At 65.6% G+C, this 57,254-nt stretch carries 49 protein-coding genes and 3 pseudogenes (2 of these 52 running past the window's edge); 31 read left to right on the forward strand and 21 right to left on the reverse strand.

Features of this window, described 5'->3' with window-relative positions:
* Positions 1–561, forward strand: a pseudogene (locus AC2W7L_RS00780) (PPK2 family polyphosphate kinase) (it extends 299 nt beyond the left edge of the window).
* A gap of 64 nt (positions 562–625) precedes the next feature.
* Here AC2W7L_RS00780 and AC2W7L_RS00785 read toward each other — a convergent pair.
* Both AC2W7L_RS00785 and AC2W7L_RS00790 read right to left on the reverse strand, forming a co-directional pair.
* Positions 626–1,048, reverse strand: a complete 423-nt coding sequence (locus AC2W7L_RS00785; protein ID WP_486002825.1) for an OsmC family protein — start codon at positions 1,046–1,048, stop codon at positions 626–628.
* Positions 1,049–1,114: 66 nt separating this feature from the next.
* Entirely contained in the window at positions 1,115–1,684 is a 570-nt protein-coding gene (locus AC2W7L_RS00790) for a cysteine hydrolase family protein (RefSeq protein WP_486002826.1), read from the reverse strand.
* Positions 1,685–1,778: 94 nt separating this feature from the next.
* Between AC2W7L_RS00790 and AC2W7L_RS00795 the strand changes: the two genes are divergently transcribed.
* Positions 1,779–3,062 carry an MFS transporter gene (locus AC2W7L_RS00795; RefSeq protein WP_486002827.1) on the forward strand — a complete coding sequence of 428 codons (1,284 nt, stop codon included), beginning with the start codon at positions 1,779–1,781 and terminating at the stop codon, positions 3,060–3,062.
* 67 nt (positions 3,063–3,129) lie between these two features.
* Positions 3,130–3,882, forward strand: a complete 753-nt coding sequence (locus AC2W7L_RS00800; protein WP_486002828.1) for an MOSC domain-containing protein — start codon at positions 3,130–3,132, stop codon at positions 3,880–3,882.
* A gap of 75 nt (positions 3,883–3,957) precedes the next feature.
* Here the strand turns inward: AC2W7L_RS00800 and AC2W7L_RS00805 are convergent, their stop codons facing one another.
* Together AC2W7L_RS00805 and AC2W7L_RS00810 are read right to left on the reverse strand one after the other, a co-directional pair.
* Entirely contained in the window at positions 3,958–4,887 is a 930-nt protein-coding gene (locus tag AC2W7L_RS00805; protein WP_486002829.1) for a kynureninase, read from the reverse strand.
* Positions 4,888–4,889: 2 nt separating this feature from the next.
* Positions 4,890–5,258, reverse strand: a complete 369-nt coding sequence (locus AC2W7L_RS00810; RefSeq protein ID WP_486002830.1) for a hypothetical protein — start codon at positions 5,256–5,258, stop codon at positions 4,890–4,892.
* Between the two features lie 247 nt (positions 5,259–5,505).
* On the opposite strand from AC2W7L_RS00810, the gene AC2W7L_RS00815 reads away from it, so the two are divergent.
* Positions 5,506–5,931 (forward strand): VOC family protein, encoded by a 426-nt coding sequence (locus AC2W7L_RS00815; protein WP_486002831.1) that lies wholly within the window; start codon positions 5,506–5,508, stop codon positions 5,929–5,931.
* Between the two features lies 1 nt (position 5,932).
* On the opposite strand, the pseudogene recQ reads toward AC2W7L_RS00815, so the two are convergent.
* Both recQ and AC2W7L_RS00825 read right to left on the reverse strand, forming a co-directional pair.
* Positions 5,933–7,767 (reverse strand): annotated as a pseudogene (gene recQ, locus AC2W7L_RS00820) (DNA helicase RecQ).
* Between the two features lie 89 nt (positions 7,768–7,856).
* Positions 7,857–9,065, reverse strand: coding sequence for an MFS transporter (locus AC2W7L_RS00825; protein ID WP_486002832.1), 1,209 nt, complete (start codon positions 9,063–9,065; stop codon positions 7,857–7,859).
* A gap of 282 nt (positions 9,066–9,347) precedes the next feature.
* Between AC2W7L_RS00825 and AC2W7L_RS00830 the strand changes: the two genes are divergently transcribed.
* A complete protein-coding gene (locus AC2W7L_RS00830) occupies positions 9,348–9,734 on the forward strand; it encodes a Rieske (2Fe-2S) protein (RefSeq protein WP_486002833.1) in 387 nt (128 codons plus the stop codon).
* An 80-nt stretch (positions 9,735–9,814) separates the two neighbouring features.
* Here AC2W7L_RS00830 and AC2W7L_RS00835 read toward each other — a convergent pair whose 3' ends face one another.
* Together AC2W7L_RS00835 and AC2W7L_RS00840 are read right to left on the reverse strand one after the other, a co-directional pair.
* Positions 9,815–10,189 (reverse strand): hypothetical protein, encoded by a 375-nt coding sequence (locus tag AC2W7L_RS00835; RefSeq protein ID WP_486002834.1) that lies wholly within the window; start codon positions 10,187–10,189, stop codon positions 9,815–9,817.
* Positions 10,186–12,003, reverse strand: coding sequence for a serine hydrolase (locus AC2W7L_RS00840; protein WP_486002835.1), 1,818 nt, complete (start codon positions 12,001–12,003; stop codon positions 10,186–10,188). The genes AC2W7L_RS00835 and AC2W7L_RS00840 overlap by 4 nt, the downstream gene beginning before the upstream one ends.
* A gap of 124 nt (positions 12,004–12,127) precedes the next feature.
* Here AC2W7L_RS00840 and AC2W7L_RS00845 point away from each other — a divergent pair, with 124 nt between their 5' ends.
* From AC2W7L_RS00845 to AC2W7L_RS00855, 3 genes are all read left to right on the forward strand, one after another.
* Positions 12,128–12,934: an HdeD family acid-resistance protein gene (locus tag AC2W7L_RS00845; protein WP_486002870.1), complete on the forward strand. Its 807-nt coding sequence runs from the start codon at positions 12,128–12,130 to the stop codon at positions 12,932–12,934.
* A gap of 35 nt (positions 12,935–12,969) precedes the next feature.
* Positions 12,970–15,615, forward strand: coding sequence for a trehalose-phosphatase (gene otsB, locus AC2W7L_RS00850; RefSeq protein WP_486002836.1), 2,646 nt, complete (start codon positions 12,970–12,972; stop codon positions 15,613–15,615).
* A 353-nt stretch (positions 15,616–15,968) separates the two neighbouring features.
* Positions 15,969–16,877 (forward strand): endonuclease domain-containing protein, encoded by a 909-nt coding sequence (locus AC2W7L_RS00855; RefSeq protein ID WP_486002837.1) that lies wholly within the window; start codon positions 15,969–15,971, stop codon positions 16,875–16,877.
* Positions 16,878–17,056: 179 nt separating this feature from the next.
* On the opposite strand, the gene AC2W7L_RS00860 is transcribed toward AC2W7L_RS00855, so the two are convergent.
* Positions 17,057–17,509: a MaoC family dehydratase gene (locus AC2W7L_RS00860; RefSeq protein ID WP_486002838.1), complete on the reverse strand. Its 453-nt coding sequence runs from the start codon at positions 17,507–17,509 to the stop codon at positions 17,057–17,059.
* Between the two features lie 146 nt (positions 17,510–17,655).
* On the opposite strand from AC2W7L_RS00860, the gene AC2W7L_RS00865 reads away from it, so the two are divergent.
* Positions 17,656–18,231 (forward strand): DUF1990 domain-containing protein, encoded by a 576-nt coding sequence (locus tag AC2W7L_RS00865; protein WP_486002839.1) that lies wholly within the window; start codon positions 17,656–17,658, stop codon positions 18,229–18,231.
* Between the two features lie 101 nt (positions 18,232–18,332).
* Here AC2W7L_RS00865 and AC2W7L_RS00870 read toward each other — a convergent pair whose 3' ends face one another.
* From AC2W7L_RS00870 to AC2W7L_RS00890, 5 genes and pseudogenes are all read right to left on the reverse strand, one after another.
* A complete protein-coding gene (locus AC2W7L_RS00870; RefSeq protein ID WP_486002840.1) occupies positions 18,333–19,424 on the reverse strand; it encodes a M15 family metallopeptidase in 1,092 nt (363 codons plus the stop codon).
* 222 nt (positions 19,425–19,646) lie between these two features.
* The gene (locus tag AC2W7L_RS00875; protein ID WP_486002841.1) at positions 19,647–20,822 is read right to left on the reverse strand and encodes a sensor histidine kinase; all 1,176 of its coding nucleotides are present in this window, start codon (positions 20,820–20,822) and stop codon (positions 19,647–19,649) included.
* Positions 20,823–20,935: 113 nt separating this feature from the next.
* Positions 20,936–21,370, reverse strand: a complete 435-nt coding sequence (locus tag AC2W7L_RS00880; protein WP_486002871.1) for a winged helix-turn-helix domain-containing protein — start codon at positions 21,368–21,370, stop codon at positions 20,936–20,938.
* A 250-nt stretch (positions 21,371–21,620) separates the two neighbouring features.
* A pseudogene (locus AC2W7L_RS00885) lies at positions 21,621–21,896 on the reverse strand (response regulator transcription factor); the annotation flags it as partial.
* Positions 21,896–22,441, reverse strand: a complete 546-nt coding sequence (locus tag AC2W7L_RS00890) for a hypothetical protein (protein ID WP_486002842.1) — start codon at positions 22,439–22,441, stop codon at positions 21,896–21,898. The gene AC2W7L_RS00890 and the pseudogene AC2W7L_RS00885, both read right to left, overlap by 1 nt.
* Before the next feature lie 477 nt (positions 22,442–22,918).
* Here AC2W7L_RS00890 and AC2W7L_RS00895 point away from each other — a divergent pair, with 477 nt between their 5' ends.
* Positions 22,919–23,200, forward strand: coding sequence for a hypothetical protein (locus AC2W7L_RS00895; protein WP_167200192.1), 282 nt, complete (start codon positions 22,919–22,921; stop codon positions 23,198–23,200).
* Between the two features lie 222 nt (positions 23,201–23,422).
* On the opposite strand, the gene AC2W7L_RS00900 is transcribed toward AC2W7L_RS00895, so the two are convergent.
* From AC2W7L_RS00900 to AC2W7L_RS00910, 3 genes are all read right to left on the reverse strand, one after another.
* A complete protein-coding gene (locus AC2W7L_RS00900) occupies positions 23,423–25,786 on the reverse strand; it encodes a heavy metal translocating P-type ATPase (RefSeq protein WP_486002843.1) in 2,364 nt (787 codons plus the stop codon).
* The gene (locus AC2W7L_RS00905; protein WP_486002844.1) at positions 25,786–25,998 is read right to left on the reverse strand and encodes a heavy-metal-associated domain-containing protein; all 213 of its coding nucleotides are present in this window, start codon (positions 25,996–25,998) and stop codon (positions 25,786–25,788) included. The genes AC2W7L_RS00900 and AC2W7L_RS00905 overlap by 1 nt, the downstream gene beginning before the upstream one ends.
* 87 nt (positions 25,999–26,085) lie before the next feature.
* Positions 26,086–26,379, reverse strand: a complete 294-nt coding sequence (locus AC2W7L_RS00910; RefSeq protein WP_486002845.1) for a metal-sensitive transcriptional regulator — start codon at positions 26,377–26,379, stop codon at positions 26,086–26,088.
* A gap of 114 nt (positions 26,380–26,493) precedes the next feature.
* On the opposite strand from AC2W7L_RS00910, the gene AC2W7L_RS00915 reads away from it, so the two are divergent.
* From AC2W7L_RS00915 to AC2W7L_RS00930, 4 genes are all read left to right on the forward strand, one after another.
* A complete protein-coding gene (locus AC2W7L_RS00915) occupies positions 26,494–28,338 on the forward strand; it encodes an MOSC domain-containing protein (protein WP_486002846.1) in 1,845 nt (614 codons plus the stop codon).
* Positions 28,339–28,444: 106 nt separating this feature from the next.
* Positions 28,445–30,322 carry a sensor histidine kinase gene (locus AC2W7L_RS00920; RefSeq protein ID WP_486002847.1) on the forward strand — a complete coding sequence of 626 codons (1,878 nt, stop codon included), beginning with the start codon at positions 28,445–28,447 and terminating at the stop codon, positions 30,320–30,322.
* A gap of 55 nt (positions 30,323–30,377) precedes the next feature.
* Positions 30,378–31,112, forward strand: coding sequence for a response regulator (locus AC2W7L_RS00925; protein WP_486002848.1), 735 nt, complete (start codon positions 30,378–30,380; stop codon positions 31,110–31,112).
* Between the two features lie 303 nt (positions 31,113–31,415).
* Positions 31,416–33,359: a penicillin-binding transpeptidase domain-containing protein gene (locus AC2W7L_RS00930; protein ID WP_486002849.1), complete on the forward strand. Its 1,944-nt coding sequence runs from the start codon at positions 31,416–31,418 to the stop codon at positions 33,357–33,359.
* 94 nt (positions 33,360–33,453) lie between these two features.
* On the opposite strand, the gene AC2W7L_RS00935 is transcribed toward AC2W7L_RS00930, so the two are convergent.
* Complete coding sequence (locus tag AC2W7L_RS00935; RefSeq protein ID WP_486002850.1) at positions 33,454–35,055, reverse strand: succinic semialdehyde dehydrogenase; 1,602 nt, start codon at positions 35,053–35,055, stop codon at positions 33,454–33,456.
* A 50-nt stretch (positions 35,056–35,105) separates the two neighbouring features.
* On the opposite strand from AC2W7L_RS00935, the gene AC2W7L_RS00940 reads away from it, so the two are divergent.
* Positions 35,106–36,368 carry an amino acid deaminase/aldolase gene (locus tag AC2W7L_RS00940; RefSeq protein WP_486002851.1) on the forward strand — a complete coding sequence of 421 codons (1,263 nt, stop codon included), beginning with the start codon at positions 35,106–35,108 and terminating at the stop codon, positions 36,366–36,368.
* Entirely contained in the window at positions 36,365–37,765 is a 1,401-nt protein-coding gene (locus tag AC2W7L_RS00945; protein ID WP_486002852.1) for a D-arabinono-1,4-lactone oxidase, read from the forward strand. Before AC2W7L_RS00940 ends, AC2W7L_RS00945 begins: the two co-directional genes overlap by 4 nt.
* A gap of 123 nt (positions 37,766–37,888) precedes the next feature.
* On the opposite strand, the gene AC2W7L_RS00950 is transcribed toward AC2W7L_RS00945, so the two are convergent.
* Positions 37,889–38,773: an alpha/beta hydrolase family protein gene (locus AC2W7L_RS00950; protein ID WP_486002853.1), complete on the reverse strand. Its 885-nt coding sequence runs from the start codon at positions 38,771–38,773 to the stop codon at positions 37,889–37,891.
* A gap of 202 nt (positions 38,774–38,975) precedes the next feature.
* Between AC2W7L_RS00950 and AC2W7L_RS00955 the strand changes: the two genes are divergently transcribed.
* Both AC2W7L_RS00955 and AC2W7L_RS00960 read left to right on the forward strand, forming a co-directional pair.
* Positions 38,976–40,355, forward strand: a complete 1,380-nt coding sequence (locus AC2W7L_RS00955) for an MFS transporter (protein WP_486002854.1) — start codon at positions 38,976–38,978, stop codon at positions 40,353–40,355.
* A 154-nt stretch (positions 40,356–40,509) separates the two neighbouring features.
* Positions 40,510–41,340: a hypothetical protein gene (locus AC2W7L_RS00960; protein ID WP_486002855.1), complete on the forward strand. Its 831-nt coding sequence runs from the start codon at positions 40,510–40,512 to the stop codon at positions 41,338–41,340.
* Between the two features lie 136 nt (positions 41,341–41,476).
* On the opposite strand, the gene purB is transcribed toward AC2W7L_RS00960, so the two are convergent.
* Positions 41,477–42,910 (reverse strand): adenylosuccinate lyase, encoded by a 1,434-nt coding sequence (purB, locus tag AC2W7L_RS00965; protein WP_486002856.1) that lies wholly within the window; start codon positions 42,908–42,910, stop codon positions 41,477–41,479.
* A 289-nt stretch (positions 42,911–43,199) separates the two neighbouring features.
* On the opposite strand from purB, the gene AC2W7L_RS00970 reads away from it, so the two are divergent.
* From AC2W7L_RS00970 to AC2W7L_RS00995, 6 genes are all read left to right on the forward strand, one after another.
* Complete coding sequence (locus AC2W7L_RS00970; RefSeq protein ID WP_486002857.1) at positions 43,200–43,445, forward strand: hypothetical protein; 246 nt, start codon at positions 43,200–43,202, stop codon at positions 43,443–43,445.
* Positions 43,442–44,233: a hypothetical protein gene (locus AC2W7L_RS00975; protein WP_486002858.1), complete on the forward strand. Its 792-nt coding sequence runs from the start codon at positions 43,442–43,444 to the stop codon at positions 44,231–44,233. The genes AC2W7L_RS00970 and AC2W7L_RS00975 overlap by 4 nt, the downstream gene beginning before the upstream one ends.
* A gap of 105 nt (positions 44,234–44,338) precedes the next feature.
* Positions 44,339–45,856 (forward strand): hypothetical protein, encoded by a 1,518-nt coding sequence (locus AC2W7L_RS00980; RefSeq protein ID WP_486002859.1) that lies wholly within the window; start codon positions 44,339–44,341, stop codon positions 45,854–45,856.
* 465 nt (positions 45,857–46,321) lie between these two features.
* Complete coding sequence (pdhA, locus tag AC2W7L_RS00985) at positions 46,322–47,476, forward strand: pyruvate dehydrogenase (acetyl-transferring) E1 component subunit alpha (RefSeq protein WP_486002860.1); 1,155 nt, start codon at positions 46,322–46,324, stop codon at positions 47,474–47,476.
* A complete protein-coding gene (locus AC2W7L_RS00990) occupies positions 47,476–48,453 on the forward strand; it encodes an alpha-ketoacid dehydrogenase subunit beta (RefSeq protein WP_486002861.1) in 978 nt (325 codons plus the stop codon). The genes pdhA and AC2W7L_RS00990 overlap by 1 nt, the downstream gene beginning before the upstream one ends.
* A gap of 18 nt (positions 48,454–48,471) precedes the next feature.
* Positions 48,472–49,887 carry a dihydrolipoamide acetyltransferase family protein gene (locus AC2W7L_RS00995; protein ID WP_486002862.1) on the forward strand — a complete coding sequence of 472 codons (1,416 nt, stop codon included), beginning with the start codon at positions 48,472–48,474 and terminating at the stop codon, positions 49,885–49,887.
* 260 nt (positions 49,888–50,147) lie between these two features.
* Here AC2W7L_RS00995 and AC2W7L_RS01000 read toward each other — a convergent pair whose 3' ends face one another.
* Positions 50,148–51,107 (reverse strand): protein kinase, encoded by a 960-nt coding sequence (locus AC2W7L_RS01000; RefSeq protein ID WP_486002863.1) that lies wholly within the window; start codon positions 51,105–51,107, stop codon positions 50,148–50,150.
* A gap of 564 nt (positions 51,108–51,671) precedes the next feature.
* On the opposite strand from AC2W7L_RS01000, the gene rpmB reads away from it, so the two are divergent.
* The 7 genes from rpmB to AC2W7L_RS01035 all read left to right on the forward strand — a co-directional run.
* The gene (gene rpmB, locus AC2W7L_RS01005) at positions 51,672–51,908 is read left to right on the forward strand and encodes a 50S ribosomal protein L28 (protein ID WP_039211930.1); all 237 of its coding nucleotides are present in this window, start codon (positions 51,672–51,674) and stop codon (positions 51,906–51,908) included.
* Positions 51,908–52,075 carry a 50S ribosomal protein L33 gene (gene rpmG, locus AC2W7L_RS01010; protein ID WP_092010042.1) on the forward strand — a complete coding sequence of 56 codons (168 nt, stop codon included), beginning with the start codon at positions 51,908–51,910 and terminating at the stop codon, positions 52,073–52,075. Before rpmB ends, rpmG begins: the two co-directional genes overlap by 1 nt.
* A 6-nt stretch (positions 52,076–52,081) precedes the next feature.
* A complete protein-coding gene (gene rpsN, locus AC2W7L_RS01015; RefSeq protein ID WP_025779151.1) occupies positions 52,082–52,387 on the forward strand; it encodes a 30S ribosomal protein S14 in 306 nt (101 codons plus the stop codon).
* A gap of 69 nt (positions 52,388–52,456) precedes the next feature.
* Entirely contained in the window at positions 52,457–52,744 is a 288-nt protein-coding gene (locus tag AC2W7L_RS01020; protein WP_025779153.1) for an HU family DNA-binding protein, read from the forward strand.
* Between the two features lie 256 nt (positions 52,745–53,000).
* The gene (locus AC2W7L_RS01025; protein WP_486002864.1) at positions 53,001–55,022 is read left to right on the forward strand and encodes a bifunctional copper resistance protein CopD/cytochrome c oxidase assembly protein; all 2,022 of its coding nucleotides are present in this window, start codon (positions 53,001–53,003) and stop codon (positions 55,020–55,022) included.
* 399 nt (positions 55,023–55,421) lie between these two features.
* Positions 55,422–56,780: an MFS transporter gene (locus AC2W7L_RS01030; protein ID WP_323127761.1), complete on the forward strand. Its 1,359-nt coding sequence runs from the start codon at positions 55,422–55,424 to the stop codon at positions 56,778–56,780.
* A 158-nt stretch (positions 56,781–56,938) separates the two neighbouring features.
* A protein-coding gene (locus AC2W7L_RS01035) for a 3-hydroxybutyrate dehydrogenase (protein WP_486002865.1) crosses the window boundary here: on the forward strand, positions 56,939–57,254 show its 5' portion. The gene runs 431 nt beyond the window's last position; only the first 316 of its 747 coding nucleotides appear in the window; the start codon lies at positions 56,939–56,941; its stop codon lies beyond the right edge, outside the window.

The following is a 57,254-nucleotide window of genomic DNA, read 5'->3' on the forward strand; positions in this document are numbered from 1 at the left end:
TGTCGAGCTCGCCGCCTTCAAGAAACCGACTGAAGAGGAACTCGCCCACGACTTCCTTTGGCGCATCCGACCGCGCGTGCCCGGGCCCGGCATGATCGGAGTCTTCGACCGCTCACACTACGAGGATGTGCTCATCGGCCGCGTTCGTGAACTCGCCGACGAGACCGAGATCGAGCGCCGCTACACCGCCATCAACGACTTCGAAGCTGAACTGATCGCGGCGGGAGTGCGGATCGTCAAGGTCATGCTCCACATCTCTCCGGACGAGCAGAAAGAGCGTCTGGCCGAACGCCTCGAACGGCCGGACAAGTACTGGAAGTACAACCCGGGTGACGTCGACGAACGACTCCTGTGGCCGGATTACATGGACGCCTATCAGGCCGTTTTCGACCGCACCTCCACCGAGGCGACCCCGTGGTTCGTCGTGCCCGCGAACCGGAATGGTACGCCCGGCTGGCCGTGCAGCGGCTGCTGCTCGATGCCCTGGTCGACATCGACCCGCAGTGGCCGGCCGCCGATTTCGACGTCGAGGTCGAGAAGAAGCGGCTCGCCGAAAGCTGAGGGTCACGTCCGTACGGAACGGCGGTCCGCCTCGGCGAAGGATCTGCCGTGACGAATCGCGACGTCAGCCGCGACGGATGCTGAAGTCGACCTTCGTGGGGTGTTCGACGGTGCGGGAGACAGTGCAGTACTTGTCATGGGAGAGCCCGACGAGGCGTTCGATGCGGGCATCGGCCTTTCGGCCCTCCTCGTCGTCGGGGAACGCGAGGTCGAAGTCGAGGTGGACGTTGTCCACACGAGAGGCTCCGTCTTCGTCGATCTTGTCCGCGGTCGCGGAGACGTCGAACTTCGTGGGTTCGGTGTGACGGCTGGTGACGGTGTCGACGTCGATCGACGAGCAGCCGGCAACGGCGGCCAGCAGCAGTTCGACGGGGGTCATGAGGCCTTCGCCGCGGCCGAATTCGATGCTTGCTCCGCTCGGGGCGGTGGCGCGGTAGTGGTTTTCGGCGATGCGGGTCAGTTCGATGCTGCGGATGTCTTCGCTCATGCCCTAATGATGGCAGATTCCGGGGCCATCGGAGTGGGTCTCCGGGGTTATCGGGATGGGTGGCGGTCACGGTTTGGCGAAGTCGACCTCACTCGATTCCTGCACGCGTGCCTGCCTGCCGGGACCGGATTCGAACTGCCAGTACAGGTTCGTGTGGGAGACGACCTGCTCCGGTGGGGGAGCGCCCCATTCGGTGAGATCCTCGGTGGTGTGGGCGTCGGTGACGAGGGTGACGTCGTAGCCGCGGGCGAAGCCGCCGTGGATGGTCGAGCGCACGCAGGCATCCGATTGGGCGCCGGTGACGACGAGGTGGCCGACGTCCTTTCCGGCGAGCACCTCCTCGAAGTCCGTGCCCTCGAATGTATTGCCGTGGGTCTTCTCGATGATCGCTTCGCCCTCAGCGGGGGAGAGCGTGTCGACGATCTGCCATTGCGGGGAATCGATCGGCAGCTCACCGGAGCTGTGCCGGACCCAGACCACCTCAGTGCCGGTGTTCCGGGCACGGTCGACGAGATGGGAGATCGTGGAAATGACCGATTCGGAGTTCCAACTGGCTTGCATGACGCCGTTTTGGACGTCGATGACGACAAGGGCGGAGTTCGGGCGGGTGGACGTCGGCGGTTGAGCTGTGGACATAAGATCCTCCTTGATCAAGGATCATTGTCCTCGCCTCGATCCCAGCAGACAAGAGGTCGGTGCCGGTCCGTTCCGCCGGTGTGAGAATGGGGGAGTGAGCGATTTCTCCGAGGACATCGGCGGTGCCGCCGGTCCGCGCCGTTTCAGCGTGCTTCGCAGTTGGAAGACTGCGCCCTATCTGATCGGATCGGGCACGGCGATGATGGGCGACAATATCGAGCACGTCATCACCTATTGGGTGCTGTGGCAGAAGTTCGAATCCCCGGCGCTCGTCGGATTCCAGCTCATCAGCCACTGGCTGCCCTTCCTGCTCCTGTCCGTCTATGCCGGGTCTCTGGCCGAACGCTTCGACTGCCGCCGCCTCATCCAGATCGGACAGATCATGTTCATGGTCGTGTCCCTGTGTTGGGGGATCCTCTTCCTCACGGACTCTCTGCAGCTGTGGCAGGCCTGCGTGCTGCTCGTCATCCATGGCGTTGCCGGATGTCTGTGGGGTCCTGCCGAGCAGATGATGCTCCATGACTTCGTCGATCGGAAGGAGCTGCCGAGCGCTGTCCGGCTCAATGCGACGTTCCGCAGCCTCGGCATCCTCTTCGGTCCCGTCGTCGGTTCCGCTCTGCTGCTCGGGGTCGGTGCCACGTGGGGCATCTTCATCAACATCGTCTTCTATCTGCCGCTGACGATCTTCCTCATTCGCACCCCCTTCACCGGGCATCTGCGCAGCGGAGGAGTGCGCACCGCGCGGACGACTCTCATCCAGTCGCTGCGGGTGCTCATCGACGTCCGCCACAATCGCGCGATCGTCGGCATGCTGTTGCTGGCCGCGCTCGCCTCGACGACGATCGGGGCGGTGCTGCAGACGGCGATGCCGGTGTTCGGCGACATCCTCAATCCGGTCGGCGGGGACAGTGACTTCACCTATGGCGTGCTGCTCTTCGCCATGGGTGCAGGAGGGGTGCTCGGGGGCTTCGGGCTTGAGGCGACCGGGTGGATCAAGGCCGTTCCGGCTGCCGCGGCACTGGCCGCCGCGGCGATGGGCATCAGCTCTCTGTTCTTCGCCCTGACCTCGCACCTGTGGCTGGCCGTCATCATGCTCGTCATCGCCGGAGTCTCGAAGATCACCGCCGAGTCGACCGAGATGGCGATCATCCAACTCGAAGCGCCGCCGGAGATCCGCGGCCGCGTCATCGGCTCCTATGCGACGTTCGGGCCGGGGATGCAGACCTTCTCCGGAGTCACCGTGGGAGTGCTCGGCGCGATCGCCACGATTCCCGGAGCCGTTATCATCGGCGGCACGGTCCTGGCCATCGGAGCGGTGGCCATCGGCACCTACGCCATCACAGGAAGGCGCAACCCCCATGCCCCAATTGCTACCTGACGGGGGCGCAGCAACCTGGCGCCAGGTATCTGGGCCGCCGTCACCTGCTTCTGCGCGGGAATTCGGTGTGCCATCGCTCGGGTTCGCCCACGTCAAAGGCACACGACACGAGGCTCGACCGAGCGCAGCCGTCGACGTTCACGGACCGGTCGGCGATCGTGAGTTCTGCTTCGTCGATGTCGAACGACGACAGGTGCTCAAGACCGTGCAGAATCCTCGGCTCATCCGCATGACCACCTCACTCGTCGACGACATTTTGACGATCACCCTGCCCGACGGGCGCTCTGCCACCGGGGTGCCAGCCGGCTCGGGTGAGCGCCTGACCTGCAATTACTGGAAGCGACCGATCGACCTCGAACTCACTGACGGTCCGCATTCGGCGCTCGCCTCCGAGTGGCTGGGAAAGCCGGTGCGGCTGGCCCGCGCATATCGTGGAGACGTGATCTACGGAGCTGGCCTGTCGATCGTCACGACTGCGTCGATGAGGGAACTCGCCGAACAGTCCGGACACCACGATCTGCTTGATGAGGCCGCCCGCTTCCGTGCCACCCTCGTCCTCGACACGGACGAACCCTTCATCGAAGAAACCTGGCGAGGCCGGGACGTGACGGTGAACGTGCCGAACTCCGCCGCGCTGCGTGTGCGAATCGGGGATCCGATCGCGCGGTGTGCTGTCCTCGATCTCGACCCGATCACTGGGGAGCGGGGCAGCAATCTGCTCAAGACGCTTGTCGCCAACCGCCGGCGAAATGAGGCGGGTGAACCGTACTTCGGCGTCAACGCCGAGATCATCGAAACTTCTGCTGCTCCGGACACCTGAGCGGCCACGTCCCAATGCAGGTGACGGCGGCCCAGATACCTCGCGCCAGGTTGCTGCGCCGACGCCAGGTAGCAATTAGGTGACGGCGCCGCGAACCTTGTGCGCCGGGGTGTCCCAGAGTCGGTTGTCGAGGATGTCGCGCAGGGCCTCGACGGTGTCCCACACCTCGGTGAACCCGATGTAGAGCGGGGTCAATCCGAACCGCAGCACCTCCGGCTCGCGGTAGTCGCCGATGATTCCGCGTTCGATGAGCGCGCTCATCACCGCGAATCCCTCGGGGTGGGTGATCGAGACCTGGGATCCGCGATGGGCGTGTTCACGTGGGGTGACGACCTCGACCGGGTGATCGGCCAATCGCTCATCGACGAGGTCGATGAACAGGTCCGACAGGGCCAGGGACTTCTCCCGGATCTGTTCCATGTCCACCCGCGAGTGGATGTCGAGGCCGAGCTCTGCCACGGACATCGACAGGATTCCCTGCGTTCCGGTGAGGTAGCGGCGGATACCGTCGGCCGGCCGGTAGTCCGGGGCCATATCGAAGGGCTGCGCATGCGACCACCACCCCGACAGAGGTTGGCTGAATCGGTTCTGCAGCGCCTCGGCGACCCAGATGAATGCGGGAGACCCGGGTCCGCCGTTGAGGAACTTGTACGTGCAGCCGATCGCCATGTCCGCCCCGGCTCCGGCCAGATCGATGGGCAGAGCACCGGCCGAATGGCACAGGTCCCAGATGACCATGGCTCCGCCGGAATGGATCGCCGAGGTGGTCGTGCCCATATCGAAGAGCCGACCGGTCCGGTAGTTCACATGGGTGAGGACGACGAGGGCCACCTCGTCGGACATCGTGGTCGGGAACCCTGCGGTGACTTCCTCATCGTCGACGAGGCGGACCTCGTATCCGTCGCCGAGCTGCTCGGCCAATCCTTCGAGCATGTAGATATCGGAGGGAAAGTTCTCCCGCTGGGTGAGGATGACCCGCCGGTCCGAGGAGTCCTCGGCCTGCATCTTCAGCGCCGCCGAGGCGCCTTGAACAGATTGATCGACGTCGTGTCCGTGACGACGGTCGACCCGGCCCCGCCGCCGACGATCCCGGCGACCTTCTCACCCAGCTTTGCCGGCAGATCCCACCAGCCGGCGGTGTTCCATGACCCGATGAGGCCTCTGCCCCATTCGTCGGCGATGACTTCCTGGGCGCGTTTGACCGAGCCCTTTGTGCGGGGGCCGAGAGAGTTTCCGTCGAGGTAGATCGTGCCTTCCGGGAGCAGGAACTCCTCGCGGAAATTGCGCAGAGGATCGTTCGCATCGCGTCGTTCGCAGTCCGCGCGGGTGATTGCCGTTGGATTCGCCGAGGTGGCTGTCTGGTCAGGGGTCGTCATCGTCGCCTTCCACGTGGTGAGGGAACCGGTGGGTTCGTCCGCAACCCAGGCTACCGCCTCAGGACTACCCGACGGCGGCCCAGCAACCTCGCGCCAGGTTGCTGAGCCGCCGTCGGGTAGCAAATGGGTGTTGACAGGGGGTCTGGGCGCGGTAAGAATCGAATTCCCACCGTCCAGCCGTCCGGCTGTCGTGGACCGTCCGGTGTCGCGTCTCCCGATCCGTCGCCGTCACTGCAAGGGAGCAGTCATGACCCAGATCTTCGTCAACCTTCCGACCACCGACCTCGAGCGTGCCAAGACCTTCTACCAGTCCATCGGCGCCGAGGTGGTGCCCGAGTTCACCGATGACAATGCGTCGTGCATCAGATGGACCGACGACATCTTCTTCATGATCCTCACCCGGGACTACCTCGCCACTTTCACGGACAAACCGATTGCCGACCCGCACACCACAGCTCAGGCGCTCACTGCCCTCAGCCGCGAATCCCGCGACGAGGTCGACGCGATGCGCGCCTCGATCCTCGACGCCGGTGGTGGGGAGAACAAGGAACCGCAGGATCTCGGGTTCATGTACGGCATCAGCATGGCCGACCCCGACGGCAACATCCTCGAGTTCATGTGGATGGACCCGACGGCAGCCGAACAGGGCCTCGAGGCCTTCGCCGAAGGCTGAGTCAGCCAGCGTGCGCGGCGAGCACTTCGAGCACGGAATCGCCATAGCGGTCGAGCTTCTTCAAGCCCACACCGCTGACCTGGCCGAGTTCGCTGATCGTCGTCGGTTTGACCTCGACGATGCCGTAGAGCGTGGCATCGGGGAACACGACGTAGGCGGGCACACCCTGCTCCTTCGCCTGCTCTCCGCGCCAGGAGCGCAGGGCCTCGAACAGGGAGGCATCGGCGGGGTCGAGCTCGACCTCGGGGCCGCCTCGACGACGGGATCCGGCCTTCTTCGCCCCTGCCTTCTTCACCGGGTCGACGCGCAGTGAGATCTCCTCTTCTCCGCGCAGGACGGGGCCGGCGGCCTCACCGATCACGAGCACCCCGTAATCACCGTGGGATTCGAGGAGTCCGCGGGCGAGCACCTGGCGGATGACGGTCTTCCACTGACTCTCGGACAGGTCTTCGCCGACGCCCCAGACGCTCAGGCTCTCATGGTCCGAGGCTCGGGACCGGTCGTTGTGGTTGCCACGCAGCACGTCGATGACCTGGCCCGATCCGAAACGCTGCCCGCGTTCTCGGTCGAGTCGGATGACGGCCGAGAGCAGCTTCTGCACGGCGACGGTGGCGTCCCAGGTCACCGGGGGTGTCATGCAGGTGTCGCAGTTGCCGCACGGTGCGGATTCCTCGTCGAAGTAGCGCAGCAGCTGGACGCGTCGGCAGTCGACGGTCTCGCAGAGGGCGAGCATCGAATCGAGGTGGCTCATCTGACGGCGTTTGAACACCTGGTCGCCCTCGCCGGATTCGATGAGGCGGCGTTGGGAGACGACATCGCCGAGTCCGTAGACCATCCACGCATCCGCGGGCAGTCCGTCACGGCCGGCGCGACCGGTCTCCTGGTAGTAACCTTCGACCGACCGTGGCAGGTCGAGGTGGGCGACGAAGCGGACATCGGGTTTGTCGATGCCCATGCCGAAGGCGATCGTGGCGACCATGACGATGCCGTCTTCGCGGAGGAATCTCGCCTGGTTCTCCGCGCGCACCTCACCGGGCAGCCCTGCGTGATAGGGCAGAGCGGTGATGCCGCGAGCTGCCAGCGCTTCGGCCAGCTGGTCGACACCGCGGCGGGACAGACAGTAGACGATGCCCGAGTCGCCGGAGTGTTCGGTGGTGATGAAGTTCAGCAGCTGTGACCTCGCCGAGGCCTTCGGTTCGATCCGATAGGTGATATTCGGTCGGTCGAAGCTCGCGACGAAGTGCTCGGCATCCTGGAGGTGGAGGCGCTCGGTGAGTTCGGCATGGGTGGCCGGGGTGGCCGTGGCGGTCAGGGCGATGCGGGGAACATCGGGGAATCGTTCGGCCAGAACGCCGAGCCCCAGGTAGTCGCTGCGGAAGTCATGGCCCCATTGAGACACGCAGTGGGCCTCGTCGATGGCGAACAGGGAGGTCTGCGCCTGTTCGAGCAGCCGCATCGTCCTCGGTAGGACGAGACGTTCGGGCGCGAGGTAGAGCAGGTCGATCTCACCGGCGAGCATCTGCTGTTCGACCTGCTGCGCGGTATCGAAATCGAGGGATGAGTTGAGGTAGGCCGCCCGCACACCGAGGTTCTCCAAGGCTGCGACCTGATCGGCCATGAGCGCGATGAGTGGAGAGATGACCACACCGGTACCGGCCTGACCAGGGCAGGGATCTGATAGCACAAGGACTTTCCGCCGCCGGTGGGCATGAGCACGACCGCATCCCCGCCGCCGACGACCTGGTCGACGATGGCCGCCTGCTGACCACGGAACTCCTCATAGCCGAAGACATCGTGGAGGACATCGAGGGCGGAGGTCGTGGCTGCGGAGGTCATGGCACCCACCCTAGTTCACGTCACTGACCCGAACCTTCGCACCGCACGACCGCAGCCCCGCACGGCCCCGCCCCCCGGGAGCTCTGGCCCTACTGCACTGAGAACCTCCGGGCCGCCACGAGTCCAAACACACACACGACGGCCACCGCGACGGCGAAGACGACGGTCGCATTCGCCAGTCCCACCTCGGCGGCGAGGAATCCGGCACCGATCGCCGGCACCGATATGAACACGTACGCGAGGATGAAGTACGAGGTGGTCGCCTCGGTGCGGTGTTCTGGCGCGGTCACCGCGGTGATCGCACGCATCCCGGTCATGAACACGAGCCCCTGCCCGGCACCGGCCAACGCTGCGGAGGCGATGAGCACCGGCAGCGACCCCGCCATGAGCGCGCATACGAGAGCACCCATGCTCACGATCATGGTCACGGTCCCGCCGATGATGAGCCGACGGTCGCTCAACCCGCGCAGCAGCACCTGCGCCGTCGCCGAGGCGCCGAAGAGGAGGAACACGACGGCGCCCGTGACCGCGGTCGACGTCACGTGCAGGGTCTGACCGATGAAGCTCGGCGCGATCGCCGAATACAGCCCGCACACCGCGAAGCCGGTGATCGCCCCAGGTGAGGCGGCTAGGAACATGCGCTTCGCCGAGGCGGGAATCCCCGGCAGCTGCAACCGCACAGCCGTCGCCCCGCCGCGCGTCCGGTCCCGCACGAAGATGAGCGCCAAGCCTGCGATGACGAGCATGAGCGCGTTGACGAGGAACGGCGTGAGCAGGGGAGCGGGGGCGAAGCGGGCGAGCAGTCCGGAGGACAGGATCCCGAGTCCCAGCCCGCCCATATTCGCCGCCGTGGCCAAGGATCCCGCGAGTCGTTCGCGCCCGGCGGGCGCGTTCTCGAGCACGGTGACGGTGGCGGTCGACGTGAAGATCCCCGCGGCCAGACCGGACAGGACTCGGCCGGTCAGCAGCAGGCCGATGTGGGATCCGATGAGGAAGAGCACCGCCGAGGCGATCGAGAAGATCACCCCGAGGCTGAGCACCGGCCGTCGCCCCAGTCCCTCGGAGAGCCGACCGAAGATGATGAGCGCGCCGATGACCCCGACCGTGTAGATCGCGAAGAGCTGAGTGGTGAATGCGGTGCCGAACCCGAACCGCTCCTCATAGAGCGGGTAGAGGGGCGTCGGCAGGGTGGTGCCCATCATGACGACGGTGAATACGTACACCGAGGCGGCCAGGCCCCATCCCGTCGCGACGCGCGGATCCGGGCGCCGCTGGTGAGCTGCCGTCTCGTCGGCCACTGCCGCACCCCTTTTCCGTTTGAAATCGTCCCTCGCCGAGGCGGCCCACCGCACCCATCGCCCCGATCGTCCGAGGAGCGGTCCGGTGCCATTCGATGCTGACAGGTACCTGCAGGCGGTGAACCGACTGCGATTGTACGCTGGAACTTACGAGTCCATGTCTGTTGGCGGCATGGCGGATTGTGCGCACCCGCGAGAAGGAGCAGATTCCGATGACGACGACCCCGAACAGCCCCGCCGAAGCCGACTCGACCGCACCGGCGGACCCGACCCGGCGCGGTGATGAAGACAGCGGGCGTGGCCGGAACGGTTGCGGTCATCGGCGGCTCGGTGGCGGCCACCTCGGCGTGTTCGTCCGACGAGGATGCGGAGCCGACGAAGGACTCGAGCCTGCCGGCCTCCGACGTTCCCGTCGGTTCCGGCACCGTCATCGAGGACACCTACGTGATCACTCAGCCGAAGGAAGGCGAGTTCTTCGCGTTCTCATCGGTGTGCACCCACCAGGGCTGCCAGGTCACTCGTATCACCGAGGAGGCCATCATCTGCCCGTGTCATTCCTCGAACTTCTCGGTGACAACCGGCGAGGTGATCTCCGGTCCGGCCGAGGAGCCGCTGCCGAAGTACGAGGTCTCCGAAAGCGGCGGCACACTGACCGTCAAGGGGCAGTAGGGCACGTAGAGACCGACTCAGGCCGGCGCCGCCTTCGCAGCCCGCCGTGGTCGGCCGTTCGCGGAGCCGGGCACACTCCGTCAGAGGAAGAGTCCGGGAACGACGAGGGCGCCGGCGATGAGGAGCGCGAGCAGGGCCGAGAAGCCGAGCCCGCTCGCTTCGTTCCGGCGTGCCTTCGCATCGTCGGATCGCCACGGCAGGTCCGCCCAGACGAGCGCGGCCCGGAAGACGGAGACGACGATGACGAGCATTCCGGCCAGCCAGACGTAGATGAACCAGCTCTCCCAGCCTCCGAACGGTGTGATGAGGCGGATGAGCAGCACGAATACGACCGCCGTGACCATCCCCGAGAGCAGCCCGATCCGGGACGCTGCGCGGGGAGCTCGCCACGCGGTGAATGCACCCCAGGCCACAATGAGGGCCCCGATGACAGTAGAGACGAGTTCGGGACTCATGAGCGTTCTCCCTTCGTCGAGACAAGACTCGCGGCCTCATCGACGTCGTTGGCTGAGTCGTTCAGGACGATGATGCCGCCACCGCTCTCCCTGTCGAATCCGAGGTACGACCGGTACCCTCCGGTGCCGCCGTTGTGCCAGGTGATGGTCGAGCCGTCGTGCGTCGTCGTGAACCACGCCCAGCCGATGCGGTCGTCCTCGAAGTCGGCTCGAGGTTCGGCCGCCTCGGCGCCGGGCGCGGTTCCGTCGCTCACGGCTCGCAGCCAGATCGACAGGTCATGGGGCGTCGATCGAATCGCGCCGGCTGGCGCCGAGCCGCCGAGAGTCCACGGAGCTGCCGGCAGCCCCGATGCCGTGAACCCATGGGACAGACCGTCAGCGGACTCCGGGACGAACGTCTCATTCATCCCCAAGGGTTCGGTGAGGCGGTCGCGAACGAGGACGGAATAGTCCTGCCCGGCCACCTCAGCGAGGGCCTGGCCGAGGACGGCGAACCCATAGTTCGAATACTCGGGCTCCGACTCGCCCACGTCCACGTCGTTGAGGCTGGCGACGATGTCCCCGGCATCCCCGCGGTAGGGGTCGGTGTGGACGTAGTTCGACAGCATGGTCATCACCCCGTCGCCGAAGCTCGGAGCGGGTTCCTGGGAGGGCAGCCCCGACCGCTGCATCGCAATCGACTCGAGCGTCACCTCGGCGACCTTCCCCTCCAGGTTCGGCCAGACTTCGCCGAGGCGGGTGTCCGTCTCGACCTCGCCCCGGTCGATCGCCTCGGCGAAGAGCGCGGCCGTGAATGTCTTCGTGATCGAGCCGATCTCGAACTCGGTGTGCTCATCGGCTCCGGTGCCCGCGAAGGTCACCTCGTCGCCGTCGATGCGGGCCGCGGCCACATGCTGCCAATGCTGACTGCCGAGCGCGTCCTCGAGTTCGGTCATGAGCTCGGCGTCCCCTGTCGGCGTGCCTTGGAAGCCGCGCGGCCACGGGGTGATCGCCGCGAGCACAGCGGCCGTGACGGTTGCCGCAATGACGGCAATCAACACTCGCCGAGGCGGCCGTCCCGCAGCCGCAGATGTAGGGTTGACGTTGGGGCTGTTCATCGTTCCTCCTGGTCGGCAGGGGTGAAGTGTGCCTGGTGATCGAGATAGGGCCGCGAGGTGCACAAGCTGCCCGCCGGCGAGAGGTTCTGTCAGTGCGTTCCGATGAGGACGAGGGTGAGCAGCGGAACGACTCGCTGAGCGGGCACGCGCCAGTGCCCGCGGCGGGCGCTCTCTAACCAGCGCGCCGGCGAGGGCATGCACATGGTGATAGATCTGCCCGGACGTGCCGAACCGTTCGTCCTTGCCCAGTTCGGCCACCGTGCTCGTGCCCTCATAGATCGCTTGGAGCAGCTGCAGGCGGACCGGGTGACCGAGCGCTGCCAAGGATCCGGCTGCCTCGGCGAAATCGATCTGCGCCAGCCCTGCGCTGCTCAGACCCATCTGCCACGCCACGGGACCGCTGCCGCCCGGAGGAGTCGTGTACCCGGTGTAGGTCACTCCGCCCTCCTTGCCGAGGTGGTCGACGAGCCCGTGCAGCGCCCAGAACGTCTCGGTGTCGCCCGGCAGGGCTGTGTTCCCGGCGGCGGGTTGGACTGACGATTCCGGGAAACCGGATGGCGCCGGTGATTCCGCTCTGATCGACGACGTTCCGTCCGCCTCCTGCGGCGTCGCGCCGGGCTCCTGCGATGCAGAGGATTCTGCGGCCGCAGCCTCGAGTTCGGCGACTCGTCGTTCGAGAGCGGAAAGGCGATCTTCTGCCGACGGTGTTGGTTCCATGCTTCGACAATACTGGAAGTACGTAATTACGTAAATACATTAAACGCGAAGAAGCGCCACTCACTCGACCCTGAGCCGACGCTGACCGGACAGACTCAGGCTGGCGACCTAGACTGGTGCCGTGATGAGTACCGAAGATCCGCGCACCGAATCCACACCCCCGCGAACCGAGGCCGCCCCGCAGGCCATTGCCGCAGCGAGCCGACTCGGCTGGCCCATGGTCGTGCGCGGAATCCTCGGCGTCGTCTTCGGCATCGTCACCGTCTTCTGGCCCCGCGATTCGAGCAATCCGCTGCAGCTGAGCATGCCGACCGAGGTCGTCGACCACCTCGCCATCGGCTACCTCATCCTCTTCGCCATGGCCCTGGTCTTCCAGGCCGTACGCTCGCCGTTGAACGTGCGCACCGCGATCTTCGGTCAGGCCGTCATCGCGATCCCGGCCATCGTCTTCCTGTTCCTCGCCGACCACCCCGCCGAACTGCGTGCGGCCCTGAGTATCTGGGCCCTGCTGCACGGTGCCCTCGAATTCTGGGCCTACCGACAGCTGCGATCCCAGCCCATGGCCTCGGACTTCCTCATCGCCTCCGGAGTCCACGTCCTGCTCGGCATCATCCTCGTCTTCGGCGACGGCATGGAGGCCCTGTCGATCCTCGGCTTCACGGGAGCGGCGACCCTCATCGCCGGCGTGATCTTCATCATCGGCGGCTACTCCCGCCTGAGCAAGGGCCGCCAGCTGGCAAAGCTCGGTGCCTTGCCCGAACAGATCGATACCCCCACCGAGGCGACCGACCGCGCCGACGCCACCGACCGTTCCGATGCCGCCGCCTCTGATGCCGCCGACGAATCCGATCGCACGACCGAGGCCACCGGCGATGATGCCGAGAATCCCAACGATCCCGAGAACGACACCCCAGCGACGAAAGAGCCCTGACCGGCACCTGAGCCAACCGAGACATCCGAGGTGAGATGAGCACTGTCGAGCACGAGAGCGCAACCGAATCCCGATTGGCCACCATTGCCGCCTCGGTGAGGTCCTCCGAACTACTGGGCGACTTGGCCGAAGCGAGCCGAAGACTCGACCCCGTTCTCTTCCGGCGGCTCTTCGAACTCTCCCGGTCGCCATCCCTGCTGGTGGCCACCGATTACGACGGGACGATCGCCCCCATCGTCGACGTTCCCAGCCAGGCCTTCCCTTTGGAGGGCTCGGTCGATTCACTGCGCGCGCTCGCCTTGCTTCCGTCCACCTCGGCGGGGGTGATCTCCGGTCGCAGCCTGCGCGACCTCGCGGCGATGTCACGCCTGCCCCGGGAGGTCCACCTGTTCGGATCTCACGGCGGTGAGACCGACACATTCACCATCGACACCCTCACCGAAACACAGCGGACGGTCCTCGCCGACTTCCGCGCCGATCTCACCCGCACCCTGCCGCGCGATGTCATCGAGCACAAGACCACGGGCGCGGCCGTGCACCTGCGCGGACTCGACGAGACCGACCGGCGTGAGATCGAAGCCGCTGTCGAGAAGCTCGCGTCCGCTCACCCGATCCACCCCACTCGCGGCAAACAGGTCATCGACCTGTCCGTCGTGCCCTCCTCGAAGGCCGATGCGCTGACCCGGCTGCGCAGTCAGACCGGAGCGGAAGCCGTCGTGTTCATCGGCGATGACACCGCCGACGAATTCGCGCTCGAGACACTCGGCGCCGACGACCTCGGGCTCAAGGTCGGTGCCGAAGCCGCGCCCACTCACGCGGACTTCCGACTGGACTCACCGGCGGAAGTCTCCATCGTCCTCAGTGCACTGTTCGAGCTGCGGAAATCCTGGCTCTTCGGGCGCCGTGCCACCCCGATCCAGCGGCACAGCCTCATCGGAAACGGACAGTCGACCGCGCTCATCGACCCCGCCGGCAGCATCTGCTGGATGCCGCACCCGCTGCCGCACTCGGCATCGATGTTCTCCGAGGTCCTCGGCACCGAGGCGGCCGGATTCTTCGCCGTCGCCCCCGAAAACGGGGCGGCTCCGCTGACCCAGCGGTACCTCGGGAACTCGACCCTGCTCGAGACCCGATGGGCAGGACTGAGCTGCGTCGACTACCTCGCACCCGTCGACGGACACAGCGACGACACGATCGTCGTCCGCGTGCTCACCGGCGACACCCCCACCCGCATCCGCTTCGCCCCCAGGCTCGACTACGCCACGGTTCCCACCCGCATGACCAGGACCGATGACGGGGTGGCGGTGCTCGGAACCGCGGAGCCGATCGAACTCCACGCCCCCGGCATCGACTTCGAGCTCATCGAGAACGGAGACTCCCACACCGCCGAGGCGACCGTCGTACCCTCGCAGCAGCCCGGCGGATCCGTCGTCCTCGCCCTCGCCTGCGGGACCGGTTCCGGAGACGCCGGATATATGGCCACCGGCGGGGAGCATCATGTGCGCGAACGCGCCCTGAACTTCTGGACGAACTGGGTCGACTCGCTCACCCTGCCCGGCCACCACCGCGAAGAGGTCATCCGGTCGGCGATCACCCTGCGCGCTCTCTGCCACGAACCCACCGGCGGAGTCCTCGCCGCCCCCACGACCTCCCTGCCCGAGGGCATCGGCGGAGTCCGCAACTGGGACTACCGGTACACGTGGCTGCGCGACGGATCGATGACCGTCCGCGCCCTGCTCGCCCTCGGCTCCACCGGTGAGGCCGAAGGATTCCTCTCCTGGCTCTCGGGCATCCTCGAGCACACGGTCTCTCCCGAACAGCTCCATCCGCTCTATGCCGTCGACGGTTCGGCTCTGACCACCGAGGCGGTGCTCAACCACCTGCCCGGATATGCCGGATCACGGCCGGTGCGGGTCGGCAACGCCGCCGAACACCAGGTCCAACTGGACGTGTTCGGCCCGGTCACGGAACTCCTCGACGAACTCAGCGACCACCTCGGCGAGTTGCCCGACGATTATTGGACGCTCACTTGTCAGATGGTCGAAGCCGTGGGCAAACGGTGGTTCGAGGCCGATCACGGGATCTGGGAGGCCAGACGTCCGCCGAAGCACAACGTGTACACGCGGGTGATGTGCTGGGTGACGGTCGACCGGGCGCTGCGCATCGCCGACCGGTTCGATCGGGAGCCGCCCGGCGCGTGGCGGCAGCTGCGTGAGGAGATCGCCCACGACGTGCTCACGCATGGGTTCAATGCAGAGGTCGGGGCGTTCACCGTCGCCTACGGTGAGACGGACCTAGATTCGGCGGCCCTGTTCGTCGGACTCTCGGGACTGCTCGACGCCGACGACCCGCGGTTCGTGTCCACGGTCGACGCGATCGAGCGGGAGCTGCGGGTCGGTCCGACGGTGTTCCGCTACCGCTACGATGACGGGCTGCCCGGACTCGAGGGCGGGTTCCACATCTGCACGACGTGGCTCATCGAAGCCTTCATCAAGGTCGGCCGCATCGACGATGCCTGGGATCTGTTCCGGCAGGTCGACGCTTTGCTCGGGCCCACCGGACTGCTGTCGGAGGAATACGACCCCGTCGCCGAGATGCACTTGGGAAATCACCCGCAGGCGTACTCGCACCTCGGTTACATCCGCGTCGCCCAGCAGCTCGACGCTCACCGCCCGAGCTGAGGCAACGCTGCCTGCCGCGGCGGACCCTGTCCGAGCGATAAGTGTGCGCAGATTGCCATTTTGAACGCGGATCTGTGCAATCTGCGCACACTTTTCTCCGCTTTCCTGCAGCGCGCGATCAGCGCTGAGAGCGGTCTGCGCAGCGCGGGTGCGGCGACTCATACGTAGATGGCCTGTGGATAACTAGGCTCTGTCCACAAGCGTGAGATCACCACTAGCCTTCTTCGCCGCGGCGGAGGCAGTCTCTGCCTATGAACAATCGGGCACCGGCGCGGCAGTCTCTCGCCACTGTTCAGTCGGCCAACCTGCGGAAGCTTCGGGTCCGACCCTGGACGGAGAAACCGCGTCAGCTCATGACCGCCGCGATTCCTTTCACGCGCGCGCAGGGAGTATCGCGTGGAATCACGCGCCGCGCGCTGGACGATGAGCGGAAGTACAAGCAGCTCGGCTACGGCGTGTGGATTGAAACTGATCCTTCGACACGGGTTGTCGCTCCGACCTGGGCCGATTCCGAGTGGATCGAGGAGCGCGTGAAGCTGACGGGACTGGTGTGCATCGATCCTGATGTAGTCGCCTGCAACGTCACTGCGGCGCGGTTGTATGGATTGCCGGTGCCGTGGAACGCCGACGCGCGGGTGCATGTGGCCCGCGAGGTCAAAGGTCTGTTCATGCGCCGGAAGAATGTTGCCTTCCATCGGTACGAATGGCTTCGGTCGGAGACCTTCTTCGGCCTGCCGCTCATCACGGCGGCACATCTGTTCATCGAACTTGCGCGGGTGCTGACGGTGAGACAGTTGGTGGAACTCGGTGATGCCGCCGTCGGCCGATGGCACGGAGGGCCGCTGACGACGATCGACGAGATCCGCTCTGAGCTTGCCGCCCGCCGCCGAGTGAAAGGACGCCTCACCGCAGAGCGTGCGCTCGACTTGGTGCGGGAGAATGTGGACTCTCCGCCGGAGACGAGGCTGCGGCTTCGGCTCATCGACGAAGGACTGCCTGAACCTGTGGTCCATCCGGCTGTCATGTGCTCACTTATCGGCGCGCTGCTTCATCCGGACATGGGCTATCCGTCCATCAGGCTCGCCATCGAGTACGAAGGCGATCACCATCGCAGCTCGCCAGCCCAATTCGCCGAGGATAATCGGCGAATCTCGGCACTTCAGGCTGAAGGGTGGACGGTCATCCGAGTCTCGAAAGACTCAGATGTGGCGGAGATCTGCCGTCTGATCAGTCACCACCTGCGTGCCGGTGGCTTGATCTGAGTATGCGCCGCGCCGTTTCTGCCGACTGGCCTGCGCGCGGCGCGGCCGCAGGGCCGCTCGGCTAGAGATAAGTGTGCGCAGATTGCCAACTCCGAGCTGGATATGGGCAATTTGCGCACACTTATCCTGCCGTCAGACGGCGGATGCTCAGTAGTGCCAGCTGGCCTGTCGCGCTCAGCTCACTCGACGAGGAGGGTGACCACCTCGGCGATGCAAGCGGGCCGCTCCTGGCCATTGATCTCGATCGTCTGCTGGAGGATGACCTGCGTGCCCTTCTCCCCGCGGATGACGTCCTTGACCTCGACCTTTCCGCGCAGGCGGGAGCCGACGACGACGGGCTGGAGGAAGCGGACCTTGTTGAGGCCGTAGTTGACGCGGATGGACACGCCTTCGATGGTGAATACCTCGGAGGAGAACTTCGGAATCAGCGCGAGTGTGAAGAATCCGTGTACGATCGTCGCACCGTAGGGGCCCTCGGCCGCGCGTGCTTCGTCGACGTGGATCCATTGGTGGTCGCCGGTGACGTCGGCGAAGCTGTTGATGGCGTCCTGGTCCATGGTCAGCCACTCGGAGGTGCCGAGCTCCTGGCCGATGAGCGATTCGAACTCGTCGATGCCGTTGATTGTGCGCACGTGGTTCTCCTTTGATCCTGGCTCAGATGCTGAGCGGACATTCGATTGAGGTCCGCCGTTCCTGGCATCATACGTGGCGGGCCGTGCGACGCCACCCTGCCGTCCGGACTGTGAGTCGCGCGACCTGAGTCCGTTAGGTTGGAGACATGGCCGAAGATCCACAGGAGCGTCCGGAAACGCTGACGCATCCCCTCGCGCCGAGGTGGCTGGAGCGTCCCGACGGCTACCGTCACTTCGAATCCGCGTACTTCGTCGGCCGTGGCCGGGATACGTTCGACCACTGTGCCGAGGAGCTGCTGCACTGGGAGGTCAAGATCCGCAGCGGCTTCGACATCGATGTGGATGGAAGCGCGGACAGCACCGACCGCGCGTCCGGCTCTAGTGCGTCAGCAAAGACTGCGCATCGGTCGCCGCGTGTGGAGCGGGGACAGGAACTGACGATTCGGGTGCGACTCGGACCGTTCCGCTTGCCCGAACCGTCTCGCGTCATCGATGTCATCGAGACGGAGGATCGGTGCGGCTTCACCTACGGCACGAAGCCGGGACATCCGATCACCGGAGAAGAATCATTCATCCTCATCCGCACCGCCGATGACCGAGTGTTCCTCGTTCTGAGGTCGGTCTCGCGAGCGGGGCTGGGAATCTGGCGACTCGGTGAACCATGCGTCCGGCTCGCTCAGATCATCTACCGGCGCCGCTACGGACGGGCCTTGCGCAGCTGATCAGGCACGCTGATGAGCGAGAAGCGCTCGTCGTGCGGGGCCACCTCACTTCGAAAGCGGATGAGGGTGCCTCGCAGCGGGGCGCGCGTTCAGATGGCGGGTCAGTTGCCGGGAATCGAGTCGCGGGCCGGGGTGTATTCCCAGTGCCACGGCTCGTACATGCTCGCCTTGGCCCAGTCCGGGTTTTCCCAGCCGTATTCGTCACCGTGCTCGACGAGCCAGCCCCAGGCTCCGGTCTTGTTGGCCACTCCGCCGCCGAGGTCGAGGGCGATACCCCAACCGTGCAGAGAGGTTCCCGGCTTAGCGGACAATCCCGGCTTCCGGCTGGCCACAGAGAGCTGGCCGGCCATGTCGCGGTAGGAATCCGTGATCTCGAGTTCCTTGCCGGTGTCCTTCTTGTACGCGGCGTTCATCTTCGCGAAGGAGACGGCGGCGTCCGCACGGAGTCGGTGATCTTCCTTGCCGAGGTCGCACAGCCACTCATCGGGCAGCTCGCCGTTGCCGGCGGACTGATCGAAGTTCTGCTTCTCATCGCAGCCGGGCAGGGCGCTCTTCTCGACTGCGCGGGACGCGGCTTCGACCTTCTTCTGCTTGGCGCTGGGCACGCCGATCTCCATCGACGACTTGCCCTTGACCTCGGGGACGTCGGCGTTGACCTTCTCCGCGTTGATGGCAGAGGGCTCACTGGCGGCAGTCGGGTCGGTCTTGACCTCGGCACCTCCGCTGAGATTGTTGACCAGCATGGTCACTGCAGTGGCGGCGCCTGCCACAGAGACGGCGGCGAGGGTGGACGCGGTCCGCAGCTTCCGCTTGCGCACGGATTTCAGCAGTGAACCATCGGACCCGCGGCTCTCGGCGGCTCCTGCGCTGACCCGGCGGATCGACGAGGCGGACGGAGAACCGAAGGTCGTCGGGACTGCGGCGGCTTCACGAGCCATCGCGTTCCGCCGCGGAGATGTCTGTGCTGCACGTGCCTCGGCGGCCATCGCTGCGCGCCTGGGCGACAGGGTCTCGGTCGAGGTGCCCGCGGAAGCAGGGGTGGCCGGGGTCGCGGGGCCAGCGGCAGCAGGGGCGGTCGGTGTTCCGGTCTCGCGTTTCGACGTGCGAGCGCGAGAGAATGGGGACGATGAGCGCCGCCTGTGCAGATCCCGTCGACGCACCTGTGGTTCTGTGGTCGATGATGACTCTGACATAAAACTCCGTGTGGTGTGATTCCGCGAAGACCGCCGAGGTTTCGACGACTTCAATACAACATCACAAAATTGTAACGGGAATGTGTAGAACCTGTCATATTTAAGTGATGAGTCGCACTCGTGGGCGGTCAGCCGATACTCAGGCCGGGCTCGATGGAATCACCGGAAGCCCGGCATCGGACGAGGTCAGCACCCTACGGTCAACAGGGCCCGCGCGCGAGGTTATTCGGATCGGCTCTCGACGTACTGCCGGAGCGCGCGTTCCTGGGCTTCCTCGTCGGGGAAGACCGCTTCCGTCCGCGCGCCCCCTGTCACGGGATCGTTACTGAAGATCAGCTTGATGCCGAGCAGGCGTGCCTGCCCCTGCGCGATGACGAGGCCGAGGCCCATTCCGCCGCCTCCGGCGGAGACGAAGCGGGTCGGGCCGGTGTTGACGATATCCGGCGGATATCCGGCACCGGAGTCGGAGACGATGATGCTGCGCGTGCTCGTCTCCAGGCGGATGGGATCCCCGCCGTGCTTGATCGCGTTGACCAGCAGGTTCGACACGATGCGCTCGAAGCGGCGGACATCGGTGACCAGCGTCGAATTCAGCGCCGCGAGATGAGTGTCGATCTGGTGGCCGGCCAGGGCGCCCGAGGCCTCCATCGTGCCCAGCAGGGAACGGATCGCCTGATCGACGTCGACGCGGGTGAACTCGGGATTGGCACGGCCGGCGTCGAGACGGGAGACCTCGAGGAGATCCTCGACGAGGACCTGCATGCGCACGACTCGGTCCTTGACGAGCTCGGCGGGGCGGGAATCCTCTTCGAGCAGGTTCGCGGCATTGACCAGCCCGGTCAGCGGGGTGCGCATCTCGTGCGCGAGGTCCGCGGTGAAGCGCTGCTCGGAGTCGATGCGTTCGGTCAGGCGGGCCACAGCGGTGTCGACTGCCGTGGCGAAGGCCCACACTTCCTGATCGGATTCGTCGATGACATCGGCGATGCGCGTCGTCGTGTCCCCGCCGGCGATCTTCCGGGCCGCCTGCGCGCCGAGGGTCAGCCTGCGGGAGATGCGGCCGGCGACGATCGAGCCGACACCGCCGACGACGAGGGCGGAGCCGATCATGCCCACCAGCAGCGCCTGGTCGATGCGGCCGATGAGCTCCTGGCTGTCCTTCGTCGAAGCGCGTACGGAGATCACCTGGGTATGCGAGCCGACCTCGATCGGGGCCGCTGCCCACACGATCTCCTCACCGTCGACCTCGGAACGGATGGTAACGCTCTGGCCCTTGAGCGCGGACTTGCGCGCCTCCTTGGGCAGCTCCGGATCATCGATGCGGGCGTTGAGGGTCAGCACCCCCGTCTCGGAGAAGATGGCCGTTGCATTCGTCAGCTGCTCGGTCACCGTCGACCGCATCCGGTCGTCCTCGCCCGGGCCGCGGATTGGCGCAGCACGATGAACACGACAGGACGGAGATGATCACCGAGGCGACGATGAGCAGAGAGATCTTCCAGCGCAGTGACATCTAATCAGCCTGCGAAGCGGTAACCGAATCCGCGAACGGTTTCGATCATGTTCGCCCCGATCTTCTTCCGCAGGCGCTGGATGTGGACGTCGACGACACGGGAGTCGCCGGCCCATTCGTAGCCCCACACCGTGAACGCGATCTTCTCCCGCGAATACACGTGCTCGGGCTGCTCGGTCAGCAGCAGGAGGACACGCAGCTCGGTGGGGGTGAGGTGAACTTCCTCCCCGTCGACCTCGACCGTCAGCGGCCGGTGTCGAGGACGAGGGAGCCCAGTCGTGTGCGGAACGGGCCCAGCCCGCCGTCGGATCCGGACGTCTCCGCGGCCACCGTGGGCGAGTCGCTCGGACGTGGCGGAACCGCGCCGCCGATCGCTTCTTCGTCGTCGTCCGCCTCGGGGACGGTGGTGAACTTCCCACCGGCGCGAGGTAGGTGTCATCGGATTCGAGCTGCGCTCGCAGTCGATCTCGGGTGTCCATTCCGGGGCTGGCGCCGAGGACCTCGGGGATGCCGTCGCCGGTGACCATGCCGCCGGGGCCGATCACGGTGTCGTGGTGTTCATCCGCCTCGGGGGCGGGGGAGTAGCCGAACCGGTCGGTGCCGGTGGTGATGAACCGGCGGACGACCGCGCGGATGCGGGCGTTGAGCACCTGCATGTCGAACGGCTTGGTGAGGTAGTCGTCTGCGCCGGCCTCGAGGGCCTGGACGATGTCGATGGCATCGGAGCGGGCGGAGATGATGATGATCGGGATCGTCGAACGCTCGCGCACGGCACGGCAGATGGAAGCGCCGTTCATCGTCGGCAGCATGAGATCCAGCAGGAGGACGTCGGCGCCGTTGGCGGAGACGAATTCGTACCCCTCGCGGCCGTCGGCGAATGCCGAGACCGTGTAGTCGAATCGTTCGAGTCCGATCTGCGTCGTTTCGCGGATGACCTCATCATCCTCGACCAGAACTATATGCATTACGTTTCTCCATTAAGCCGCGTGAAGCGTTGACCTGGTTCAAACCTACCGTCGTGCAGGCGATACACCTGCACCGACCAGCCGGATGGGCAGCATGCTTTGTCCCCGTCGGCGAACATGGCCTCCTGCACCACCAGTGTCCCATTTCTGCCGGGATCGACCTTGAGTTGATTGCCGGTGGCGATGAGTTCGAGGCGGGGCTCGCCCCTGTATTCGCTGACGACCGCGCCGGCGATGGTCTCATCCCGCTGCTTGGGGTTGGCCACCGTGACCAGCTGGAACTTCTGTTCGCCGCTGAGGAACGGCGACGAGAACTTCAGGCAGTCCTTGCAATCGGCGATGACCTCGGCCGTCTCCGTGACGCTGCCGGTGACCGCGTTGCCCGACGACGATTCGATGGCCTTGCGGACCTCGTCGAGCGAGAACGGCTCGTTCGGCTCGCCGGCGGCCTCGGTGTTGGGGGCGAAGAGCGAGGGGGAGGGGTTGCCCTCGGGCGAGACCTTGAGGCCGCGATCGGGTCCGCACGCTGTGACGGTGAACGTCATGACTGCCGCAAGGAGGAGCGCCGTGAAGGTGCGGAGGGTGCGACTGAGGGACGTCGAGTGGGGATTGTCGAGGGGGCTGGGTCCGACTGCTGTGGTGCCCGTAGAGGTTGCAGTCGGGGCCGATGCGTCTGCGCATGGCTCACGGCCAGGCGGGGCCTGGCTGGAGTGAAAAGAGCACAGCGCCTCCCCGGAGGCGCGTCTGACGGTGACGGGCACACCCTCATTTTTGCCTGTTCGGAGCCTGTAGTCCACCTGATCATCGGCGCAGGCGGGTCTGGGCCGGCCCCGGATCGGCTGGTCGCCGCGTTCTCCGTTGGGTTCAAGGGCTCTTGTGGCCACCTCGGTGTCGTGGGGATTGACGGTCGGGTACGGCCACCACGGTGCCGAGGGGATCGAGCTTCCAGGTGGGGCAGTCCACGACTTGATCTCGGCCACAGGATGGGTCGGCTCTCAGGTCCGACCGGTAGAATGGCGGGCATGGCGCCCACGAACACCCCGAAGAAGAAGTCCACAGGCGGCAAGCCCACCAGCACGGTGTCCTACAAGGACGCGCTCAAGGTCGGTGCCGTCTGCGCAATCGTCACCCTCGTCCTCGCGATCATCGTCACCCGAGCGTGGCAGGACGGCCGTGCCTTCGGTTACGCATTCATCTATGCCGGAGCGGCATTTGTGCTGGTGTCGGGCTTCACGAGCTACCTCAACTGGGTGATGCGCAAAGACACGCAGAACCAGAACCAGTCCTACCCCGTCATGCGCTGAGTCGCCCTACCGCGTGCTTCGTATGCGAGACGGCTCGTTGCTCGCATAACCTCGCGTGACTGTCATTTCCTACAGCTGCTGAGGCATCAGACACCGAAAGCGCCATAACGCCCTGCAGGAGCAGGGAGTTATGGCGCTTGTCATGAGGGATTCTCGCGGTCGAGGGGAGAGCCAGTCGTGGTCTGCGCGGGAAGCCGACCAGCCCCGCCGTTCGCACCGCAGCTACTTGAACCGCAGTAGGCGGAGGCTGTTGAGGATGACGAACACCGACGAGAACGCCATCGCAGCCCCGGCGATCATCGGGTCGAGCAGACCGAACGCCGCGATCGGGATCGCTGCCGTGTTGTAGGCGAAGGCCCAGAACAGGTTGCCCTTGATGAGCCCCAAGGTCCGGCGCGAGAGCCTGATCGCCTGCGGGATCTGCTGAGGATCGGACTTGACCATGGTGACATCCGAAGCCGCCATCGCCGCGTCCGTGCCCGACCCCATCGCGATGCCGAGGTCGGCACCGGCCAGAGCGGCGGCGTCGTTGACCCCGTCGCCCACCATGGCCACGGCCCGGCCCTGCCCCTGCAGTTCGCTGACCACGGAGACCTTGCCTTCCGGACGGACATCCGCACGGACTTCGGTGATTCCGAGAGCCTCGGCGACCACCTCGGCGGCTTGGGCGTTGTCCCCGGTCAGCAGCACGGTGCTCAGTCCCAGCGAATGCAGTTCGTCGATCGCTGCCTTGGCCGTCGGCTTGGCTTCATCGGAGACGAAGCTCAGCCCGCGGAACTGACCGTCGATCGCCAGTGCGACGATCGTGGCCCCACGCGGAACCGAATCGGTCGGGTAGTTGACCGCGATTCCGCGCTCGCGGAGCAGATCAGGACGACCGGCGAGAACCTCGGCGCCGTCGATCGTGGCCCGCAGTCCGCCGCCGGCGATGTTCTCGAAATCCGTGACCGATGACCCGGCCGCGGTTTCGACCGACCTCGCCGAGGCGGCCCTGGCCGAATCCTCGGACGATCCCATCGAATCCGGCTCGGTCGAGACAGTCCCGGTCGAGAGGCTCCCCGCCGAGGGAGTCCCGGTCGCGGCGGCTCCCGCTGACCCCGTCCCGACGATCTCGGGCGCGGCGTCGACGATGGCGCGGGCGATCGGGTGTTCGCTGCGCGATTCCAATCGGGCCAGGACATCGAAGTCAGCGGGCGAGAGCTCGGTTCCGGTCAGGCTCATCACGCCGGTGGTCAGGGTGCCGGTCTTGTCGAGGACGACCGTATCGATCGACCGCGTCGACTCCAGCGCCTCGGGACCGGAGACGAGGATGCCCAGCTGGGATCCGCGCCCCGACGAGACTGCGAGAGCCGTGGGCGTGGCCAGGCCAAGGGCGCAGGGGCAGGCGATGATGAGCACGGTGAGTGCCGCATGCAGTCCCGCCGCCCAGTCGCCGGTGGCGAAGCCCCAGACGAGCAGGGTGAGGATGGCGATGCCGAAGACGATCGGCACGAACACCGCCGAGATCCGATCGGCCAGTCGCTGCACGGCAGGTTTGCCGTTCTGCGCACGGGAGACGAGATCGGCCATGGCTGCCAGCGTCGTGTCCGCACCCACACGGGTGGCACGGACCTCGAGCACACCGGAGGTGTTGATCGTGGCGCCGGTGACGGAATCTCCGGGGCCGACCTCGACCGGAACGGATTCGCCGGTGAGCATCGCCTCATCGATGGCCGAATGACCGTTCAGCACCTCACCGTCGGTGGCGATCTTCTCGCCGGGACGGACGAGGAAGACATCGCCGATGGTCAGCTCATCGATCGGCACCTGCACCTCGACACGGCCCGCGCTAGCGGGAGCGGCATCAGCTGCAGCCCCCTCCGCGGCAACTCCATCCGTGCTGGCACCCTCACGCAGCACGGTCGCGGACTTCGCGCCGAGGTCGAGGAGTGCCTTGAGCGCGGCCGTCGCCCGGTTCTTCGCCCGATCTTCGGTGAGCTTGCCGATGAGCAGGAACACCGTGATCGCCGCGGCCGCCTCGAACCACACGTGGTAATCGCCCGGGATCGCCCAGCCATGGCCATCGGCGACGGCCCGGCCCAGCGTGAAGTAGGAGTACAGGCTCGCGACGGTGATGCCGACGCTGACCAGGGTGTCCATGGTCGTCGACCCACCGCGCGCGGCCTTGAACGCCGCCGAATGGAACGGCCACGCACCCCACGTGACGACGGGCAGGGCGAGGATCGCGACGATCCACTGCCAGCCGGTGAAGTGCCAGCTCATGACCATCGAGATCGCGACGATCGGCACCGCCAGGATGAGTGAGCCGATGAAGCGCGGCCGCAGATGGCGGGGATCGTAGTCGACGATCTCGGGGCCGTCGCCGCCTCCGCCGGGGCTGCGCACCGTGGCGCTGTAGCCGGCCTTCTCGACGGCGGCGGTGATGTCGTCGTCGCTGAGCTCGGAATCGATGATCACATGCGCGGTCTCGAGCGGCAGGTTGACCTCCGCGGTGACCCCGTCGAGGCGGGTGAGCTTCTTCTCGATCCGGGCCGAACACGACGCACAGGTCATGCCCGTGATCTCGAGCTCGAGCTCGCGGGGCATCACTTCACCTCGTAGCCGGCCTCATCGACGGCGGCACGGATCGCCGCATCGTCGAGTTCGTTCGACGACGTGATCGTCACCGGGGAATCGCCCCCGGCGTTGAGGTCGACCGCAACTTCGGTTACGCCGCCCAGCGCGCCGAGCTCTTCCTTGACCGCGGCTTCGCAGTGTCCGCAGGTCATTCCCGAAACGGTGATGGTGGTGGTCGTCATCGTGCTCTCCTATCAGCTGTGAAAGTGTCCCGATGTCCGGGCCTCAGGCGTCGTCGCACCCCGAACGGGCGGACGCGGCCGTCCGGCTCAGCTCTTGATGAGTCGGGAGATGGCGGCTGATGCCTCCTCGACCTTCTTCCGCGCTTCCTCTTCGTCGCCGGACCCGGCGGCGTCAACCACGCAGTGAGCGATGTGCTCTTCGAGGAGGTTGATGGAGACCGCGTGCAGCGCGGCTGTCGCGGCGGAGACCTGGGTGAGGATGTCGATGCAGTACTTATCGTCATCGATCATCTTCCCGATGCCGCGGACCTGACCTTCGATCCGCTTCATCCTCCGCGTGAGAGCGTCCTTCTGCGGGGTGTATCCATGTTGGTCAGCCATGGTCACACTGTATACCCCTATGGGGTATGAATCAAGATCGACCCTCGCCGAGGTGGCTGTGCGTTTGCTCTCACCTCGACCCTTCCGTGTCGCCCGGCTCCTACAATCGAAGATATGCGTGCTGCCAGACTGTTCCGGTTCCCGGTCAAGGGATTCCCCGCCGAGGAGCTCACCGAAGCTCGGGTGGTCAGGGACCGCGGAATCCGCGGCGACCGGATCGCGGCGTTCACGAACGGCAGCCTCGACGTCCCCGCCGACGCCTGGCACTCGTACTCCGCTTTCACCGTGCTCAAGAACGACACCGACCTGCAGAAATGGCAGGTGGCAGCAACCCTCCCCGAGGCGACCGACACCGAATCCGCGATCGAGTCCGGTCCTGATGATCGGAACTCCACCGTCGAGGCGGCCGACCATGACTCCGCGACCGTGACCCTGACGGCTCCGACGGGGGAGTCGACGACCTTCTCCACCGACGATGATCAGGGCAGAGCCGCCTCGGCGAGCTTCCTCTCTGAGCGCATACCCCCTCAGGGTACATTCCCGCGCTGCCTGGCCGTCGCCGATCAGGGGATGTTCGACTCGCAGCGCTCGGGGATCTCGCTCATCAACCCCGCCACGGTCGCCGCGATCGCCGAGACGGACGAAGGACGAGCAGCCCTCGGCACTGATAACGATGAACTCGATCCGCTGAGGTTCCGCGGCAATGTCCTCGTCGAGGGACTCGCGCCGTTCGAGGAATTCGCGCTCATCGGTTCGATCATCCGCCTCGGCGGGGTGCGCCTGGCGATCCGCTCGACGATCGAACGCTGCCCGGCGACCACCGTCAATCCGACCACCACCGAGGTCGACGTCAATGTGCCGCGGCTACTCAACTCCGCCTGCGGGCATCTGCACTGCGGAATCTACGGGCAGATCCTCGAGACCGGCGATGTCAGAGCCGGCGACGAGATCACCGTCGAAGGCCCAGCCCCGCGCGAACTCATCAAGGTCGCGCGCACGCCGCGCTTCATGACCGTCGTCGGGCGTCAGCAGATCTGCAACGACATTGTCGAGGTGTCCCTGCGCGACGACCTCGGCTGGATCCGCGAGTTCGACGAACCGGGCACGAACCTGCGCGTCCACCTCGACCTCGGCGCACCGTTCTGGCGGACCTATACGATCACCGACGTCGACGACGACATCGTCCGCATCGCCGTGCGCACCCAGGGCAAGGGCTCCCGCGCGGTGGCGTCGCTGGACGAAGGACAGCGGATCCTCACCTCCGGCCCGCACGGAACCATGACCGCCTCCCGCGTCTTCGGCGGCACAACGGCCCTGATCACCGCGGGAATCGGCATCACCCCGAGCCTCGGACTGCTGCGCAGCGATGGGCTGGCCGACCTGCCCGCCACCGACCGGATCCGGCTCTTCCACGTCGACCGCGACCACCGCACCGCCTGCCTGTGGAACCGGCTGCAGGACCGCGCCCACTCGGGAGCCGTGCCCGTCGAGACTCACCACCGCGACACCGCGACGGTCGGCCGACCCGGCCACCGGGAACTCGTCGACTGGGTGGCCGGCTGCGACAACGTTATGGTCTGCGGACCCCGCGACTTCACGGCGGCCGTGCTCGCCGCCGCTGACGAGGCCGGCGTTCCCGCCGTCCACCAGGAGACCTTCGCCTCTCCGAACACGGGAATGAGCGAGGCCATCGCCGCATGCTCGCCCGCCGAGGTGACCCTGGAGGAATCGGGCACGAGCTTCGTCTGGCAGCCGCAGGAAGGCACCCTGCTCGAATCCTTGGAAGCGCGCGGATTCCGGTCTCCGAGCTCCTGCCGAGGCGGATCCTGCGGAACCTGCTCGGTGTCCCTGGCCGCCGGGTCCGTGCTCTACCCGATCGAACCGGCTGCCCGAGTCGAGGGCGACGAAGTGCTCGTGTGCTCCGCGGTCCCCGCCGGGCCCATCAGTCTGGCTCTCTGAACCCGGCAGCCTGACCAAGCAGGCTAGTCAGGCAGGCTGACTCGGCGCTCTGACCCCGCCGGGTGAACCGGCAGAGGGCGCTCGACCGGGTGGCACAATGGATTCCATGCCGAAGAAGAAGCGCACCGTGCTGTCGAAGGGGCCCGCCGGACCGGTGGGTCGCCTGAGTCGGTGGGTCCGCCTCTCCGCAGCCGGTCGGATCATGTTCGCGAACTCGATCATGCTCGTGGGAATCATGGTGCTCACGACGAGTCTGCTCTACCTCCAGCTCTCCCAGCTCAACACGAAGCGCGAACAGGACCTGCTGCGGTCGGCCGCGGACAACATCTCGATGTCGCTGGGCCTCGTCGGCACCGGTGACGTCGGCCAAGACGACTATCTCGACTCCGAGTCCCGCGACGACGTCCAGACGCTGCTGGACAACGTCATCAGCCAATACGGCTTCGACATCGCCGCGGTCGTGCCCATCGACTTCCTCCTCACCCCGCCGACCCTGGGCTCACCCGGACGCCAACAGGCGCTGGAAGCGAAGACCGCCTCGGCGGATTCCGGGAAGATTCCCGAGGACTCCATCGACCAGCTGGCCCAGGCCGTCGACGGACAGGCCCTGCAGGAGGGCAGGTCGACCGTGCGCTTCATCAACGACGGCGGCCCGGCCGACGGCACCATGTACGTCGTCACCCCCGTCTACGCCGAGCACGTCGGCGTCGACGGACTGAGATCGGACACCGTCGTCGGCGCCGTCATCGTCGGCAGCTCCGCCGATTCGGTCCGCGAAGGCTTCCTGGCACAGGGCAAATGGCTCATCGGCATCGCCGTGCTCACCCTCATCCTCGGCATCGGCTCGTCCTGGGTGACATCGCGGGGACTGCGCAGGGTCACCGGCGACTACGGTGCCGACGAGCTGCGCAGCATGCTCGACTTCTACTCCTCCGTGCTCACGGCCGTCTCCGAAGGACTGCTGCTCGTCGACCGTGCCCGCGGAATCGTGCTCATCAACACCGAGGCCCGGGAACTGCTGGGCATGCCGCCCGCCGGTGACGATGCGGACCCGGGCCCCACCTCGGCGGAGGAGATGCCGCTGCGCGAACTCGACCTGCCCGAGGCGCTGCACGATCTGCTCGCCTCCGGCCGGTGGGCTCGTGACGAGATCCACTACACCGACGACCGCGTCCTCGTCGTCAATCAGCAGCCCACCGAGGCGGCCAGTGACACCTGGGTCGTGACCATGCGCGATCACACGGAGCTGGCCGAGCTCTCCGGTGAACTCGTCTCCGTGCGGTCCTTCTCCGATTCCCTGCGCGCGCAGACCCACGAATACGCGAACCGGCTGCACATGGTCGTGTCCCTGCTCGAGACCGGGCACGTCGACGAGGCCATCGACTTCGCGGCCAAGGACATCGACGATCTCAACCGGGTCAACGGGGACGGGTCGATGACCTTCGACCACCCCGTCCTCTCGGCCCTGCTGCTGTCCAAGATCTCCCAAGCCGCCGAGGCGGGCATCGAGATGACGGTGGACACCGCGGACCTCACGGGCAACCTCGGCGGAGATGATCGCGACCTCGCCACGATCCTCGGCAACCTCGTCGACAATGCCTTCGACGCTCTGAGCAGGCAGGATGTTCTGTCCGAAGACAAGAGGGTCCATGTCGAGCTCTCCGGTTCCGGCGGTCCCGGCGGATTCATGATCGAAGTCAGCGACGACGGTCCGGGCATCGATGAGGAGTACCTCGACGCGATCTTCGAACGCGGCTGGTCGACGAAGCACGACGGCGTCGAGACCGACCAGGGGCAGGGACGTCAGCAGACGGGGACCCGCGGAGTCGGGTTGTCCCTGGTCGTGCAGGCGGTCCGCCGCCTCGGGGGAGCCGTCGACCTGCAGGGCCGTGGAGAGGACTGCGACCGATTCAAGGGCGCAGTGCTCACGGTGTGGCTGCCCGACGCCGGTAGTGCAGGCCAAGTCGAACACCACTCGATGTAACGGGACTGCAACACGATCCAGGGCGCTGTCAAACAGGTGAAGATAGACTGGCGGCATGTCGGACACAACTACGCCTGAATCGAGCATCGGTGTGCTCGTCGTCGAGGACGAGGTGGTCGCCGCCCGTGCTCACGCGAAGTACATCGACCGCATCGACGGCTATCACGTCGCGGGAGTGGCGAAGAACGCCACCCAGGCGATGGCTGCTGTCACGGGGCAGATCTACGGCCTCGACCCCTCCGGCATCCACCTCGTCCTCCTCGATATGAACCTGCCCGACGGGCACGGACTCCAGGTCTGCCGTGGCATCCGCGGTCAGCGCGTCGACGTCGACATCATCGCCGTCACCGCGGCCCGCGACATGCAGATCGTGCAGGAGGCTCTGTCCTATGGGGTCGCCCAGTACATCATCAAGCCCTTCACCTTCCCCGTATTCAAATCCAAACTCGAGGCATATTCGTCCTTCCGCAACCGCCTCGGCGGGGATTCGAACGACGGCGAGGTCACCCAGACCGAGGTCGACAAGGCGATCTCGGCTCTGCGCACCCACACCGTGGCAGCGACTGCGAAGGGCGTGCCCGATGCGGTCCAGGCTGAGGTGAAGAAGCTGCTCAACGAGAACCCGGGTCAGTCCGCGGCCGAGTTGGCCGAAGGCCTCGGCGTCTCCCGAGTCACCGCTCGTCGCTATCTCGAATCCATGGCTGACGCCGGCATGCTCGAGCGGCGTCCCCGGTACGGTTCGGCCGGACGTCCCGTCCTCGAATACACCGTCGTCCCCGACGCAGGCTGACTATTCCGCGGATTCTGCACCGCTAGGTGGGCGAAATGGTCACGCTAGGTGGGATAAATGGTCACGAAAAACCGTGGTCGGCGTGACCATTTTGACCACCTAGTGGGTCCGGATGGCAGGAATACGTGACCGTGACCGATGCCGTGGGCATTGTTGGGTCGATCCACGGCGTTCTGAGCGCCGAAACCGCCGTGGATCGACCTAACAATCGGTCATGGACCGACGTGGCGGCGGGCTCTGCGTGCCCACCCGACCTGCCGCATGGCAATGGACATTGCGGAATCCCCGGTAGAGGATGGTTCCATGTCGAAGAAGTCCCGGGTCTGGCTGGCCGTCTCACTCGTTATCGTGCTGCTCGCCGGAGCCGGGGTCTTCGCCCTCTTCCGGCTTCCGATGACGAAGTCCTCCGCCGCCGAGGCGGCCGCTCACGACCTCGCCGAAGAGCAGCTGAGCTCGGACATCTGGCATGAGAAGGACCTCGCCCAAGGGCTGTTCGACCGGGTCACGAAGTCGTTGGGCAAGAGGGTCGACCTGCGATCGGTCACCGTTGACGACATCACCGAGGCCGATGGCCGCACCGTGGCCACACTCGACTGGACCTGGGCGAACAACGACGGAGAGTCCTGGGAATACAGTTCCCAGCTGCCGTTGGAGAAGAGCGGACTCTTCTGGTGGGCGGATCTCACGGAGAAGGCCATCCACCCGAAGCTCGGCAAGGGCGGCAGCTTCGCACTGCGCGCGAATCCAGGCGGACGCGGGAAGATCCTCGGTGCCGATGACGAAGTGCTCATGGAGGACGGGAAGGTCATCGATATCGGCATCCACCCGAACCGGCTCGACCCCGACACCATCGGCAAGCTCGTCAAGGGGCTCAATGACGGCGTCGACTCCCTCGACCTCGACGCCGATGACCTCGAGAAGTCGGTCGATGACGCCGAGGACAATCAGCTCGTCCCCGTCGTGACCCTGCGCGAAGACGACTACAAAGAGGTCAAGAGCGCCATCCACGATCTGCCGGGAATCCTCTTCACCGAGGATACCCAGACCCTGACACGCTCCCGCGGGTTCGCCCAGGCCACACTCGGTTCGGCCGGACCCGCCAGCGCCGATGACATCGAGAAGTCCAAGGGCGAGATCATCGCCGGTGACATCGTCGGGCGCACCGGACTGCAGAAGACCTTCAACTCCCGCCTCGCAGGTCCCGGCAGCGTCGAAGTCTTCGCCAAGGGCGATGCGACCGACGACAAGGGTGGGAAGACGAAGCTGACGAGCCTGCACGCCTTCGAATCGAAGGACGGCGAGGATCTCGAGACCACCCTCGACGTCGACATCCAGGCCGCCGCGGACAAGGCGGCGGCGACCGCGAAGAAACCCGCTGCTGTCGTCGCGATCCGCCCCAGCGACGGTCATGTTCTCGCCGTGGCCAACCATGACCCGGGAGGAGCGGCCTGGGACCGAGCATTAAGCGGCCAGTATGCTCCCGGCTCGGTGTTCAAGATCGCCTCGGGGCTGGCGCTGCTCGACGCCGGGGTGGGTCCCGATGACGACATCGACTGCCCGAAGACCGTGAACGTCGGCGGGAAGAGCTTCAAGAACGCCGAAGACGAAGTGCTCGGCAACGTCAGCTTCGCCGAGAACTTCGCACACTCCTGCAACACCGCCTTCGTGTCCTCCGGCGAAAAGGTCTCAGGCAGCGAGTTGGCCGATGCTGCCGCCCAGCTCGGCATGCTCGGCGACGCCTCGGCCATCGGCGCGAAGATGGCCTCGGTGCCGGCCGACGATGACGAGGTCACCCATGCCGCGCAGATGATCGGTCAGGGCAAGGTGCAGTCGAGCCCGCTGGCCGTGGCGACGATGACCGCCTCGGTCGAGGCGGGGGAGACGATCACCCCGCAGCTCGTCCTCGGAGATGCGGTCGAGGAGGCGGAGAACGGCGACAGCGGCGAAGGCGCCGGCGACGGCAGCGACTCCCCGACGCTCGACGCGGACGCGGCGAAGGAGATCTCCGAGATGATGCGCAAGGTCGTCACCGAGGGAACCGCCACCGATCTCGAAGATGTTCCCGGCGATCCCGTCCACGGCAAGACCGGAACGGCCGAATACGGCGACGAGACCCCGCCGCGCACTCACTCATGGTTCGCCGGATTCCAGGGCGACCTGGCCGTGGCCGTCCTCGTCGAGGACGGCGGATTCGGCGCCGAGGCGGCCGTCCCGGTGGCGCACGACTTCCTCGACGAGGTCAACTGACCACCACCGAGGCGGCTCCCTCGGGCGGAGCGGCAACCGCAGCTGACCTGCGGCCGCCTCCCGACGGGGACGCGCCCCCTGCTTCATGCGCGGATTATTTCATGCGCAGCGACCGCATCACCTGAAGCGCACCGGACATGGCCTTCGCGAACGTCTTCTGGTCGAGAGGACCAGCCGGCGCGATCGGGTGGAGGCGCTGTTCGGCGATCGTGTGCGAGTGCATGAACTGGTAGAGGCCCTCGGGTCCGTGCCGGTGGCCCATCCCCGAGGCCTTGACTCCTCCGGCCGGAGCGTCGATGGACCCCCAGCTGGCCGGGTAGACCTCATTGACATTGACCATTCCGGATTCGACCTGACGCGCGATCTCACGCCCGTGGGAGCGAGAGTACACGGAGGCCGCGAGTCCGTAGTCGCTGTCATTGGCCGCAGCGATCGCCGCGGCGTCGGACGGGACCGAATAGACGGAGACGACGGGACCGAACGTCTCCTCGCGACGCAGCTCGGATGACGCGGGAACATCCGTGAGAACTGTCGGAGCGTAGAAATAGGGACCGAGATCGGGCACTGGGTGTCCGCCGGCAAGGACCGTGGCGCCGACGCTGCGGGCCTGTTCGACATGTTGGGTGATCGTCTCGAGCTGCTTCGGCCCCGCCAGGGTGCCCATGTCCGGGCCGTACTCGAATTCGGCGCTGAGACGGTAGGCCCGGGCCGCCTCGGCGAAATGGGTGCAGAAGGTCTCATAGAGGTCCTCGTGGACGTAGATGCGCTCGATCGAGATGCACAGCTGCCCGGCCGAGGAGAACGACCCGCGAACGGCACCTTCGACGGCCTTCTCCAGGTCCGCGTCGGCGGCCACGATCAGGGGATTCTTTCCCCCGAGCTCGAGCGCGGTCGGGAGCAGACGCTGCCCCGTCTCGGCGGCGATCGACCGTCCCGCGGCCGTCGAACCGGTGAACGAGATTCCGTCCGCACCGGCCATGAGCGCGTGCCCGAGCTCGGAGGACGGGCCGGGCACGAGCTGCCAGACCTCGGGAGGCAGACCGGCGGCGATCGCCAGCCTGCGCATGAACACCGAGGTCAGCGTCGTGGTCGAATCGGGTTTGTGGACGACGGCGTTGCCGGCGGTCAGGGCCGCGAACAGGTCGGTCGCTCCCAGGGTGAGCGGGTAGTTCCATGGGGTGATGAACCCGACCACTCCCAGCGGAGTGCGCGTGATCTCGGTGCGGGTGAGCACGGGGATCGCCCCGCGCCGACGTTCGGGACGCAGATAACGGGCGGCCATCACCCCGTAGTGGCGCAGCACGTTGTAGGTATCGAGGATCTCGTCATAGGCGTGGATGCGAGCCTTGCCGGTCTCGTACTGGATGATGTCGAGCAGCAGGTCCTCGTTCCGAGCCAGTGCGGAATGCAGTCGAGTGAGCACCTTCGCCCGGTGCTCCACCGACTGGGCAGCCCACGTGGGGCCGGCGATGCGGGCCGTGGCGTAGGCGGCTTCGATATCGGCAGGAGTGTTCCGAGTGAACCGGTCGACCTCTCGGCCGGTGAACGGTTCGACGCCGCGCATCACCTCGCCCGAACCGGAGGCATCCGCGTACGGATCGGTGTCGAGGAAGTCCCGCAGCGCCGCGGTGACATGCGAGGATGCGGTCCCGGCAGCGTCTGCTTCGGAGGTGCGTGCGGTGGTCTCTGTGCTCATCGGCTTCCTAATTCATGTGACGTAGGTCATCGCAGGCTAGACTACCCAATATGGTGTCGAGTGGTCTCCGGGGTGCGCTGAAAGGAACCTGTGCACCCACCGCCGTCCTCGATCTCGACGCCTTCGACGCCAACCTCGACGCCCTGGCCGAGCGCGCTCGCGGACTGCCGATCCGGCTGGCCACGAAGTCCCTGCGCGTGCCCGCCGCCATCGACCGGGCGCTCGCCCATCCCGGCTATTCCAGTGTGCTCGCGTATTCCGTCCCCGAGGCACTGTTCCTCCACGCCCGCGGCATCCGCGATATCGTCATCGGCTATCCCAGCCTCGACCGTCCCGCCCTGGCGCGGATGATCGCCGAGGCGGATGCGCTCTCGAACATCACCGTGATGATCGATTCCGTGGACCACCTCGACATCATTGACGACGTCCGGAGATCCCTCGCCGAGGCGGGGCGGAAGTCCTCCTCGGACGGGACCGGTCCGGCAGGGGAGGGGAAGAACCTCGCCGAGGCGGGAGCCGCCTCGGTGCGGGTGTGCATCGACGTCGACTCCTCCTATCGACCGGCCGAGTCCTGGTTGGGCGACCGCGTCCATATCGGGGCCAGGCGCTCGCCGATCCGGGATGCCCGATCAGCCGTCGCCTTGGCCCGGCAGGTGGCGGCTCGTCCCGGTTTCGACCTCGTGGGGATGATGTTCTACGAAGGCCAGATCGCAGGCACCGCCGACGCCGGACGAACGGTCAGGCAGGCGATCGTGCGGGCCATGCAGAAGGCCTCGATCGCCGAACTCGCCGAACGACGAGCCGCCGTCATCGCCGCGGTCCGTGAGATCGCCGACCTCGAATTCGTCAACGGCGGGGGAACCGGCTCGTTCGAGTCCAGTTCCGTCGAAGGCACACTGACCGAACTCGCCGCCGGATCCGGCCTCTTCTCCCCGGGACTCTTCGACGGCTATACGCACTTTCGGCATCGGCCGGCCGCGTACTTCGTGTCTCCCGTCGTGCGCAGGCCCGGCCCTGGCTGGGTGACGGTCTTCAAAGGCGGATTCATCGCCTCCGGGGTTCCCGGTTCCGACCGGCTGCCGACCATCGCCTGGCCGCCGGGCCTCGAGTATTCCGGTCTCGAAGGCCCCGGAGAGGTGCAGACTCCGCTGACCGGGCCGGGCACGGACGCACTGCGCATCGGCGATCTCGTGTGGTTCCGGCATGCCAAGGCCGGGGAGCTGGCCGAACATTTCAATGACTTCCAGGTCGTGTCCCAGGACCGCATCGGCGCTGTCTGGACCACCTATCGAGGAGAGGGACTCGTTCTGTGAGAGAAGTGCAGTCAGGGCGCGGCGAACGGGCCGGACGCGGTGCGAAAAGCGGCTCGGCGAAGGGCCGGCACGCGTTTCGGAACTGGGCCGGGCACGTCCACGCGCATCCGCACACGTTCTCCAGTCCCGTCTCGGCGGAGGAATTATCGGAAATCGTCACAGCCGCTGCGGCGGCGGGGGACCGGCTGCGGGTCGTCGGGGCCGGGCATTCGTTCACTCCCGTGGCCGCCGGCGATGACGTCATGGTCAGCCTCGACGGACTGTCGGGGATCGTCGCCGTCGATGAGGCGCGCAAGCGGGTGCGCTTTGCCGCCGGCACTCGGCTGCGGGACATTCCCGCACTGCTCGCTCCCGTCGGCCTGGCCCTGGAGAATCAGGGAGACGTCAATCCGCAGGCCCTGGCCGGTGCGATCTCGACGAGCACGCACGGCACCGGGATCGGGTTCACGGGATTCGCCGGGACCGTCACCGGACTGAGCCTGATGGGCCCCGACGGTGCGGTGCGCGAACTCTCGGCCGAGGCGGAATCGGAGGTATTCGACCTCGCGCGGGTCAGCCTCGGCGTCCTCGGTGTCATCACCGAGGTCGAGCTCCAGTGTGTGCCGGCCTTCGACCTCATCGCCGAGGAGAAGGTCGCCGGATTCGATGAGCTCCTCGACGGGCTGGCCGAGCGGATGCGCGGGGCCGACCATTTCGAGTTCTACTGGTTCCCGCACACCGATTCGGTGCTGACGAAGACGAACACCCGGGTTGAGCCTGGGCAGGCCGGGCCGGGCCGCCTCGCCGAGGCGGGGGTGCGCAACCGTTGGCTCAACCTCCTCGACAAAGAGGTGGTGGAGAACGGAGCGCTGCGGTTGGCCGTCGAACTCGGGGCGAAGGTTCCGGCCGTGGTGCCCTCGATCAATCGCATCGCCCAGTCGGTCGTGGCTGATCGGACCTACCGGGCTCCGGGCCACGATGTGTTCGTCACCCCACGGCGGGTGCGGTTCAACGAGATGGAATACGCGCTGCCCTTCGAATCCGGACCTGAAGCGATTCGGGAGATCCGTGACGTCATCGAGGCTAAGGGGTGGACGATCTCCTTCCCTCTCGAGGTCCGGTGTGCCGCCGCCGACGATGTGCCCTTGTCGACGGCGACGGGGCGGGAGACGATGTACATCGCCGTGCACCGCTTCATCAAAGAGGACTTCGCCGAGTACTTCCGCGTCGTCGAGGAGATTCTGTGCCGGCACGGCGGCCGACCGCACTGGGGCAAGATCCACACTCGTACCGCCGCTGACCTGCACGAGCTCTATCCGCGATTCGCGGACTTCTGCGATCTGCGGGCTCGACTGGATCCGGAGGCCATGTTCGGCAATCGCTTCACCGACTCGCTGTTCGGCGTCGCCCGCGGCTGAGGTCGTTCGACGTCATCCGCTGCTGAGGGGCGGTCAGTTGACAGGTGGTCGCAAACGGATACTGGCGGTCGAGAAGTGGTCGCAAACGGATACTTCTGGGCGCGGAGAACCTCCGGTAGTGACCTAGTCTTCGGCTGCTCGCGCGTCGAGCCAGTCGAGGATCTCCGGCCAGGCGGCCTCGGCGGTCGATCTGCGCATGAGGCCGTGATGTCCGATGCTCTTCACTCCGAGCTCCTCCGGGGCGAAGGTGCGACGAGTCACCGGGGCCAGTCGCAGCCGGTCGGTGATCGCATCGATGAACGCCTGCGTCGCCCAAGGATCGTCTGAGGTGCCGATGGCGAGCACAGGTGTGCGCAGTCGGGAGGCTCGTGCCTCGGCATCGAAGCTCGGGTCATCGAAGAAGAAGTGGGGGCGGCGCAGCCACTTCGTCCACTCGTAGAGAGCGGCAGCGGGAATGTCCTCACCGAGTCCCACTCGGCTGCCGGGCATGTACCCGAACACCCGAGTGATCGCTCTGCCGAAGACCCCGAGGCCGAATTCCACCCGGAACCGCTCGCTGCGGGGTGCGATTTGGCGCGCCGCCACCATCGCTGTGGCGACAGTGGCGATTCCGGACAGACGCTGACCGCCGTACCCCAGGAGCAGAGCGTGCCCGCCGACGCTGTGGCCCAACGCCGTATGCGGCAGATCAGTAAATCTCTCCTCCGCCCAGGCGCCCGCTGCCGCCACATCTTCGGAGATCCAGTCGCGCATGCGGATGTGCCGATGTGTGCGAGCTTCCGTTCGATCGCCGACGCCGCGGAAGCCGTAGGTGATCACGGCGAACCCTCTCGCGGCGGCCGCCTCGGCGAAGGAGAAGTAGAAGCGTTCCGGAGTCGCGGTCGCCGGGTGGATCGTCAGCACCGCACGGCGGTCGGCCGTGGGGAGGAAGAGATGTCCCTCGAGGTCGTTGGATCCGTACCGGCTCGGCACCGGGATGCGTACGTCCTGTTTGAGAAGTGAGTCCATATCCTTCAGCGTAATGACCACGACGCCAGGGTGCTACTAGTCGGTAATGTCTTTCTCGCTGCCGGCGTCCGTACCGGCATAGTCCGCAACGTCCTCATTGCGATCCTCCGCATCAATCAGCTGGATCCTCCGGCGCAATCTCTGCATCACACAGCAGTTCTCGGCGGGATTCCATGTCGGAGCGTGCTGGTACGCTCGGGTCATGACCGCGTCGGATCGGAACCATCCCGCATCACCCACCCAGGCAACAAGCCGAGAGCGGGAGAGAGGCCGGCGCAGGTCGATGTTCGTCGCCGCCTTCGGCACCGTCGTCGAATGGTACGACTTCTCGATCTTCTTCTATGTCGCTACGACCCTGACCAAGGAGTTCTTCGGCGATCAGACGGATTCTCTGCTGCTGACTCTCGGGGTCGGCGCGGCGGGATTCCTCTTCCGGCCCTTGGGCGCGATGGTCTTCGGCCACCTCGGTGATCGGATCGGGCGACGATCGACGCTCATCATCTCCGCGGTCCTCATGGCGATCTCCATGCTCGGGATCGCGGTCATCCCGAACTACGACACGATCGGCATCTGGGCAGGCGTCCTCATGGTTGCCCTGCGCTGCCTGTCCGGATTCTCCGTCGGCGCGGAATACACGGGAATCATGGTCTTCCTCATGGAATCGGCGGGACCGGGAAAGCGCGGATTGGCGGCCAGCTGGGCTGCGGCCAACAGCGAGGTCGGCGCCCTCTTGGCGGTGGGATCCGGTGCGCTGCTGGCGAATACGCTCAGCCCCGAGGCAATGGACTCCTGGGGTTGGCGGCTGCTGTTCGTCCTCGGTGCCGTGCTCGCCATCCTCATGGTTCCGCTGCGGTCGATGATGGAGGAGACCGAGACCTTCAAACGGCTCCAGCAGGCTGAGAAGGAGAAGAAGGGCACGAAGGACACGGCCCTCGAGCGCTCCCCGCTCATCACCGCGATCCTCGAGCAGCCGCGGGCGATCCTCGTCGCTTTCCTCATCTCCTCGATCGGCTCGGTCAGCTACTTCCTCAACATCACCTATGTGCCCACCTACATCGAGGAGGTGGCGAAGGTCCCGAACTCCGGCTCCCTGGCCCTGGGCACGGTCGCGGCCGTGGTCGCCATCGTCGTCACCCCGTTCTTCGGCTTGGCCTCGGACAGGTTCGGGCGCAAACCCGCCCTGGCCGTTCTCATGGCTGTCTTCGTGTTCACGATCATTCCCGCATACGCTCTGCTGGGCGGCAGCTCCTCAAGTGGGGCGGTCTTCGGTGTTGCGTTCCTCGCAATTCCCGCCGCCGGGTGGAGCGCGGTGGCTGCCGCTATGGTGCCCGAGCAGTTCACCGGCACGAGCCGTTTCTCCGGCATGGCGATCGGCTACAACGTCGCCACCGTCCTCTTCGGCGGTCTCTCGCCGCTCATCGCCACGGCACTCATGTCGTCGACAGGCATCACTCTGGCCCCGGCGATCTACGCCACCGTCGTCATCGTCGTCGCCGGAGTCCCGACCCTCATCCTCGCCCGCAGCATGGGCAAGAAGACCCTCGCCGAGGTGGACGAGGACAAGCATCTCGTCCCTGCTTGAGAGCGTGGCCGGGGGCTGCGGCGGATCGGTGACAGACGTTGCCGTTCTGCCACACGATGCGCGCATCTCGAGCGTGCCGGGCTCATAGATTGGTTTCAGAACACGCATTCGGGCGACCTGCTCCCGGGTGTGAGAGACCGATCAAGGAGTCATCATGAAACGCATGAAGCGCGCCACCTTCACCGCCGCGGCCCTGCTCAGCTGCACCCTCACCTTCTCGGGCTGCTCGCTCATCAGCCAGGTCGTATCGGACCAAGACGGGACTGCCGGCGAACAGGCGAACGCCGATGGTCAGGATCAGGGCGACCAGGACCAGAACGGTCAGGACCAGGGCGACCAGAACGGGCAGGAGTCGGGCGCCGACCAGAACGGCCAGCAGCCGAATGCCGACCAGAACGGGCAGGACCAGAGCGGCGGTCAGGACTCGAGTTCCGATCAGTCGGCATCGAACTCCTCGAATTCTTCGTCATCGTCGACTTCATCCGCCGACGGGTCCACAGGCTCGGACTCGGGAGCGTCGTCCGGCAGCCAGGGCCAGGTCAGAATCGGCGAAAGCTTCGAAGATCCGGAGATGCAGGACAAGATCGAGGTGCTCTCGGCGGTGCGGAACTTCGACTCGTCCAAGAAGGCCTCGTCGATCGAACTCGGCGGCGAAGTCGTCCTCCTCGAAGTCAAGGTCACCCCGGGACAGAAATACAGCGGACTCATCCAATCCGGAGCCTTGAAGATCTCAGAGGACGGTGGAACGAACTTCCGCTACGACCAGACCGACGGCCTCGAATCCGAGATGAGGGCCGCCGGATTCGAGCCCTGGGAAGATATCAATCGCCGCGACGGCGGAACGCACCAGGGCTGGCTCGCCTATGTTCCGAATGAGAAGCAGGACACCTACACGATCCGCTACGAACGCGGACCCGGCAAGGTGATGGGAACCGACGAGAAGGTCCCGGAGTTCACGAAGACCTTCGACATCCCCGCTCTCTGACTCTCGAGGCCCAACCGCGCGACCCGCGGCTGCGGCACGTGAGTTCTGCGGCCAGGCGGCGTCGGCCGATCAGCGACATACGCATCGCGCGTCTCCGATTCGGAGACCGGCCGCGATGCGTCGTCAGCGTCTTGGATCAGCCTTCGCTGAATGCCTTCCAGTCAGACACCTCGGACTCGGCGAGCTGAGCGGCCACACCGGTGTAGGTGGCAGGCGTCAGAGCCTTGAGCAGTTCGGCACGCTCCTCGGGCAGGCCGAGGCCGTCGACGAACGTCTGCAGATCGGCCTGGTTGATGCGCTTGCCGCGAGTGAGTTCCTTGAGCGTTTCGTACGGGTTGTCCATGCCCGGCACGCCTTGCAGCCCGGCGGCACGCATGACCGACTGGACTGCTTCGCCGAGGACCTCCCAGTTGCCGTCGAGGTCGGCGGCCAGAGCATCCTCGTTGATCGCGAGGGCACCGAGGCCCTTGACAAGGTTGTTGAGCGCGAGCACGGAGTGGCCGTAGGCGACGCCGATATTGCGCTGCGAGGTCGAGTCGGTGAGGTCGCGCTGCATCCGCGAGGTGACCAGCGTCGAACCGAGGGAATCGAGCAGGGCGCAGGAGAGCTCGAGGTTCGCTTCGGCGTTCTCGAACCGGATCGGGTTGACCTTGTGCGGCATCGTCGACGAACCGGTCGCACCGGCGACGGGGATCTGCTTGAAGTAGTTCATCGAGATGTAGGTCCACATGTCGGTGGCCAGGTTGTGCGCGATCCTGTTGAACCGAGCGATATCGGCGAACAGTTCGGCGTTCCAGTCGTGCGACTCGATCTGTGTTGTCAGAGCGTTGAAGCTCAGCCCGAGGCGGTCTTCGACGAAGGTGCGTGCGATCTGCGGCCAATCGGCTCCCGGCACGGCCGCCAGGTGAGCGGAATAGGTGCCGGTGGCGCCGTTGATCTTGCCGAGGAACTCTGTGGCGGCGATGCGTTCGTACTGGCGGCGCAGGCGGTGGACGAAGACCGCGAGTTCCTTGCCCATCGTCGTCGGGGTGGCCGGCTGACCGTGGGTGTGGGCGAGCATCGGCACCTCGGCCAGCTCCGCGGCGGACTCGGCGAGAGCGTCGATGAGGGCCTTCGCTCGCGGCAACCACACCTGTTCGGTGGCGCCCTTGATTCCCAGCGCCCAGGAGAGGTTGTTGATGTCTTCGGACGTGCAGCAGAAGTGGACGAGCTCACCGAGATCCTCGGCGCCGATCTTCACTAGGGCTTCTTTGATTGTGTATTCGACGGCCTTGACGTCGTGGACGGTGACGGCTTCATGAGCGGCCAGCGTGGCGATGGTGTCGGCGTCGAAGTCGGCGGCGAAGGCACGCAGTCCGTCGACCTCATCGGGGGTGAGGGTGCGGACGCCCTCGATCACCGAGTTCTGGGCGAGGTGGATGAACCATTCGATCTCGACCGTGATGCGATTGCGGTTGAGAGCCGCCTCGGAGAGGTGATCGACGAGGTCAGCGGTGTCTTTGCGGTAGCGACCATCAAGCGGTCCGAGAGCGATGGCGGGCGAGATTTCGGCAAGGGAAACAGTCGGCATGCCCTCATTTTCTCATGAGCGGCGAACCGGGGCGGCACCCGTCCGGGTCTACCGGCCGGTAGACCCGGAAGGAGAGCTGGACTCGGGCGTTTCCGCCTGTGGATTCGGCGATGACTTCGCCATCAGCGCCTTGTGGATGCTCGGCGCTCTTCCCCAACCCTGAAATCGAGGCTTCCGCCCCTGCCCCGCGCCCTCCTACGGTCGAGTGATTCGGGTACGGACACCGGATTCGGGCATGGGTGCCGGATTCGGTCGCAGATGCCGGACGGACAGGTGGGAGGGCTGAGGCATGATCACGGACGAGCTGGAGCGCAATCGCGAGCAGTGGAGACGGCGAGCGGAGGTGCTGCGCTCCCTGGCGCAGAGCTGCCGCCAGATCGACGGCTGGGATTCCCCGGCGGGAGCGCTGCTCGATGACAGGGTGGCGTCGTGTGCGGAATCGATCGACCGTCTGGGCGAGCGGGCGGAGAAGCTCGCCGAGGCGTATGACCTCCACCTGCAGGTTGTGTCGGTGGGAGGGCGGATCCAACTGTGAACGCCCGACCCGCCGCGCGAGAGACCGCCGGAATCGACAGCTGGATCGTCGTCGACCTCGACCGGATCATCAGGCTGCCGGAACGTCTGCGTCGTCTCTGGCCGCCTGATCTGCTCCCTCGCCGGGTCGGACAGGACTCCCGAGCCGCCTCGGCGAAGATTGGGAGGGCCAGCGCCGCAACGGAACTGGGTGGGACAGAACCAGGCACGGCTGACGCAGTGGTTGGGGATGCCGCCACAGCCTCGGGGGCTGTCGCCGCTGGGGCGGCCAGCGCGGCGCCGGGGACGGCCAGCGGGGTCACGGGGACAGCGAAGCGAGACATCGATGTCCTCACCGCATGGCTGCGCGGCTTCGCCTCCGAACTCGACCGAGTGACCACGCGCATCAGCGTCGTCGTGTCATCGGGAGCCGAAACCGTGCACCTGGCGCTGTGTCTGGGGCCGGGGGTCGGGCTCGCGGTCCTCGCTCTGCAGGGCGAAGGGCTTGAGGACTTCGCGCAGCATCAGCTGCTGCGCAGGATCGAACCGGGACGGATCGGGCACGTCGTCGAGGATCTCGCCGAACTCGTCGAACAGGATTGCGTGCTCACGCTCAGCTGGGCATCCGGACAGGGAGGCACGGGACTGGAGTTCCTCCGTCGAAAGGACGGGGTCTGGTTTCGGCCGGTCATCGAGCGCGCCGGCGACTCCGTCACCGTCGACAGCGAGGTCGTCGCGGGAGATGCGGCGGTGCGACAACTGCTCAGCGCCGTGCTCACCCGGACGCTGACGGCAGGAGCCCCGAAGTGACGGCGGCAGCAGGAGTCCGCTGGGAACTCGTGGCCTCAGGGCCCGGCGGGGAACGGGACACGCGGAAGAAGCCGGCACGGGCCGGGGCGTGAGGGGAGACGGGCGATGATCGATTCGACGACGCGCGGCGGCGGGCGGATCACCGTCGACGAACGCGCCGATGACAGCGGAGACGCACTGCAGACCGTCATCTCAGGTATCGGCGACCTGACCGTCGACGCTGCTGTCGGGGACTTCGACCTCGCGACTCTGCTCACCCAGGTCCCGGCCCCCGTGACTGCGCTCAACCTCGATGCCTGCAGGATCCGATTCCACAGCCAGCTCGCCGCCTCGGTGCTCGAGCTCGAAGCCACACTGGTCGCAGTTCGGGCCGCTTCCTTCGCCTACCGACAGGCGGAGAAGGGGATCAGCGAAGTCTTCGGCGGACTGCTCGACGCCCTCGGCTACGCGACCGGTCGCATCATCGCGCTCAGCCTGCCCGTCATCATTCCCGTCGCGCTCGTCGTCGGCGCCCAGGTCGTCGTGGTCACGAAGATCCTCGACGCCACCGGACTCGACGATGTCATCACCAAACAGTTCGGCATCGACCTGGGCAAAACGAAGGCGCAAGCGAAGGAAGCGCTGATCACGTTCGCGTTCGAGCAGTCCGACGTCTCCGGTGCCGTCATCGAGCACGTGCTTCCGGGCGTCGTCGTCGGGTTCCTGGGTCTGCCGCCGTTCGTCCTCAACGCCGATGGCGACCACGGATTCTGGCCGCACGACTCGACGTCGATGACGATCTGGGTCCTGGCCGGTGCGAACGCGTTCGGACTGCTGCTGCCCTCCGACGTCGAAGTGTGGAGGGCAAAAGGGCTGACTCCGCCGCACAAGGAGCCGCCGCGTGACGTCGAAGACCTCTTCATCCGCGAAGCGAACCGTCACCGCGGAGCCGATTCCGGCCAGGTCCGCATCGAGGAGATCGTCGGCCCCGATGGGACGACCCGCTATATCGTCTACGTTCCGGCCACCACCGACTGGTCGCCGAAGTCCGGGGTCAACACGACGGACCTGACGACGAACGTGCAGGGGATGGCCGGCAATGACACCGTAATGCGTGAGATGGTGCGCCAGGCGATCGCCGATGCCGGGATCGGACGCGACGCCGAGGTCATGCTCGTCGGGTATTCGCAGGGAGGGATCACCGCAGGATCTCTGGCCGCGGACCCGGCGTTCCTCGACGATGTCAACGTCACTGCCCTGATGACGGTCGGTGCTCCGGTCTCCGATTTCGCCATCGATTCGGAAATCGACGTGCTCTCCATCGAACATGAACAGGACCTCGTGCCCGATCTCGACGGCAATGAGAACCCGGCGGCGAAGAACTGGTCGACGATCACCGTCGACTACGACCCCGATGAACTGCGCAAGGTCCCCGAGCTTGCGAACAAGTCCGATGCCGAGCTCGATGAGATGTTCGCTTCGGCCGGGGCGGCACACTCGTCGGTCGCCTATGCTGCTTCGATCGGCCTGCTGCTGCGGGCCGGCAATCCCGGCTTCGACCGCTTCACCTCGAAGAACTCGGGCTTCTTCACCGGTGACCTCGCGAAGACGCGCGACTACCAGGGCAAGCGCAAACGCCACTGAACTCGGTTTCGCGGCACGGCCCTCGGCATCGAAACGATGGGACACCTCGTGCACCGACGGAGCTCATGGAAGCTGCACTCGATCTCCCGAGGATGGGCCGCCTCGGCGCGCGATGGGATCGTGCGAATCCTGCACACGACCTCCCGAAGAAGGGCCGCCTCGGTGCTCGGATGTGCATTGGTCGGACGATGGAGCATCTCTGCCGTGATCGACAATTGTCCACGGAACGCTTTGGAACTCGGCCACATGTGTCGAGCTCGGGCCATAGTCTGTTCCTGACCTGCACTTTTGATACTCGAACCGCATGGGGAGAGTGGCAAGCAGTGAGTGGATTCGGTATTGTTATAGCACCTGTGAATCAGATCACTCGAGGGCGAGTTCTCACATCCGAGGGCCTGCCCGACGGACACGGTCCACCACTGGTCACCTCCGGTGAAGTTGGACCTCGAACAAAGGAGAACTGAAATGACCTCCAACATTTCAGTGGGAACCGGCGCTGCCCACAGTCAGTCCTCGGAGCCCAGAATGATCCAGATGCTCACCGAAGACGGAAACCGCGTCGAATCCGGTGAGTACGATGCCTTCGCAGCAGAACTCACCGATGAGGATCTGCGCGGCTTCTACCGGGATATGGTCCTGGTCCGCCGCATCGACGCCGAAGGAGCTGCTCTGCAGCGTCAGGGACAGTTGGGCCTGTGGGCACCTCTGTTCGGACAGGAAGCAGCCCAGATCGGCATGGGACGGGCCGCTCGCCCCCAAGACTTCGTCTTCCCCACCTACCGCGAACACGGCCTCGCCTACACCCGCGGTGTCGAACCCGAAACCCTGCTCAGCATCTTCCGCGGTCAGAACCACGGCGGCTGGGATCCGCAGGAGCACCGGTTCCACACCTACACCATCGTCATCGGCTCGCAGACCCTGCACGCCACCGGCTACGCCATGGGCATCTCCATGGACGGCGACGTCGGCACCGGCGACATCGAACGCGACACGGTCGCCATCGCCTGCTTCGGCGACGGCGCGACCTCGCAGGGCGATGTCTCCGAAGCGCTGACCTTCGCCGGAGCCTTCCACGCCCCGGTCCTGTTCTTCTGCCAGAACAACCAGTGGGCCATCTCCGAGCCCACTCACGTCCAGTCCGCGGCGCCGCTGTCCACCCGCGGCGAAGGATTCGGAGTTCCCGGAATCCGCGTCGATGGCAACGACATCATCGCGATGTACTCCGTCGCCCGCGCCAGCCTCGATTCCGTGCGCGCCGGCCACGGCCCGATGCTCATCGAAGCCTTCACCTACCGTCGTGGTGCCCACACCACGGCCGATGACCCGACGAAGTACCGCGACAAGGCCGAAGAGGAGATCTGGGAGGACCGCGACCCGATCACCCGTCTCAAGGCCTACCTGGACAAGCACACCGAGACCAGCGACGAATTCTTCGCCGAGGTGGACGCCGAGGCCGACACCCTGGCCGCTCGTATCCGCCACAACTGCATGACCATGGAGAACCCCGACGGCGTCGAGATGTTCGCGCATGTCACCGCGGAACCCCACTCCCTCGTCGACGAGGAACGTGCCGAATTCCTGGCATACCAGGCCTCGTTCGCCGATGCGGGTGAGGCCTGATGGAGAAACTTCCCCTCTCTAAGGCGATCACCGCCGGAATGCGCAAGGCCATGGAGGACGACCCGAAGGTCGTCCTCATCGGTGAGGACATCGGCAAGCTCGGCGGCGTCTTCCGCGTCACCGAAGGACTGCAGAAGGACTTCGGTCCCCAACGCGTCATCGATGCCCCGCTGGCCGAGTCCGGCATCGTCGGCACCTCGATCGGCATGGCCATCCGCGGCTACCGTCCCGTCATCGAGATCCAGTTCGACGCATTCATCTTCCCTGCCTACGACCAGATCGTCACCCAGGTGGCGAAGCTGTACAACCGCACGCTGGGCAAAGAGAACATCCCGGTGGTCGTCCGCGTGCCCTACGGCGGCGGCATCGGCTCACCCGAGCACCACTCGGAAAGTCCCGAGACCGTGTTCGCACACCACGCCGGACTGCGGCTCATCTCTCCGTCGAACGCTCATGATGCGTACTGGATGATTCAGGACGCGATCAAGAGCGAAGACCCGGTGATGTTCTTCGAACCCAAGCGCCGTTACTGGATGCGCGGGGACGTCGACACCTCCGCCCGGGGCGAGCTGGGCATGCACGACGCCCGAGTCGTATCCGAAGGCACCGACGTCACCCTCGTCGCCTACGGTCCGCTCGTGCCGACCGCGCAGGACGTGGTCACCGCGGCCGCGGAGGAAGGCAAGAGCGTCGAACTCATCGACCTGCGCAGCCTCAACCCGATCGACTTCAACGCGATCGAGAAGTCCGTGACGAAGACCGGCCGACTGGTCGTCGCCCACGAGGCTCCGACCTTCCTGGGGCTGGGCTCTGAGATCGCAGCACGCATCACCGAACGCTGCTTCTTCAACCTCGAAGCCCCGGTCATCCGGGTCGGCGGTTACCACACCCCGTACCCCGGCTCGCGGATGGAAGAACACTACCTGCCCGACCTCGATCGCATCTTCGATGGTGTCGATCGGGCCCTGTCCTACTGATTTCGAGGAGAGTCAAGAATGTCATTCGAATTTCCTCTTCCCGACGTCGGTGAGGGCCTGACCGAGGCCGACATCGTCGCGTGGAAGGTCGCCCCCGGCGACACCGTCACCGTCAATCAGATCCTCGTCGAGGTCGAGACCGCGAAGTCGCTCGTCGAGCTGCCCAGCCCGCAGGCCGGCACCGTTGGTGCCCTATTGGTCGAGGAGGGTCAGACCATCGAGGTCGGCACCCCGATCATCCGGTTCGGCGGAGATGATTCCAGCGCCGAGGCGGCCCCTGCCTCCGCTGGTGCGCCTGCTTCCGGTTCGGCTGAGAAGTCGGCCGAGGAGTCCGGTGATGCCGACGGCGGAGCCACCCTCGTCGGATATGGAGCGAAGGAGACCTCGTCGAAGCGGCGTCCGCGCAGGGGCGCTTCCGTCCCGGCTCCTGCCGCTGCCGCAGCGCCGGCAACGCCGGTAGCCCCGGTTGAACCGCCTTCGGAGGCGGCCCCGCCCGCACCCGCAGCAGCTCCGGCCGCGCAGGCACAGCCCGCATCGGCACCTGCCTCACCGGGCAAGCCGTTGGCGAAGCCGCCCGTGCGGAAGCTTGCGAAGGATCTGGGCGTCGACTTGTCCCAGGTGACTCCGACCGGTTCCCGCGGGGACGTCACGCGCGACGATGTGCACGACGCCGCGAACCAGGCGACCGCTCCCACGGCGGGTGCGACGGCACCGGCGGCCGCCTCGGCGAGTGACCAGGGAGCGCTCGAAGAGCGGATCCCGTTCAAGGGCGTGACGAAGATGATGGCTAAGGCCATGGTCGATTCGGCCTTCACGATGCCGCATGTCACCGAGTTCCTCGACGTGGACGTCACCGAGACGATGGCGATGGTCCGCCGGCTGAAGTCGACGAAGTTCCTGGGCGAGGAAGTCAAGGTCTCGCCTCTGCTCATCGTCGCCAAGGCCGTGGCCTGGGCCGTGGGACGCAATCCGCGGATCAACTCGTGCCTCGAGGGCGACGAGATCGTCGTGAAGAAGTACGTCAACCTCGGCATCGCCGCCGCCACTCCGCGCGGACTGATCGTGCCGAACATCAAGAACGCGCAGGCCATGGGTCTGGGCGAACTGGCGCAGGGCATTCAGGATCTCACCGCTCTGGCGCGGTCGGGCAAGACACCGCCGGCTGACCAGGCCGGCGGAACGATCACGATCACGAACGTCGGCGTCTTCGGAGTCGATGCCGGTACGCCGATCATCAATCCGGGTGAGGCCGCGATCCTCGCGTTCGGGCAGGTCCGGAAGAAGCCGTGGGTGGTGGGCGACGAGATCGTTCCGCGTGAGATCACCACGCTGTCGGTCAGCGCCGATCACCGTGTCGTCGACGGCGAGATCATCTCGAAGTTCCTCGCCGACGTCGGACGGGGCCTGGAGGACCCGACCCTGATGTTGGCCTGAGGTTTCACCCCGGTGCCGGCTGTTCGTCGGCGCTGTGGGCTTGAACGAGGCCCGAACGCCCCGGTTTCGCATGATGCGAGGCCGGGGCGTACTTTCTGTCCCTAGTGCTGGCCGCAGCCCAGTCTGAGTCAGACAGCCCAACTTCAAATCTGGGCTATCTGCTTCAGACTGGGCCGTGAGCGAATGGCAGAACGGTGAGGATCTCCATGCGCATGGCCGGAGCCGATCCTCAAACGCGCGGGCCGCGGCGACTGCTCGGTCTACCCGTCGAGGTAGGCGCTGTTGTCCTTGGGGCTGCCGTCCTTGACGAGACGCTTGGCTATGCAGTGGTTGCGATCGAGGCCCCATGAGCGGCACTGGTCGAGGGCCTGTTCCGGATCGCTGTAGCCGGTGTCGACGACCGTGACCCAGTAGCTGCCGTCCTTGTACGAGGCCCAGTCGCCGCTGTGGATGAGGATCGCGCCCGGATACTTGACCTTGTTGGCCTCGTACTCGTTGAGGATGTCCTGCGCTGACCACGTCTTGCCGTCTGCCTCGAGGCCGACGTTCTTCGCGCTCACCTGAGTCACCCACTTGCCTTCGAGGTCGGCGGCTTTCTCGGTGCCGTCTGCCGTATAGTCGTCGAGCTGCTGTTCCGGGCTCTTCGTCGGCTGGACGAGATCGTCGGACGGGCTGGGCGACGGGCTTGCCGACTCGCTGGATCCGACGTCGACGGGGACGGTGCCAGACGAGGGTGCGAGCCATCGGATGCCGAAGAATCCCACCAGAGCCAGAATCATGATGATGGCGATGATGACGACGGTGATCTTCAGGCCATTGCCCGACGACGAATCGCTGTGGACGGTGGGCGGAAACTGTGGCGGAGGAGGAGTCTGAGGCCCACTTCGTGCCGAGCCGCCGACGTCGTTGCCGGCACCACCGCCGGCAGACCGTTGCGCCGGCTGAGAATTCGCATACTGATGTGAGCCGGCAGAGTGTGCGTCATCGAAAGGTGAGTGTCCGGCAGGGGCGAAGACGTTGCCGCTGCGAGCTTTCGCGATCGACTGTTCCCCCGTGTGCCGTTCGAGATACTCGTAGTAGGTCGAGTTGTCGAAATCGGCAGACGAATGGTCCGCCTCATTCCCGTACGACGGGTTCTGACCAGCGGATTCACTTGAACCCTTGTGCCAGTCGTCGCTAGTCGCCGGACGAATGCGCGGCCTCTGTGGAACGTCGCTCATCAGTCCTCCTGAATGCCAGATGTGGTGGCAATCATCTACTTACCTTGGCACGAGTCGAGCAGACGTTCAACAGGATCGCTGACAGGACGCGTTGCCGACGAAAGCCTACTGCGGAAATCCCCGAGTTGCCTTGACCCCAGCTGTGAAAGTCCCTCCTGCCGTCGACAAAGGCCGGATGAACCCCTCGAGATGAGCGAAATCAGTGACGAAGACCCCATCACGGAAACCGAGATGAATTTGCCCTCCGACCCGCCGTCTCAGTAAGATTGATTCTTGTTGTGTCGTAGCAGCCCGGTCGCCGATCGATCTGCTACGACAAACATGGTGCTCACCCACCGCTGCACTCCAGCTTCGGCCATCTCTCACAGGCTACGGCTTCAGCGCTGGTGAGACATCTCGCCCGAACGGGCAGACCTGTTTCGGCGTACACAATTTTCACGGTGACAGTCGAGAAAATTTGTTGATGTCTTCCGACATCGGCGCAAGCGAGCGGGGAGAACACTGACGTGTGATCCCGCAGGAGCTTGTTTCGAGAGTCGGTAACTTGTGAACTGGAGGAGAGACATGGCAGCAACCTGCCAGGTAACCGGGGCAGTCCCTGGTTTCGGACACAACGTGTCCCACTCGAAGCGCCGCACGAAGCGTCGCTTCAACCCGAACATTCAGAAAAAGCGCTACTACGTTCCGTCGCTGCGCCGCAGCGTCACGCTGACCCTGTCCGCTAAGGGCATCAAGGTCATCGACGCTCGCGGAATCGACGCTGTGGTCAACGAACTCATCGCCAAGGGAGTGAAGCTCTGATGGCTAAGGCACAGGATGTTCGTCCCATCATCAAGCTCAAGTCGACGGCCGGCACCGGGTACACCTACGTGACCCGCAAGAACCGCCGCAACACCCCGGACCGCATCGTGCTCAAGAAGTACGATCCCGTAGTCCGCAAGCACGTCGATTTCCGAGAGGAGCGCTGAGCGCACATGGCTAAGAAGTCAAAGATCGCAAAAGACAAGCAGCGTCGCGTCATCGTTGAACGCTATGCAGAGCGCCGCGCGACTCTCAAGCGTCAGCTGACCCACCCTGACTCCACCGACGAGCAGCGCGAAGAGGCACGCCTCGCCCTGCAGAAGCTTCCCCGCGATGCTTCGCCGGTTCGCGTTCGCAACCGCGACCAGGTCGACGGCCGTCCGCGTGGCTACCTCCGGAAGTTCGGACTCTCCCGAGTTCGTTTCCGCGAAATGGCTCACAACGGCGAGTTGCCCGGCGTTACCAAGTCAAGCTGGTAATCTCGAGGAAGTTCGTCATCGGAAAAACGGACCGGTGACCTACCGACTTGTCCTAAGGAGGACACTTTTATGGCTAAGAACCGCAGTGAGCTCGTTGCAGAAGTTGCCGAGAAGTCCGGCCTGACCCAGAAGCAGGTCTCGGACGTGCTCGATGGTGTCTTCGACGTCTTCTCCGACGTCGTGGCCAAGGGCGAAAAGCTCACCATCCCCGGCTGGCTCTCCGTTGAGCGCACCGAGCGTGCCGCTCGCAAGGGTCGCAACCCGCAGACCGGTGAAGAGATCCAGATCAAGGCCGGCTACTCCGTGAAGCTGTCCGCTGGTTCGAAGCTGAAGGGTGCCGCTGGCAGCCCGAACTGATCGACGCAGCAGCGTCAAATGGCCCGGATCGTCTGATCCGGGCCATTTGCTGTCTCGGAGCATCTTCGAATAGGGGGCGGATTCGTCGTCCCAGCGGACGGAATCCATCCTCGCCGAGGCGGCTCCCCGAGATCTCGGCCACGAAGGGATCTCCCGGTTGGCAGTGCAGCGACGCCGAACGATATCCTGGTTTCATGTCAGAAGGGGCGGTCCGCGCACAGTGAGTTCTTCAGGTTTCGAACCGATCACACGGTTCGTGCAACGTGCCGCGGTCCCCATCGTCGTCTTCCTCGGGGCGATCGCTGGACTGGCCGCACTCTTCTTCACCGGAGCAGCCAACCCGACGCTGCTCAATGACCCCGGCTCCGTCGTCCGTTTCGGCCTTCCCGCAGCGAAGTTCGTCTTCAATACTGCGATGTCGCTGACCGTCGGCGCCCTGATGTTCGCCGTCCTCATCCTTCCTCGCACTGCGGGTGGCCGCAGCCGCCGACAGAAGAATGCGGACGAAGACCTTCCGCTCGACCCGTTGTGGACGAGAGCCATTCGGATCGCCGAAGTCTCCTCGGTGGTGTGGACGCTGTCCGCGGTCGCCGTGCTCGTCTTCTCATTCGTCGACACCGTCGGTGCTCAGGCCTACCTCGATTTCTCGAACCAGCTCGGCGTCTTCGTCACTCAGATCGCCTACGGGCAGCTGTGGGTGCTCATCGTCGTCCTCATCGCCGTCGCCTCCACCCTGTGCTTCGGTACCCGCTCGCATATCGGCATCGCCGCCGCCGGAGTGCTCAGTGTCGCCGTGATCCTTCCCTTGGCGCTGATGGGCCACTCCGCGGAGGCCTCCGGGCACACTCAGGCCGTCAACAGCCTCGGCCTGCACATCCTCGGTGCGGCCCTCTGGCTCGGTGGACTCTTCGTCATCGCACTGCTGGGCACACGGCTGGCCGTCTCGAAGAACCTCAAGCCGATCGTCGAGCGGTATTCGACGATCGCACTCATCTCCTTCGGTCTCATCGTCTTCTCCGGTGTCGTCAACGCGCTCCTGCGGGTGCATGACTTCGACGACCTCATGACCACCTACGGGCAAGTCATCCTCGCGAAGGCGTTCGCGACGGTCTTGCTCGGTCTGATCGGATTCTGGCACCGTCAGTTCGTCATTTCACGCTTGGGCACAGCCGCCTCGGCGACGGTGGAGTTCTGGCGCCTCATCACCGTCGAATTCATCCTCTTCGGGGTCACGATGGGCATGGCCGTGGCCTTGGCCCGCTCGCAGCCGCCGGTGTCGCAGGAGCCGGTGGGCGACCCCACCCCGGCCGAGATCCTCACCGGTGATCCGCTGCCGCCGAAGCCCAGCTTCTCCCGCTACTTCAGCGAATGGTCGATGGATCCGCTGTGGATCGCGATCGCAGCGGGCGCCTCGATCGCCTACGTCGTGGCGTTCATCAACCTCCGCCGCCGGGGTGACAAATGGCCGGTGCTGCGACTCATCAGCTGGCTGGTGGGCATGGTCTTCCTCGTCTACGTCACCTCGGGCGGACCCCGCGTCTACGGTGAGGTGCAGTTCTCTGCGCACATGATCGAGCACATGCTCCTGGTCATGGTCGTGCCCCTGCCGTTGGTGCTCGGCGCACCGATCACGATGCTCATGCGCGGAACGAAGGCCCGGCGGGACGGGTCGGCCGGCGTTCGCGAATGGGTGCTCTGGCTCGTCCATACTCCGTACCTGCGCTTCTTCGCGCACCCGATCGTGGCGAGTGTGAACTTCGCGGGTTCGCTCGTCGTCTTCTACTACTCGGGAATCATGTACTACGCGCTCGATACCCATATCGGGCACGAGCTGATGATCGCCCACTTCCTCGGCGCCGGATATCTTTTCGCGCAGGCCCTCATCGGCATCGATCCAGGGGTCAATCGCCCCGTCTATCCGATGCGTCTCGTGATGCTGCTGGTGACGATGGCCTTCCACGCATTCTTCGGAATTTCGATCATGAGCTCGAACGTGCTGATCGCCGGTGATTGGTTCGGCAATGTCGGCGCAGGCTGGGGCTATACGGCGATCGACGACCAACAGCTGGGCGGTTCCATTGCGTGGGGCATCGGCGAGTTCCCGACCCTCTTCATCGCGATCATGGTCTGCGTCCAATGGGCGAAGTCCTCGGACCGGGAGGCCAAGCGCATCGATCGCAGCGAGGACCGCACCGACGATTCCGAACTGCGCGCCTACAATGCGATGCTCGCCTCCATGGCCGAGCGCGATGCGAAGGCGCCTCCGCGCCGTCGGTGAGTTCATCCGGCCATGCTCTGAGCGCGGACCGCTGTGTTGCGTCTGAAGCTGGCAGGGCGACTCTTCGTAGGCTGGACGGAGCGTCCTGCAGTGCCGTGCGTGCCGCAATGGGCCTTGCGGACTTGGGGCAGTCTCATCTGACTGTCGCACATCGGCTGTGCACGAATGTGCACCGGAAATTCTCGGATTATGGCCAGGTCGTTTCCAAAATCTCTGTAATGTGGCGCACACTGATCTTCGGATGAGGAATATCCAAGCGCCCGAGACACTGCGCTGAAGCAGGGGTTCCCCGGCCGCACCGATGCGGTCTGAGTACCCCGAGCCGTCAGCCGGTCGGCGCCAGAGCAAGTCGATTCGCGCATTCAATGGTGACGCGGATTGTGGAAACGAAGGAGTCCCATGAGTTCTCAGAGCAATGCTGAGAGGAAGTCGATCCGTGCTCAGCTGCGCAAGGTCGTCGCTGCCTCGATGGCCGGAACGGTCGTCGAATGGTACGAGTTCTTCCTCTACGGTTCGGCCGCCACACTGGTGTTCAACCACATTCTGTTCCCGCCTTCCGACAATCCGCTGACTCCGATCCTGGCCGGTTTCGCCACCTACGCGGTCGGATTCATCGCCCGGCCAGTCGGCGGCATCGTCTTCGGTCACTTCGGCGATAAATACGGTCGCAAGAAGCTGCTGCAGCTTTCGATCGTCCTCGTCGGTGTGGCCACGTTCCTCATGGGCTGCCTGCCGACATTCGACCAGATCGGCTACCTCGCCCCGATCCTCCTCGTGCTGCTGCGCGTCGTCCAGGGCTTTGCCGTCGGCGGCGAATGGGGAGGCGCCGTCCTCCTCGTGGCCGAGCACGCGCCGAACAAGGAACGCGGCTTCTGGGCGTCGTTCCCGCAGTCCGGTGTTCCCTTGGGCAACCTGCTCGCCACTGCAGTTCTGTTCATCCTCACCGCGACGCTCACCGAAGAGCACTTCCTGTCGTGGGGTTGGCGCATTTCGTTCTGGCTGTCTGCCGTCATCGTCCTCATCGGCTACTACATCCGCACCCGCGTCTCCGACGCTCCGATCTTCGACGAGGTGCAGTCAGAAGAGATCGAAGAGGGCGTCGACTACGGCGTCAAGGCCGTGTTCAAGCGCTACCCACGTGAGGTCTTCGCCGCGATGGGTCTGCGCTTCGTCGAGAACATCCACTACTACCTGGTGGTCACCTTCTCGATCACCTACCTTGCCACGCAGGTGAAGATCGAATCGGCCGAAATCCTCGGCCTCCTCCTCGGCGCGCACGCGATCCATGCGGTTCTCGTTCCCATCGTCGGTGCCGCCACGGACCGCATCGGACGCAAACTGCCCTACGCTGTGGGCATCATCCTGACTGCGACGTGGGGCTTCTTCGCCTTCCCGATGTATGACACCGGCAGCGCCGTGATGATCTTCCTCGCCCTGCTCATCGGCCTGGTCTTCCACGCGCTCATGTATGCCGGTCAGCCGGCGATCATGTCCGAGATGTTCCCGACACGCATGCGCAACTCGGGCGTCTCGACCGGATACCAGGTCACGGCGATCGTCGCCGGATCCTTCGCGCCGATCATCGCCACCGCGCTGCTCGACGCCTTCGGATCCTCGATCCCGATCGCGCTCTACCTGCTGGCCGCTGCGATCATCTCGTTCATCGCTCTCATGTACACCCGCGAGACCAAGGGCATCGACCTGCGCTCTCTCGACCATGCAGACAAGGTGCGCCGCGGAGTTGCCACCGCCAGCTGAAACCAGCCAGCGCTCGTCTTGAGGGGGCGGTGTCGGTGACTATCGGCACCGCCTCATTGCCTGCCACCGTGCGCGGCACCCACCTCGATGAATCCTCGCCCTCCGCAGGGAGGAAGTTGGATCCGTACCACTGACCCGAACCACGAAAGGGACATCTCTTGGGAGATCTCACCAGCAAACGCGCTCTCGTCACCGGCGGAGCATCCGGGCTCGGAAAAGCGATCGCCCAGTCCTTCGCTCAGGCCGGAGCCTCCGTCATCGTCGCTGACGTCGACGCCGACTCGGCACAGGCCGTTGCCGACGACATCGGCGGCGAAGCGTGGGCCGTCAACCTGGCGGACACCTCGGCGTTGGAGGGCACCGATCTCGACGTCGACATCCTCGTCAACAACGCCGGCATCCAGCGGATCCACCCGATCACGGAATTTCCGCTCGAGGACTGGCAGCTGATCAACACTCTCATGCTCGAGGCGC

This window comes from Brevibacterium sp. LAARM3_SD1, from assembly GCF_057364765.1.

Excerpts from the sequence above, each read along its gene's own strand:
- AC2W7L_RS00830 (WP_486002833.1), top strand. The coding sequence starts at position 9,348 with ATGAAGACAGCGGGCGTGGCCGGAACGGTTGCGGTCATCGGCGGCTCG.
- AC2W7L_RS00840 (WP_486002835.1), bottom strand. The coding sequence starts at position 12,003 with ATGGAACCAACACCGTCGGCAGAAGATCGCCTTTCCGCTCTCGAACGA.
- AC2W7L_RS00980 (WP_486002859.1), top strand. The coding sequence starts at position 44,339 with ATGATCGATTCGACGACGCGCGGCGGCGGGCGGATCACCGTCGACGAA.
- AC2W7L_RS01030 (WP_323127761.1), top strand. The coding sequence starts at position 55,422 with ATGAGTTCTCAGAGCAATGCTGAGAGGAAGTCGATCCGTGCTCAGCTG.
- AC2W7L_RS00905 (WP_486002844.1), bottom strand. The coding sequence starts at position 25,998 with ATGACGACCACCACCATCACCGTTTCGGGAATGACCTGCGGACACTGC.
- rpmB (WP_039211930.1), top strand. The coding sequence starts at position 51,672 with ATGGCAGCAACCTGCCAGGTAACCGGGGCAGTCCCTGGTTTCGGACAC.
- AC2W7L_RS00805 (WP_486002829.1), bottom strand. The coding sequence starts at position 4,887 with ATGCAGGCCGAGGACTCCTCGGACCGGCGGGTCATCCTCACCCAGCGG.
- AC2W7L_RS00790 (WP_486002826.1), bottom strand. The coding sequence starts at position 1,684 with ATGTCCACAGCTCAACCGCCGACGTCCACCCGCCCGAACTCCGCCCTT.
- AC2W7L_RS00930 (WP_486002849.1), top strand. The coding sequence starts at position 31,416 with ATGTCGAAGAAGTCCCGGGTCTGGCTGGCCGTCTCACTCGTTATCGTG.
- AC2W7L_RS00950 (WP_486002853.1), bottom strand. The coding sequence starts at position 38,773 with ATGGACTCACTTCTCAAACAGGACGTACGCATCCCGGTGCCGAGCCGG.
- purB (WP_486002856.1), bottom strand. The coding sequence starts at position 42,910 with ATGCCGACTGTTTCCCTTGCCGAAATCTCGCCCGCCATCGCTCTCGGA.
- AC2W7L_RS00935 (WP_486002850.1), bottom strand. The coding sequence starts at position 35,055 with ATGAGCACAGAGACCACCGCACGCACCTCCGAAGCAGACGCTGCCGGG.
- AC2W7L_RS00955 (WP_486002854.1), top strand. The coding sequence starts at position 38,976 with ATGACCGCGTCGGATCGGAACCATCCCGCATCACCCACCCAGGCAACA.
- AC2W7L_RS01020 (WP_025779153.1), top strand. The coding sequence starts at position 52,457 with ATGGCTAAGAACCGCAGTGAGCTCGTTGCAGAAGTTGCCGAGAAGTCC.
- rpmG (WP_092010042.1), top strand. The coding sequence starts at position 51,908 with ATGGCTAAGGCACAGGATGTTCGTCCCATCATCAAGCTCAAGTCGACG.
- AC2W7L_RS00835 (WP_486002834.1), bottom strand. The coding sequence starts at position 10,189 with ATGAGTCCCGAACTCGTCTCTACTGTCATCGGGGCCCTCATTGTGGCC.
- AC2W7L_RS00880 (WP_486002871.1), bottom strand. The coding sequence starts at position 21,370 with ATGACACCTACCTCGCGCCGGTGGGAAGTTCACCACCGTCCCCGAGGC.
- AC2W7L_RS00900 (WP_486002843.1), bottom strand. The coding sequence starts at position 25,786 with ATGCCCCGCGAGCTCGAGCTCGAGATCACGGGCATGACCTGTGCGTCG.
- AC2W7L_RS00915 (WP_486002846.1), top strand. The coding sequence starts at position 26,494 with ATGCGTGCTGCCAGACTGTTCCGGTTCCCGGTCAAGGGATTCCCCGCC.
- otsB (WP_486002836.1), top strand. The coding sequence starts at position 12,970 with ATGAGCACTGTCGAGCACGAGAGCGCAACCGAATCCCGATTGGCCACC.
- AC2W7L_RS00785 (WP_486002825.1), bottom strand. The coding sequence starts at position 1,048 with ATGAGCGAAGACATCCGCAGCATCGAACTGACCCGCATCGCCGAAAAC.
- rpsN (WP_025779151.1), top strand. The coding sequence starts at position 52,082 with ATGGCTAAGAAGTCAAAGATCGCAAAAGACAAGCAGCGTCGCGTCATC.
- AC2W7L_RS00940 (WP_486002851.1), top strand. The coding sequence starts at position 35,106 with ATGGTGTCGAGTGGTCTCCGGGGTGCGCTGAAAGGAACCTGTGCACCC.
- AC2W7L_RS00855 (WP_486002837.1), top strand. The coding sequence starts at position 15,969 with ATGACCGCCGCGATTCCTTTCACGCGCGCGCAGGGAGTATCGCGTGGA.
- AC2W7L_RS00875 (WP_486002841.1), bottom strand. The coding sequence starts at position 20,822 with ATGCGGTCGACGGTGACCGAGCAGCTGACGAATGCAACGGCCATCTTC.
- AC2W7L_RS00995 (WP_486002862.1), top strand. The coding sequence starts at position 48,472 with ATGTCATTCGAATTTCCTCTTCCCGACGTCGGTGAGGGCCTGACCGAG.
- AC2W7L_RS00890 (WP_486002842.1), bottom strand. The coding sequence starts at position 22,441 with ATGACGTTCACCGTCACAGCGTGCGGACCCGATCGCGGCCTCAAGGTC.
- AC2W7L_RS00845 (WP_486002870.1), top strand. The coding sequence starts at position 12,128 with ATGAGTACCGAAGATCCGCGCACCGAATCCACACCCCCGCGAACCGAG.
- AC2W7L_RS00970 (WP_486002857.1), top strand. The coding sequence starts at position 43,200 with ATGATCACGGACGAGCTGGAGCGCAATCGCGAGCAGTGGAGACGGCGA.
- AC2W7L_RS00920 (WP_486002847.1), top strand. The coding sequence starts at position 28,445 with ATGCCGAAGAAGAAGCGCACCGTGCTGTCGAAGGGGCCCGCCGGACCG.
- AC2W7L_RS00960 (WP_486002855.1), top strand. The coding sequence starts at position 40,510 with ATGAAACGCATGAAGCGCGCCACCTTCACCGCCGCGGCCCTGCTCAGC.
- AC2W7L_RS00910 (WP_486002845.1), bottom strand. The coding sequence starts at position 26,379 with ATGGCTGACCAACATGGATACACCCCGCAGAAGGACGCTCTCACGCGG.
- AC2W7L_RS00895 (WP_167200192.1), top strand. The coding sequence starts at position 22,919 with ATGGCGCCCACGAACACCCCGAAGAAGAAGTCCACAGGCGGCAAGCCC.
- AC2W7L_RS00925 (WP_486002848.1), top strand. The coding sequence starts at position 30,378 with ATGTCGGACACAACTACGCCTGAATCGAGCATCGGTGTGCTCGTCGTC.
- AC2W7L_RS01000 (WP_486002863.1), bottom strand. The coding sequence starts at position 51,107 with ATGAGCGACGTTCCACAGAGGCCGCGCATTCGTCCGGCGACTAGCGAC.
- AC2W7L_RS00810 (WP_486002830.1), bottom strand. The coding sequence starts at position 5,258 with ATGACGACCCCTGACCAGACAGCCACCTCGGCGAATCCAACGGCAATC.
- AC2W7L_RS00865 (WP_486002839.1), top strand. The coding sequence starts at position 17,656 with ATGGCCGAAGATCCACAGGAGCGTCCGGAAACGCTGACGCATCCCCTC.
- AC2W7L_RS00870 (WP_486002840.1), bottom strand. The coding sequence starts at position 19,424 with ATGTCAGAGTCATCATCGACCACAGAACCACAGGTGCGTCGACGGGAT.
- pdhA (WP_486002860.1), top strand. The coding sequence starts at position 46,322 with ATGACCTCCAACATTTCAGTGGGAACCGGCGCTGCCCACAGTCAGTCC.
- AC2W7L_RS00990 (WP_486002861.1), top strand. The coding sequence starts at position 47,476 with ATGGAGAAACTTCCCCTCTCTAAGGCGATCACCGCCGGAATGCGCAAG.
- AC2W7L_RS00815 (WP_486002831.1), top strand. The coding sequence starts at position 5,506 with ATGACCCAGATCTTCGTCAACCTTCCGACCACCGACCTCGAGCGTGCC.